The 57340-nt window shown below is 63.6% G+C and carries 50 protein-coding genes, 3 tRNA genes and 1 pseudogene (1 of these 54 cut by a window edge); 42 read left to right on the top strand and 12 right to left on the bottom strand.

Annotation, left to right across the window (positions count from 1 at the left end; all coding sequences use genetic code 11):
- From EFAMC2_RS03955 to htpG, 7 genes are all read left to right on the top strand, one after another.
- Window positions 1–826: the 3' portion of a molybdopterin-binding protein gene (locus EFAMC2_RS03955; RefSeq protein ID WP_154027326.1), read on the top strand. 197 nt of this gene lie to the left of the window's left edge; the window shows 826 of its 1023 coding nt (coding positions 198–1023); its start codon lies beyond the left edge, outside the window; the stop codon is at window positions 824–826.
- A 253-nt stretch (window positions 827–1079) separates the two neighbouring features.
- A complete protein-coding gene (locus tag EFAMC2_RS03950; protein ID WP_154027324.1) occupies window positions 1080–2267 on the top strand; it encodes a molybdenum cofactor synthesis domain-containing protein in 1188 nt (395 codons plus the stop codon).
- Window positions 2268–2299: 32 nt separating this feature from the next.
- The gene (locus EFAMC2_RS03945) at window positions 2300–2992 is read left to right on the top strand and encodes an HAD family hydrolase (protein ID WP_187325138.1); all 693 of its coding nucleotides are present in this window, start codon (window positions 2300–2302) and stop codon (window positions 2990–2992) included.
- A gap of 79 nt (window positions 2993–3071) precedes the next feature.
- Window positions 3072–3467 (top strand): hypothetical protein, encoded by a 396-nt coding sequence (locus tag EFAMC2_RS03940; protein WP_187325137.1) that lies wholly within the window; start codon window positions 3072–3074, stop codon window positions 3465–3467.
- Window positions 3468–3473: 6 nt separating this feature from the next.
- Window positions 3474–5363 (top strand): ABC1 kinase family protein, encoded by a 1890-nt coding sequence (locus EFAMC2_RS03935; protein ID WP_154027320.1) that lies wholly within the window; start codon window positions 3474–3476, stop codon window positions 5361–5363.
- A gap of 189 nt (window positions 5364–5552) precedes the next feature.
- On the top strand, window positions 5553–6650 hold the full coding sequence (locus tag EFAMC2_RS03930; RefSeq protein WP_187325136.1) for an AbrB family transcriptional regulator: 1098 nt from the start codon (window positions 5553–5555) through the stop codon (window positions 6648–6650).
- A gap of 1062 nt (window positions 6651–7712) precedes the next feature.
- Window positions 7713–9731: a molecular chaperone HtpG gene (htpG, locus tag EFAMC2_RS03925; protein WP_154027316.1), complete on the top strand. Its 2019-nt coding sequence runs from the start codon at window positions 7713–7715 to the stop codon at window positions 9729–9731.
- Window positions 9732–10189: 458 nt separating this feature from the next.
- Here the strand turns inward: htpG and EFAMC2_RS03920 are convergent, their stop codons facing one another.
- Window positions 10190–11008, bottom strand: a complete 819-nt coding sequence (locus EFAMC2_RS03920) for an acyl-[acyl-carrier-protein] thioesterase (protein ID WP_187325135.1) — start codon at window positions 11006–11008, stop codon at window positions 10190–10192.
- A gap of 516 nt (window positions 11009–11524) precedes the next feature.
- On the opposite strand from EFAMC2_RS03920, the gene EFAMC2_RS03915 reads away from it, so the two are divergent.
- The 11 genes and pseudogenes from EFAMC2_RS03915 to EFAMC2_RS10280 all read left to right on the top strand — a co-directional run.
- Window positions 11525–11953 carry an amino acid-binding protein gene (locus tag EFAMC2_RS03915; protein ID WP_154027312.1) on the top strand — a complete coding sequence of 143 codons (429 nt, stop codon included), beginning with the start codon at window positions 11525–11527 and terminating at the stop codon, window positions 11951–11953.
- 515 nt (window positions 11954–12468) lie between these two features.
- A complete protein-coding gene (locus EFAMC2_RS10285) occupies window positions 12469–13218 on the top strand; it encodes a TIGR00730 family Rossman fold protein (protein ID WP_366936366.1) in 750 nt (249 codons plus the stop codon).
- Window positions 13219–13313: 95 nt separating this feature from the next.
- Window positions 13314–13817 (top strand): S-ribosylhomocysteine lyase, encoded by a 504-nt coding sequence (locus tag EFAMC2_RS03905; RefSeq protein WP_154027310.1) that lies wholly within the window; start codon window positions 13314–13316, stop codon window positions 13815–13817.
- A 1-nt stretch (window position 13818) separates the two neighbouring features.
- Window positions 13819–14505, top strand: coding sequence for a PAQR family membrane homeostasis protein TrhA (gene trhA / locus EFAMC2_RS03900; RefSeq protein WP_187325134.1), 687 nt, complete (start codon window positions 13819–13821; stop codon window positions 14503–14505).
- A gap of 69 nt (window positions 14506–14574) precedes the next feature.
- Window positions 14575–15183: a uracil-DNA glycosylase family protein gene (locus EFAMC2_RS03895; RefSeq protein ID WP_154027308.1), complete on the top strand. Its 609-nt coding sequence runs from the start codon at window positions 14575–14577 to the stop codon at window positions 15181–15183.
- Between the two features lie 437 nt (window positions 15184–15620).
- Window positions 15621–17579, top strand: a complete 1959-nt coding sequence (locus EFAMC2_RS03890) for an aconitate hydratase (RefSeq protein WP_154027306.1) — start codon at window positions 15621–15623, stop codon at window positions 17577–17579.
- Window positions 17580–17656: 77 nt separating this feature from the next.
- Window positions 17657–17797, top strand: a complete 141-nt coding sequence (locus tag EFAMC2_RS03885) for a hypothetical protein (protein WP_187325133.1) — start codon at window positions 17657–17659, stop codon at window positions 17795–17797.
- A gap of 3 nt (window positions 17798–17800) precedes the next feature.
- Window positions 17801–18964, top strand: a complete 1164-nt coding sequence (locus EFAMC2_RS03880; RefSeq protein ID WP_154027304.1) for a sodium ion-translocating decarboxylase subunit beta — start codon at window positions 17801–17803, stop codon at window positions 18962–18964.
- A gap of 231 nt (window positions 18965–19195) precedes the next feature.
- Window positions 19196–20068 carry a LysR family transcriptional regulator gene (locus EFAMC2_RS03875; protein ID WP_187325132.1) on the top strand — a complete coding sequence of 291 codons (873 nt, stop codon included), beginning with the start codon at window positions 19196–19198 and terminating at the stop codon, window positions 20066–20068.
- A 426-nt stretch (window positions 20069–20494) separates the two neighbouring features.
- Window positions 20495–21535 (top strand): lactonase family protein, encoded by a 1041-nt coding sequence (locus tag EFAMC2_RS03870; protein WP_154027300.1) that lies wholly within the window; start codon window positions 20495–20497, stop codon window positions 21533–21535.
- A 13-nt stretch (window positions 21536–21548) separates the two neighbouring features.
- Window positions 21549–21947: pseudogene (locus tag EFAMC2_RS10280) on the top strand (hypothetical protein); the annotation flags it as partial.
- Between the two features lie 54 nt (window positions 21948–22001).
- Here EFAMC2_RS10280 and EFAMC2_RS03865 read toward each other — a convergent pair.
- Window positions 22002–23759: an ABC-ATPase domain-containing protein gene (locus EFAMC2_RS03865; protein WP_154027296.1), complete on the bottom strand. Its 1758-nt coding sequence runs from the start codon at window positions 23757–23759 to the stop codon at window positions 22002–22004.
- Window positions 23760–23958: 199 nt separating this feature from the next.
- Here EFAMC2_RS03865 and EFAMC2_RS03860 point away from each other — a divergent pair, with 199 nt between their 5' ends.
- Together EFAMC2_RS03860 and EFAMC2_RS03855 are read left to right on the top strand one after the other, a co-directional pair.
- Complete coding sequence (locus EFAMC2_RS03860) at window positions 23959–24663, top strand: hypothetical protein (RefSeq protein WP_154027294.1); 705 nt, start codon at window positions 23959–23961, stop codon at window positions 24661–24663.
- 340 nt (window positions 24664–25003) lie between these two features.
- Window positions 25004–25243, top strand: coding sequence for a glutaredoxin family protein (locus EFAMC2_RS03855; protein WP_154027292.1), 240 nt, complete (start codon window positions 25004–25006; stop codon window positions 25241–25243).
- Between the two features lie 80 nt (window positions 25244–25323).
- On the opposite strand, the gene EFAMC2_RS03850 is transcribed toward EFAMC2_RS03855, so the two are convergent.
- Complete coding sequence (locus EFAMC2_RS03850; RefSeq protein WP_154027290.1) at window positions 25324–25887, bottom strand: PTS glucose transporter subunit IIA; 564 nt, start codon at window positions 25885–25887, stop codon at window positions 25324–25326.
- A 333-nt stretch (window positions 25888–26220) separates the two neighbouring features.
- Here EFAMC2_RS03850 and EFAMC2_RS03845 point away from each other — a divergent pair, with 333 nt between their 5' ends.
- Together EFAMC2_RS03845 and EFAMC2_RS03840 are read left to right on the top strand one after the other, a co-directional pair.
- Complete coding sequence (locus EFAMC2_RS03845) at window positions 26221–27201, top strand: TIGR02452 family protein (protein ID WP_154027288.1); 981 nt, start codon at window positions 26221–26223, stop codon at window positions 27199–27201.
- 132 nt (window positions 27202–27333) lie between these two features.
- Entirely contained in the window at window positions 27334–28800 is a 1467-nt protein-coding gene (locus tag EFAMC2_RS03840) for an alpha-amylase family glycosyl hydrolase (protein ID WP_154027286.1), read from the top strand.
- On the opposite strand, the gene EFAMC2_RS03835 is transcribed toward EFAMC2_RS03840, so the two are convergent.
- The 4 genes from EFAMC2_RS03835 to EFAMC2_RS03820 form a co-directional block, all read right to left on the bottom strand.
- A complete protein-coding gene (locus EFAMC2_RS03835) occupies window positions 28797–30233 on the bottom strand; it encodes an NAD(P)H-dependent oxidoreductase (RefSeq protein WP_154027284.1) in 1437 nt (478 codons plus the stop codon). The genes EFAMC2_RS03840 and EFAMC2_RS03835 overlap by 4 nt on opposite strands.
- 185 nt (window positions 30234–30418) lie before the next feature.
- Window positions 30419–31390, bottom strand: a complete 972-nt coding sequence (locus EFAMC2_RS03830) for a 3'-5' exonuclease (protein WP_154027282.1) — start codon at window positions 31388–31390, stop codon at window positions 30419–30421.
- A 306-nt stretch (window positions 31391–31696) separates the two neighbouring features.
- A complete protein-coding gene (locus EFAMC2_RS03825) occupies window positions 31697–33157 on the bottom strand; it encodes an aminopeptidase C (protein ID WP_154027280.1) in 1461 nt (486 codons plus the stop codon).
- A 30-nt stretch (window positions 33158–33187) separates the two neighbouring features.
- Window positions 33188–34540, bottom strand: coding sequence for an aminopeptidase C (locus EFAMC2_RS03820; RefSeq protein ID WP_154027278.1), 1353 nt, complete (start codon window positions 34538–34540; stop codon window positions 33188–33190).
- Between the two features lie 296 nt (window positions 34541–34836).
- Here EFAMC2_RS03820 and EFAMC2_RS03815 point away from each other — a divergent pair, with 296 nt between their 5' ends.
- Window positions 34837–36273, top strand: coding sequence for a CCA tRNA nucleotidyltransferase (locus tag EFAMC2_RS03815; protein ID WP_154027276.1), 1437 nt, complete (start codon window positions 34837–34839; stop codon window positions 36271–36273).
- 51 nt (window positions 36274–36324) lie between these two features.
- Here the strand turns inward: EFAMC2_RS03815 and EFAMC2_RS03810 are convergent, their stop codons facing one another.
- The 3 genes from EFAMC2_RS03810 to EFAMC2_RS03800 all read right to left on the bottom strand — a co-directional run bounded on the left by EFAMC2_RS03810 (window position 36325) and on the right by EFAMC2_RS03800 (window position 39503).
- On the bottom strand, window positions 36325–37212 hold the full coding sequence (locus EFAMC2_RS03810; RefSeq protein WP_154027273.1) for a triphosphoribosyl-dephospho-CoA synthase: 888 nt from the start codon (window positions 37210–37212) through the stop codon (window positions 36325–36327).
- A 55-nt stretch (window positions 37213–37267) separates the two neighbouring features.
- The gene (locus EFAMC2_RS03805) at window positions 37268–37969 is read right to left on the bottom strand and encodes a GntR family transcriptional regulator (RefSeq protein WP_154027270.1); all 702 of its coding nucleotides are present in this window, start codon (window positions 37967–37969) and stop codon (window positions 37268–37270) included.
- A 145-nt stretch (window positions 37970–38114) separates the two neighbouring features.
- A complete protein-coding gene (locus tag EFAMC2_RS03800) occupies window positions 38115–39503 on the bottom strand; it encodes a CitMHS family transporter (RefSeq protein WP_154027267.1) in 1389 nt (462 codons plus the stop codon).
- A 575-nt stretch (window positions 39504–40078) separates the two neighbouring features.
- On the opposite strand from EFAMC2_RS03800, the gene EFAMC2_RS03795 reads away from it, so the two are divergent.
- The 15 genes from EFAMC2_RS03795 to EFAMC2_RS03730 all read left to right on the top strand — a co-directional run bounded on the left by EFAMC2_RS03795 (window position 40079) and on the right by EFAMC2_RS03730 (window position 49917).
- Window positions 40079–40420 carry a hypothetical protein gene (locus EFAMC2_RS03795; RefSeq protein WP_154027264.1) on the top strand — a complete coding sequence of 114 codons (342 nt, stop codon included), beginning with the start codon at window positions 40079–40081 and terminating at the stop codon, window positions 40418–40420.
- 10 nt (window positions 40421–40430) lie between these two features.
- Window positions 40431–40841, top strand: a complete 411-nt coding sequence (locus tag EFAMC2_RS03790; RefSeq protein WP_154027261.1) for a biotin/lipoyl-containing protein — start codon at window positions 40431–40433, stop codon at window positions 40839–40841.
- Window positions 40842–40936: 95 nt separating this feature from the next.
- The gene (locus EFAMC2_RS03785) at window positions 40937–42058 is read left to right on the top strand and encodes a sodium ion-translocating decarboxylase subunit beta (protein WP_261980042.1); all 1122 of its coding nucleotides are present in this window, start codon (window positions 40937–40939) and stop codon (window positions 42056–42058) included.
- A 12-nt stretch (window positions 42059–42070) separates the two neighbouring features.
- Window positions 42071–42205 (top strand): OadG-related small transporter subunit, encoded by a 135-nt coding sequence (locus EFAMC2_RS10275; protein WP_261980041.1) that lies wholly within the window; start codon window positions 42071–42073, stop codon window positions 42203–42205.
- A gap of 74 nt (window positions 42206–42279) precedes the next feature.
- Window positions 42280–42876 (top strand): citrate lyase holo-[acyl-carrier protein] synthase, encoded by a 597-nt coding sequence (gene citX / locus EFAMC2_RS03780; RefSeq protein ID WP_154027255.1) that lies wholly within the window; start codon window positions 42280–42282, stop codon window positions 42874–42876.
- Entirely contained in the window at window positions 42851–44239 is a 1389-nt protein-coding gene (locus EFAMC2_RS03775) for an oxaloacetate decarboxylase subunit alpha (protein WP_222838513.1), read from the top strand. The genes citX and EFAMC2_RS03775 overlap by 26 nt, the downstream gene beginning before the upstream one ends.
- A 132-nt stretch (window positions 44240–44371) precedes the next feature.
- The gene (locus EFAMC2_RS03770) at window positions 44372–44926 is read left to right on the top strand and encodes a biotin transporter BioY (RefSeq protein ID WP_154027252.1); all 555 of its coding nucleotides are present in this window, start codon (window positions 44372–44374) and stop codon (window positions 44924–44926) included.
- A 185-nt stretch (window positions 44927–45111) separates the two neighbouring features.
- Window positions 45112–45185 (top strand) — tRNA-Gln (locus EFAMC2_RS03765).
- A gap of 25 nt (window positions 45186–45210) precedes the next feature.
- Window positions 45211–45287 (top strand) — tRNA-Glu (locus EFAMC2_RS03760).
- Between the two features lie 50 nt (window positions 45288–45337).
- Window positions 45338–45414, top strand: a tRNA-Glu gene (locus EFAMC2_RS03755).
- A 361-nt stretch (window positions 45415–45775) separates the two neighbouring features.
- On the top strand, window positions 45776–46498 hold the full coding sequence (locus tag EFAMC2_RS03750; RefSeq protein ID WP_187325148.1) for an amino acid ABC transporter ATP-binding protein: 723 nt from the start codon (window positions 45776–45778) through the stop codon (window positions 46496–46498).
- A gap of 142 nt (window positions 46499–46640) precedes the next feature.
- On the top strand, window positions 46641–47498 hold the full coding sequence (locus EFAMC2_RS03745) for a transporter substrate-binding domain-containing protein (protein WP_154027246.1): 858 nt from the start codon (window positions 46641–46643) through the stop codon (window positions 47496–47498).
- Window positions 47499–47682: 184 nt separating this feature from the next.
- Complete coding sequence (locus tag EFAMC2_RS03740; protein ID WP_154027243.1) at window positions 47683–48429, top strand: amino acid ABC transporter permease; 747 nt, start codon at window positions 47683–47685, stop codon at window positions 48427–48429.
- Between the two features lie 3 nt (window positions 48430–48432).
- The gene (locus tag EFAMC2_RS03735; protein WP_154027240.1) at window positions 48433–49071 is read left to right on the top strand and encodes an amino acid ABC transporter permease; all 639 of its coding nucleotides are present in this window, start codon (window positions 48433–48435) and stop codon (window positions 49069–49071) included.
- A gap of 81 nt (window positions 49072–49152) precedes the next feature.
- Window positions 49153–49917 (top strand): AAA family ATPase, encoded by a 765-nt coding sequence (locus EFAMC2_RS03730; RefSeq protein WP_154027541.1) that lies wholly within the window; start codon window positions 49153–49155, stop codon window positions 49915–49917.
- Window positions 49918–50170: 253 nt separating this feature from the next.
- On the opposite strand, the gene EFAMC2_RS03725 is transcribed toward EFAMC2_RS03730, so the two are convergent.
- Window positions 50171–51019 (bottom strand): LysR family transcriptional regulator, encoded by an 849-nt coding sequence (locus EFAMC2_RS03725; RefSeq protein WP_187325131.1) that lies wholly within the window; start codon window positions 51017–51019, stop codon window positions 50171–50173.
- Between the two features lie 183 nt (window positions 51020–51202).
- Between EFAMC2_RS03725 and citD the strand changes: the two genes are divergently transcribed.
- From citD to citF, 3 genes are read left to right on the top strand one after another with little or no spacing between them, the layout of a single operon-like run.
- A complete protein-coding gene (citD, locus tag EFAMC2_RS03720; RefSeq protein ID WP_154027234.1) occupies window positions 51203–51502 on the top strand; it encodes a citrate lyase acyl carrier protein in 300 nt (99 codons plus the stop codon).
- Window positions 51499–52491 carry an aldolase/citrate lyase family protein gene (locus EFAMC2_RS03715; RefSeq protein ID WP_222838512.1) on the top strand — a complete coding sequence of 331 codons (993 nt, stop codon included), beginning with the start codon at window positions 51499–51501 and terminating at the stop codon, window positions 52489–52491. The genes citD and EFAMC2_RS03715 overlap by 4 nt, the downstream gene beginning before the upstream one ends.
- Before the next feature lie 12 nt (window positions 52492–52503).
- Window positions 52504–54048, top strand: a complete 1545-nt coding sequence (gene citF / locus EFAMC2_RS03710; protein ID WP_154027231.1) for a citrate lyase subunit alpha — start codon at window positions 52504–52506, stop codon at window positions 54046–54048.
- Between the two features lie 133 nt (window positions 54049–54181).
- On the opposite strand, the gene EFAMC2_RS03705 is transcribed toward citF, so the two are convergent.
- Window positions 54182–55543, bottom strand: a complete 1362-nt coding sequence (locus EFAMC2_RS03705) for a glutamate-cysteine ligase family protein (RefSeq protein ID WP_187325130.1) — start codon at window positions 55541–55543, stop codon at window positions 54182–54184.
- A gap of 305 nt (window positions 55544–55848) precedes the next feature.
- Here EFAMC2_RS03705 and EFAMC2_RS03700 point away from each other — a divergent pair, with 305 nt between their 5' ends.
- Window positions 55849–57144: a YbhN family protein gene (locus tag EFAMC2_RS03700; RefSeq protein WP_154027225.1), complete on the top strand. Its 1296-nt coding sequence runs from the start codon at window positions 55849–55851 to the stop codon at window positions 57142–57144.
- The last annotated feature ends 196 nt before the right edge of the window (window positions 57145–57340 follow it).

Raw genomic sequence — 57340 nt, 5'->3', positions numbered from 1 at the left:
CGATGCGGCTCTACAGCTCTGCAGGCTTGCCGAGGGTGCTGGCTGCACGCATGGCGAGGACATCAAGGAGGGCAAGATCGAGCTCAAGGCCGCCCATGACGGCTGCTTCCGCGTGCGATCCGAGCGATTGCTTGAGGTGAACTCGGTCGAGCAGGTCATGATCGCGACGCGCCATGGCAACACGGCGGTGCGCGCCGGCGACAAGCTTGCCGGCATGCGCGTCATCCCCCTCGTCATCGAGCAGGCGGTCCTTGACGAGGCCGCGGCGGCTGCCGGCCCCGATCCGCTCTGCGAGGTCGTGCCCTACAAGCTTCGCAGCGTCGGCATCGTCACGACGGGCAGCGAGGTGGCCGCGGGGCTCATCGAGGACAAGTTCACGCCGGTGGTCGAGCGCAAGCTCGCGGCCTTTGGCATCGAGTGCGTGGCGCACGAGCTGCCCGGCGACGACATCGACGATGTGGCGGCTGCGATTCGGCGCGTGCGCGAGCGGGGCGTCGACCTCGTCGTCTGCACGGGCGGCATGAGCGTGGACCCGGACGACAACACCCCGGGCGCCATCCGGCGTGCCGGCGCCGAGATGGTGACCTACGGAGCGCCGGTGCTTCCGGGTGCCATGCTCTTCGTGGGCTACTTCGATGACGGCACGCCCGTGCTCGGCCTTCCCGGCTGCGTCATGTTCGCCGGGGCCACCATCTTCGACCTCGTGCTGCCGCGGGTGGCGGCCGGCGTTCGCCTGACCCGCGCCGACATCGTGGCGTACGGCGACGGCGGCCTCTGCCTCGGATGTCCTGAGTGCCACTACCCCATCTGCCCCTTCGGCAACTAGGGTTTGTGGGTGTGGGGGCAGCCTCCTTTCCGCTAGTTCTGAACTCTCTCTATGGTTCAGATGCCATCTGGTGTGGTTTGGGGCAGCCTTATTTCCGCCAGATCTGAACTACTTCTGAACTACATTTCTGAAAGGGTGGAAAGGCCCCCCCAATGACGCGATCCCGTCTGCCCGTTTGGCAAGTAGAATCCCCTTAGTTGATCTTGCGGGATTTGTCGCGGCGGATCCTGCGGGCGAGGGCGAGGGGAGAAAGATGGCGAACAAGTTCAAGACCGCTGCCGTCATCACGGCGAGCGATCGCTCGGCGACGGGTGCGCGCGAGGATGCGGCGGGTCCGGCGGTGCGGGAGCTTCTCGAGCGCGAGGGATACGAGGTTGCGGCCGTGCGCGTCGTTTCTGATGACCAACCCGTCATCGAGGCCGCCATCCGCGAGGCCGCGGAGGCGGGCGCCGCCCTTGTCGTCACCACCGGTGGCACCGGCTTTGGCACGCGTGACGTGACGCCCGAGGCCACTTCCGCCGTCTGCGAGCGCATGGCACCCGGTATCGGCGAGGCCATGCGTGCCGCGTCGGCCAAGATAACGCCCAACGCCTGGCTCAGCCGCGCTACGGCGGGCATTCTCGGGCGCACCCTTGTGGTCAACGTGCCGGGGAGCCCCAAGGCGGCAGTGGAGAACCTGTCGGCCGTCCTTGGCCCCATCGCCCATGGCGTCAAGACGCTCCGCGGCGCGCCCTCCTTGTGCGGTGCGGGCGCGGCGGACCTCACCGCGTGTCGTTTTGCCCTCTTCGACTTCGACGGCACGCTGGCCGACACCACTCCCGGCATTGTGGAGGCGGCCACGGAGACCCTGCTCGAATGGGGCATGACGCCCGAGGAGATGGGCGACGTCGCCCGCCTCGTGGGTCCTGCGCTCCCGGGTGCCTTCCGCCTGGTCTACGGTGTCTCCGAGGCCGACGACGCCGAGCTCACGGCCCGCTACCGCTTCCGCTACGAGCGGCTCGGCCCCGAGAGCTATCCGCTGTTCCCCGGCATGGGGGCTCTGCTTGACGGCCTGCGAGCCGCCGGCTGGAAGCTTGCCGTGGCCACCTCCAAGCGCCAGTGGCGCTGCGAGGCCATGCTCGACGCGCTCGGCGTTCGCAATCGCTTCGACATCATCTGTGGCCAGGCGGACGGCATCAGGGACAAGCCCACGCTCATCGGCCGGGCCCTTGCCGAGCTTCACGCTCCTGCCGACATGGCCGTAATGGTTGGGGACCGCAAGTACGACGTGGAGGGCGCCGCCGCCAACGGCATCGCCTGCGTGGGCGTGCACTTTGGGGCCACGCCGCGCTCCGAGCTCGAGGACGCCGGGGCCACGGTCGTGGTTGACTCGGTGGCCGAGCTCGAGGCGGCCCTTCTGGGCGTGCGTGCGGCGCGGTGCGGGCGAGGCGAGCGCGAATGACTCCGCACGCGGATGGCGCATCCAGTGCGCCCTTGCCCCAGGAGCCCGCTCCCCGGCGCCCGCCCATCTCCCAGCGCCCGTGCATCCTGTTCGACTTCGACGGCACCCTCGCAAACACGGCGCCCGGCATCGTGGACACCGCCCGTCAGGTTCTTGGCGAGTTTGGCATGAGCGAGGTCGAGATGGGCGACCTCACGCGCCTCGTGGGCCCGCCGTTTCCGGCGGCCTTCTCGCAAATCTACGGGATGAGCCCGGAGCGCGCCGAGCAGGTGGGCGCGCGCTACCGAGAGGTCTATCGTTCCCTCGGCCCCGAGACGCACCCGCTCTACGAGGGCATCTTCGAGCTGCTGCATGACCTCGCGGCAACTGGCAGGCGCCTTGCCGTGACCACCTCCAAGGGCCGAGACCTCGCCCTGCGTTTCCTCGCGGACGACGGCGTGGCAGACGTGTTCGAGGTGGTGGTGGGCAAGGTGGACCCCGCAAAGTCCGACAAGCCCCGCCTCGTGGCGCGCACGCTCGAGGTGCTCGGCTGCCCTGCCTGCGAGGCCGTGATGGTGGGAGACCGCCTCTACGACGTTGAGGGCGCGCACGCAAACGGCGTCACCTGCGTGGGCGTTCGCTATGGTGGCACGGCGCCCGAGGGAGAGCTGGAGGAGGCGGGCGCGGACGTCATCGTCCGCACGGTCGCCGAACTCGGTGACGTGCTCATGGTGTCTCGGGCGTAGAATCGGGTACAAGGACTGGAACTGAAGAGGGCGCATGCCCTGAGTGCGCGGCCAAGCCGCGCGACGGGAGGAGTTCCGCATGGCAGATTTCGCAAACAACATTGCCGATGGCGTCCGCAAGGCGTTTCTGGCCGGCGTTGGCGCCGTTGCCATTGGCGCCGAGGCTACGAGCAAGCTCGTCGATGACCTCGTGAAGAAGGGCGAGCTCACGGTTGACCAGGGCAAGGACCTCAACCGCGAGCTCACGCAGAAGGCCAAGGGTACCGTGGACGGTGCCCAGGAGACGGTCCTTCGCGCCCACCTCGCCGGCATGACGCCCGAGCAGCGTGCCGCGTTCGTCGACCGCGCCCGTTCGCTCGCGAGCGATCTCGACGCCAAGGAGCAGGAGGCTGCGAAGGCCGAGGAGCCCGAGGACGAGGGCACCACGGTGACGGTCGAGGCCGACGACGAGTCCGAGAAGGACGCCGAGGAGTAGCGCCACTTGAGCACCAGCGACCAGCAGCGCACGTCGGCAAACGCCGCCCCCGCGGGAGACTCGGGGGCGGCTTCGTCATGCCGAGACCACGCGCTCAGCCCCGAGACCATCGATGCGCTCTGGGATGCCTCGGGGCAGCGGATCTCCGATGAGGTCAAGGCCGAGCAGGCCATGTGGGAGGCCGCGCTTGCCGGCGTGGAGGGCTCTGCCGCAGAGGAGGAGGACCCGGACTCGATCTCCATCGGCCTCCTCGGCGGGGTGCACCGCACGGATGCGGCCCGCTACGGCCTCTCCCGCAAGCGCCGCCACGCGCGCCTCCTCCAGATCTTTCGCATCGTGCGCAAGTACGACGTGCTGCACGGCATCACGCCGGTCAAGTTCCGCCGCATGCTCGAGGAGCTTGGACCCACCTTCGTGAAGGCCGGCCAGATTCTCTCCATGCGATCCGAGATTCTGCCAGACAAGTTCTGCAAGGAGCTCTCGAAGCTCCGCTCGGACGTGGACCCCATGCCCTACGAGACCGTCATCGCCGCTCTCGAGAGCGAGTACGGCAAGGGGCTCGAGACCATCTTTGATGCCATCGGGGAGAGGCCCCTGGGCTCGGCCTCCGTAGCGCAAGTGCATCGCGCGAGGCTCGCCACCGGAGAGGACGTCGCGGTCAAGGTCCAGCGCCCGCACGTCCAGGAGGTTATGGCGCAGGACATCGACATCATGCGCTCGCTGGTGGGGCACCTCTCGCCCCTCATCAAGGGCGACCAGTTCCTCGACATCACGAGCGTGGTGGAGGAGCTGTGGGACACGTTCCGCGAGGAGACGGACTTCCTCGTGGAGGCGCGCAACCTCGAGGAGTTCCGTCGCAACAACGAGGACTGCCGCTTCGTGGCGTGCCCCAAGCCCTATCTCAGGCTCTGCACTAAGCACGTCGTGGTGATGGAGTACGTCGAGGGCATCACCATCTCGAGCCCGGCCAAGCTCGTGGACGCCGGCTACGACCTCAACGAGATTGGCACCAAGCTCGTCGACAACTACTCCTCGCAGCTTTTGGACGACGGCTTCTTCCATGCCGACCCGCACCCGGGCAACATTGTGGTCTCGGGCGGGCAGATCGTCTTCCTGGACCTTGGCATCACCGGCAGGCTCAGTCCGAGCCTGCGCCGCATCATGCGCGACATGATCTTCTCGGTGGCCGAGCGCGACACGCCCAAGCTCAAGGGCGCCCTGCTGCGCCTGTCGCTCACCTCGCCGGAGGACGTGGACCACGCCGACTTGCTGGCCGACCTTGACGAGGTGGTGGACGAGTTTGGCACCGTGAGCCTCTCCGACCTCGACCTCGCCAACTTCCTCGGCAACATCATCGCGCTTGCCCGCCGCAATGGCATCGAGCTGCCCGGGCAGGTCACGAGCATGGCACGCGGCCTCGTTACGCTCGAGGGCGTTCTGGACGAGTTCTTGCCCGGCGTGAACATGATCGAGATCATCTCGCAGCACATCAGCGCCCACACAGACCAGAAGGTTAAGCTCAAGCACGACCTGGGCGAGCTTGCCATTCGCGGTAGGGCGGCCACGAAGGGGATTTTGGGTGCCGCCGCCCAGGCGGAGCTCGCCATGAGCATGCTCACGCGCGGACAACTCAAGCTCAACATGGACTTCGTGGGTTCCGAGGACCCGATCGAGGACCTCTCGCACATCGCCGACCGCCTGACGCTCGGCGTGCTGAGCGTGGGCTTCCTTATCGCGGCGAGTGCCGTGGTGATGAGCAAGAGCGGTGGGCCCGAGGGCGAGCTCACCGTTATGGGTATTCCTGCGTTTGCGTTCCTGTGCTATCTGATTGCGTTCGGCATTGCGTTCGTGGCTTTGCGCGACATCTGGGGGCGCAATCGCCGTCGCCGTCGCTAGTTGGGAAGTCGCTCGTTTCGGCTGAGGCCTGAAGTTGCTCTCATGCTTCTGGCAAAACGAGCGCGGCCCTCCTTGGCATGCCATAAGCGACGGGTTTCGCTGCAAAACGTTATGGCCAATAGCCGAACTACGCCTCATGTGCCCGGTACAATCGACGGGTATCGTCCGAGCTCGCCATGGGGAGCCACCTTGTTCGGAAGCATTGCCGTGGGTACCGTCCTCTCTGCCGTCCTGCCCGTTGTCCTCACGCTTGCGGTTGGCGCGTTGGGTTGGTGGGTGGCCGCGCGGCTCGGGCTCTCGGCGCCCGCGATGCTTGGCAGCATGATTGCCGTGGGCCTTACTAACGTGCTGTTTGACTACGCTCAGATGCCGCCCGAGGTGCGCGTCTTCGCCCAGTCCATCTCGGGCTCGTTCATCGCCATGAGCGTCAAGCATAGGGATATCAAAAACATCAGGCGGCTGATCGTGCCGGTAACCATCCTGTTCTCCATGCTCACGGTCAACACGCTGCTCATGGGCACGGTGCTGTACCTGTTCTGTGGCGTCGATATCTACACAGCACTCTTCAGCTGCGTGGCGGGCGGCGTCACGGACATCTCGATGATTGCCATGGACTTTCATGCAGACGCCAGCGAGGTGGCGCTCATGCAGACGAGCCGCCTCGTGGCGGTGCTGCTGTTCTTTCCCGCGTGGATTCGCTTTCTTTGCCGTGATGAGCCCGGGGTGGACGTGCAGGAGCTCGACGACGAGCCCCGCGAGCCGTCTGCCCTGGCGCGTGCGCTGGGCACCGGCTGGCGCCGGACGGCGTTTACCATCTGCGTGGCACTTGGGTGCGGCGTTGTGGGCAAGCTCTCGGGATTTCCGGCCGGTACCATGGTGTTTGCGCTGTTTGGCGTGGCGGCGCTCAACCTGAGCCTGGGCTGCTGTCACATGCCCATGGGCACCAAGCGCTGCGCCCAGCTGCTCGCGGGCTCGCTCGTGGGTTCCGCCATGAGCTCGGACACGTTCTCCAGTCTCACGACCTCGCTCGTGCCGGTGGCACTGCTGTTCGCGAGCTATTGGCTGCTGAACTTCGTGTTCACACAAATCTGCCGGCACTGGCGGCTCATGGACACCAAGAGCGCCATGTTCGCAAGCGCGCCGGGCGGGGCGTCGGACATGGCGCTCATTGCGGCCGACCTCGACGCTGACCTCGCGAAGATCGCGGCGGTACAGGTCATGCGCGCCGTCTACGCCGTGGCTGTGATGCCCACGGTGGTGCTTCTCTTTGGACGGCTGTTCCTCTGAGGCCACTTCTTAGAGAGTTCGTTGCTGGGTTCGTTGCTGGGGCCGTTTCTTGGGCGGAAGCCACGGTCCTGGAAGAAGCGGTGCTTTAGAGGGTTCGCTTCCTGGGTTCGCTCTTTGGGCCTGCTCTATTGGGGCCACCTTCGTGCGTTGGTTTCTTATTGGCCGTTTTTACCACCTCCGCGTGTTCGCTTCTTGTCGTTCACAGGATTGTGGATTCGCCTTATGTGGCCAGACGATTCCCCGTATGTGACCAGACCTTTGGGTTCGCTCCTTTGCGGTTGCCCCTTTGCGGTTGCCCCTTTGAGGCTTGCCCCTTAGCGATCGCCCTTTTGAGATTTGGCCCCTAGTTGCCGCTTCTTTAGGGACCGCGTTTGAAAATGAACAGTTTTTGCTGCTTCTTGAGGGGAGTCGATAAACCCGTATTCAAAGCGCCCCATGTACCTGTGGTTTTTTATTTCCTAACAAACGGGCTGGAAGATTGCTCCGGCGCGTGCCACGCAAAACGGTTCATTTTCAGACAAGGTACCGAAGGGTCGGGCGATTGGATAGATACAGACCTCATAAACGATTCATTTTTAAGCAAGGCCCAGGTCTGACAGTTCAAAAACGGGGCCATGCGCCGGCAGGCCAACCAAGGCCCCGGCCCGGAGGCTCAAGCAAGGGCAACGGGATGGCAGGCAAAGCATGACTCTCGGCTGGCGGCTCAAACAAGGCGCCATAATTTCAAACAATGCGCCGTGAGTTCGAGCAAGGAGCCATAAGTCCAAGCGGGGAGCCAAAAACTGCCGGTTCGCTCAGAGGACTCCAGGCAGCCGATTCGATTAAAGGGCCCAGCCTCCTTGGTAGCAACAGGCGCTCCCAACATGGTGTGTCATGTGAGGGGCCGGCCTTTTTGCGGTGGCATTCCTAGCCCCGCTTGTATACTTGCGCGCTTTTGGGATATAAAACCTAAGTCTGTGTATGGCAAGTCCGACTACCGCGCGTGGTCGGCCGGCACGGAGTCGCGGCGGCTTCACATGCTCGCTTCGGCGCTCGCTGCCGCATCATCAGGAGGCGCGTTTCATGAAGCAGTTCAAGACCGAGAGCAAGAAGCTGCTCGACCTCATGATCAACTCGATCTACACCAACAAGGAGATCTTCCTCCGCGAGCTCATCTCCAATGCGTCGGACGCGGAGGACAAGCTCTACCTTAAGAGCCTCACGGACTCCGACGTCAAGCTCGACCAGGACAGCCTTTCCATCCGCATCACGCCGGACAAGGACGCTCGCACGCTCACTATCTCGGACAACGGCATCGGCATGACGGCCGAGGAGCTCGAGCGCAACCTTGGCACCATTGCGCATTCCGGCTCCGAGGAGTTCAAGGCCGCCAATGCCGAGCACCAGGGCGACGACGTCGACATCATCGGACAGTTTGGCGTTGGCTTCTACTCCGCGTTTATGGTGGCCAAGGAGGTCAAGGTCACCACGCGCGCCTGCGGCGAGGACGTGGCCCACACCTGGACAAGCGATGGCCTCGAGGGCTATGCCATCGAGGATGGCCAGCGCGACCACTGCGGCACCGACATCGTACTCACCCTCAAGGATGACGTCGAGGGCGAGGGCGGCGAGCAGGGCGAGCGCTACAGCCGCTTCCTCGAGGAGTGGACGCTCAAGGACCTCGTGCGCACCTACAGCAACTACGTGCGTCACCCGATTCAGATGATGGTCACCAAGAGCCGTCAGAAGCCCAAGCCCGAGGACGCCGGCGATGACTACAAGCCCGAGTACGAGGACTACACCGAGCTCGAGACCATCAACTCCATGACGCCGATTTGGAAGAAGTCTAAGGCGGACGTGACGCCCGAGGAGTACACCGAGTTCTACAAGAGCACCTTCCACGACTGGGAGGACCCGGCGCGCACCATCACCTTCCACGCCGAGGGCACGCTCGAGTACGACGCGCTGCTGTTTGTCCCGGGCAAGGCCCCGTTCGACCTCTACAGCAAGGACTACGAGAAGGGTCTTGCGCTCTACAGCTCCAACGTGCTGATCATGGAGAAGTGCGCCGACCTGTTGCCGGATTACTACAACTTCGTGCGCGGCATCGTGGACTCTCCGGACGTGTCACTCAACATCTCGCGTGAGACGCTTCAGCAGAACCGCCAGCTGCACGCTATCGCCAACCGCATCGAGAAGAAGGTCACGAGCGAGCTCGAGGCGATGCGCGACCAGGACCGCGAGGCCTACGAGAAGTTCTTCGAGAGCTTTGGCCGCGGCCTCAAGTTTGGCATCTACTCGAGCTACGGCATGAAGGCCTCCGAGCTTGCCGACCTGCTGCTGTTCTGGAGCGCCCGCGAGAACAAGATGGTGACGCTCGCTGAGTACGCGAAGGCGATGCCCGCGGGCCAGAAGGCCGTCTACTACGCCGCCGGCGACTCGCGCGACCGCCTCGCCAAGATGCCCGTCGTGAAGGCCGCTCTCGACCACGGCTTTGACGTGCTGCTCTGCACGGCCGACGTGGACGAGTTCACGTTCCAGGCCATGCGCCAGTACACGGCGAAGAACCTGCCGAAGGTCTATGAGGACGACGCCGCCCGCGAGGCCGTCGAGAAGGCCGTGGCCGATGGCGCTGAGCCCGAGCTCGAGGACCGCACGCTCGACCTTAAGAACGTGGCCTCTGGCGACGTGGACTTTGCCAGCGAGGACGAGAAGAAGGAAGCCGAGGAGGCCACCAAGGAGAACGAGGACCTGTTCAAGGGCATGAAGGACGCCCTGGGTGACAAGGTCACGAAGGTCGCCGTTTCCGCACGCCTTACCGACGCCCCCGCGGCCATTACGAGCGAGGGCCCCGTGTCGCTCGAGATGGAGCGCGTGATGGCTGCCGGCCCCGATGCGGACCAGGCGCCCAAGGCCCAGCGCGTGCTCGAGCTCAACGCCAAGCACCCGGTCTTTGCCAAGCTGCAGGCTGCCGAGAAGGACGGCGATGCGGACAAGGTGAAGCTCTACGCCGGGCTCCTGTATGACCAGGCGCTGCTCGTCGAAGGAATTCTGCCGGATGATCCCGTGGCCTTCGCGCAGCAGGTTTGCGAGCTGATGTAGCTTCGAACCTGTGTGGCCGGCCCCGGGCCAAGCTCCCCGCCGGACCTTGTGCTCCGCTCAGCTGAGCAAGGGACGCTCAGAAATCGCGGAGGCACAAGGCCCTAGCAGGGGCCTGGCCCGGGGCCTTTTCTGTTTCGGGGTGGCAATTAGCTCCGGGCTACACGATAGGCCCGGGATGGCATCCTCGCATGTTTTTGGGCTGGATGCTCTCTAGTAATCGCCCAGGGCCAATCCCTATCGCAAACCTCGGACCTGTGCGGGTGTTTTCTTGATTTTGGCTCTTCAGCTCCGGGGCTGCGCGATGGTGCTGTTGGCGCCGTTCACCACAACCATGCCGGTACTGGAGGGGGCCAGGAGCGGGATGTTGCCGCCCACGGCGAGGTAGTCCCAGGATGGGTGTGCTCCTTTAGAACAGGACCGCTCCGATGATGGTGGCTGCTCGGCGCGAGCCGCGTATGCTAGCGAGCCTCGGCCCTTGGGGTGAAGCGAACAATGGCGTAGGGCTTGGCTGCCTCGTCGTCGAGGGTGATGGTCTTTGAGCCGTCGTCTCCGCGGTGGACGTGCGGACAGATGACGTCACCGAGCTTGGCGGCGCGGCTATAGTGAACGTCGAGACGATGAATGGGATTGCGCGTGTCGTCCATGGCCATGAAGTGGGCAAGGGGGTCCTCGGCGGCCCCGCCCACGCCATCCTTGGCCTCGGATTCCTCAAGTGCGCCAAGTGCCAGGCTCACGTACTGGGCGTTGTTGACGTGACCGTTCGTATCGAGAAGCGAGGCAGCCACCGTGACGGGCGTCGTCAGCGTGCCTTCGTCGTTCGTTCGGATGCTTCGCGGGATGGGCGGCATGTCGAGGGGCGCGTCGCGCTCGATGTCACTGCGGTAGGGATCCGCTTCCTCGGTTGGGATGCGGATAGGCTTGCCGGTGCGCATGTCGAACATGAACCAGCTCGAGTCGGCGCGTACGAGGGGATGCTCGCGCCCCTCGTCGTCCGCCGAGCAGATGGTGAGGTTGCGGTTGGCGCGTAGTCCCTTGAACCCGGTTGCCCAGGTGCTCACGATGATGTCCTCGCCAAAGTGGGGGAGTCGGTCATTTTCGATCTCCCAAGCCGAAAGCAGCCATGTGCGGCCCGTCTGGGCCACGTGCTGCGGCCACATGCCCACGGCAACTGAGTGAAATGTGGCGCAATCCTGCAGGTAATTGACGAGCGCGGGGATGCTGAGCAATCCGTTGCCGTCGATTTCGCTGAACCTGACCCTGCTCTCGAACGAGTACATGTCGCCTCCCATTTGTTGACAGGGGAGATTGTAGCGAGCGAGGCGTTTCCCTCGCGCGCACGTTGGGCCCTACCGTTTGCTTTACATAATCTGGCGGGCGTTTTGTGTGGCGTCGTTGCTACGAGGGGACGAGTGGGGGAGCAATTGACGTGCGCGCCTGTGTCGTCGCCGGTCTATTCCAGTTGCTTTGCCGTCTTGCTCACGATTTTGGCTTGTGCCCGCTGTGCTGTCGCCCGTCTTTTCCTGCTGCCCTGCCGTTTCGTTCAGGCTTTTTGTTTATGCCCGTGCGGTATTGGCATGGCGACTGGCCTCGTTCGCGCCTTTGAACACGGGGCCGCGTGCTATTGGCCTGGTGACGGGCCTTGAGCGGTGACAAGTGGGTCCAGCTTGTTACGGCTTTGCTGGGGGCGTTTAGCCTTTACGACGGCGGGCATAGGATACGGAGACTAACTGTGCCGGCGCGTCTGTCGGTGTCGGGCTCGCAAGGAGGCGGCCCGAGCAGCAAGGAGGTCTTCCATGATCGATCAGCTTACCGTCTGCCTTCCGGCTGAGCCGGGGCGTCTCGCCAAGATGTGCCGCGTGCTTGGTGAGGAGGGCGTTCAGATTCACGCGCTCATGGTGGCCGATAACGTAGACTTTGCCATCGTCCGCCTCATCGTCGACCGTCCCCAGGCCACGGCCGTCATGCTCTCCGAACTTGGCTACGACGCCTCTACCAGCAAGGTCGTTGCCATTCGCGTGGACAACGTACCCGGCGGCCTTGCGCAGTTGCTCGACAAGCTGCATTCGAGCGACCTCGCCGTCGCCTATGCGTACAGCTGCTCCATCGATGACGGCACGGTCGACATCGTGCGTGTCCAGGGCGAGCCCATGGAGCTCAAGCTCCAGGATGCCGGCCTTCGCTTGCTTGAGGCCAAGGACCTGTATGTGGTAGACGCCGACTAGGGACCATGGTCCGGGCCGACGCGGCCTGAACTTGTGTCTGCCGCTAAATCGTTCACTACTAATCCGAATGTATGTATATCGGGGTGTCGGGGTCGAAGGGAACCGGCGCTCTTCGTCTGTGTTGGCTGCGCGCGCTGCGTCTTACGTTACGTCCGTCTAACCCCTTCCTTGCAGGTTTGGTAGTACGCTTGCCAAACATGACCAAAGGAGTTTAGATGGCGAAAAAGAAGAAGGGCTTCGGGGAGCTTTCGGAGCACAAGGCAAAGTCTGGCAAGAAGGGCGAGAAGGGCGCAAAGGCACTCGCCGCGAAGATGCCGGATGGCGACATCTCCACCTCGCACCCGGCGGAGAACGGGCTTGCCAACTCGGACAATTCCGGAGCTGTGGCTTCTTCCGATGAGGCGCGTGCCAGCCTGCGCGACGGCACCAGCGGTGTTGGAGCAAGCGGTTCCGGTACACCCGTTGCCTCGGACGAAGCGCGCGCCAAGGCGCATGTCGCCAACAAGCCTGACTTTGTGATTCCGGGCGCGTCAGATGAGCCGCTTGGCGCCACGTACTACAAGGGTCCGGTCATTCTCCGCGGCCACATGATTCCCAAGGAGACCACCACCGAGCACCTGCTCTCCGCCGAGGAACCAACGGACTGGCTTCACATGGACCCCTGGCGCGTGCTACGTATCCAGGCCGAGTTCGTGGACGGCTTTGGTGCACTTGCGGAACTTGGTCCGGCCGTTGCCTGCTATGGATCTGCCCGCACGAAGCGTACGGACCCGATGTATCGCGCTGCGCGTCACGTCGGGCGCAAGCTTGCGGAGCGCGGCGTCGCCGTCATCACCGGCGGCGGTCCCGGCATCATGGAGGCCGTGAACCGCGGTGCCGCAGACGTGGGTGGCAAGTCCGTGGGTCTTGGCATCGAGCTTCCCCATGAGGAGGGCATCAACCGGTGGGTGAACATCGGCATGACCTTCCGGTACTTCTTCGTTCGCAAAACCATGTTCGTAAAATACTCGAGGGGCGCCGTCGTGTTCCCGGGCGGCTTTGGCACGCTGGACGAGAGCTTCGAGCTGCTCACGCTCGTGCAGACGCATAAGGTTGCCATGACGCCCATTGTGATGTTTGGCACCGAGTACTGGAGCGGGCTGTTCGAGTGGCTCGAGAAGACGGCCGTGGGTGCCGGCATGATCTCTGAACTCGACCCCAAGCTCGTGGTGCTCACGGATGACGAGGACGAGGCCGTGGCTGTTGCCACCAGTACGCTCGTCTAGCCACGCGCCGGCCGGTTGCATGCGGGGTATCATGGCGTACCAGAAAACCCTCGCGCCCAGGGCTTCGCGCCTGCGCGCCGCAAACCGGAGGACCCATGGATCGCATTGCCAGCTTCACCGTCAACCACCTTCTGCTCAAGCCGGGCGTCTACGTCTCTCGCCGTGACCAGGACCCTGCCACGGGCGCCGTCGTCACAACGTTCGACCTGCGCCTCACGGCCCCCAACGACGAGCCGGTGATGAACACGGCCGAGTGCCATACCATCGAGCACCTGGGCGCCACCTTCCTGCGCAATCACCCCACCTGGGCGTCGCGGGTGGTCTACTTTGGCCCCATGGGCTGCCGCACGGGTTTTTACCTCGCGGTATTTGGCGCCGTGAGCTCTGAGGAAATCTTGCCGCTGGTGAGATCGCTGTTCGAGTTCGCGCGCGACTTCGAGGGCGAGATTCCCGGGGCCAGGCCCGAGGAGTGCGGCAACTACCTTGACCAGAACCTTGGCATGGCCAAGTGGCTTGCGCGTCGCTACCTCGAGCGTGACCTGGGCGCCAACGTGAGCCTCTCGTATCCGGGTCTGCTTGCCAAGGAAGCGGGCAAGTAGCATGGCTCGCGAGAGCCGGGCGGGTGCCGCGTCCCCCATCGAGCCGCATGCCCTTCCCGATTACACCGTGGGGGAGGAGATTGCCAACTCTGTGACCCACGGTCTTGGCGCGATGCTCTCGGTGGCGGGCCTCGTGCTGCTCGTCGTGCGTGCCGTCCTCGACGGCGGTGCGCCGAACATGCTCGCGAGTGCCATCATCTTTGGCCTCTCGCTCATCCTCGAGTACTCGATGAGCACGCTCTACCACGCCATCACCTACGTACCGGCCAAGCGCATCCTGCGCACGCTCGACCATAGCTGCATCTACCTGCTGATAGCCGGCAGCTATACGCCGTTCACCCTCGGCCCCCTGCTGGAGGACGGTGGTGTGCCCCTGCTCGTCGTCGTGTGGGCCTTCGCGCTGGCGGGCATCGGCGTGGAGGCGTTTCTGCGCGAGCGCCAGCCGCGATGGGTGACCATTGCCATCTACCTCGTGATGGGCTGGCTCGTGGTCTTTCGCCTGCCGCAGCTCCTGGCATCGCTTGCGCCTGGGTGTCTGTGGCTGCTCGTGGCGGGAGGGCTCTGCTACACCGTGGGTACGGGCTTTTACCTGGCCAAGGGCGTTCGCTACATGCATAGCGTCTGGCACCTGTGGGTGCTTGCGGGCAGCATCTGCCAGTTCCTCGCGGTCATTCTGTATTTGCTGTAAGGGTGCGTGCGATGGGCGGTCTGTCCAACGCGTGAGGGGCAGTCAGCCCAACGTTCGAGGGGGCGGCGCATGACTGAATACCAGCACAAAGAGCACGGGTTTGAGCCCGTGTTCGACGGTCGCAGCCGGGTGCTCATCCTGGGCTCTCTGCCAAGCGTGCTCTCTCGTGCCAACGCGTTCTACTACGGCAATCCCCAGAACAGGTTCTGGCGCGTCGTCGCCCGAGTGTGCGGCGAGCCGGTACCGCCCAACGAGGGAGAGCCGCTGTCTGCATGCGAGGACGTGGGGCCCGGTGAGCGCCGCCCGTCCGTGGATGGAGCCACTGTCGCGCTCGTGCAGTCCATCGAGGCCAAGCGCTCCCTGCTGCTGCGTCATGGCATTGCCCTCTGGGACACCGTCCACAGCTGTGACATCAAGGGCTCGAGCGATGCGAGCATCAAGAACGTCGTGCCGGCAGACGTTGTTCGCGTCACGTCTTCGGCGCCCATCGAGGCCGTCTTCTGCAACGGCGGCACGTCGGGAAGGCTTTACCATCGCTACCTCGAGCACGAGACGGGCCTCAAGGCAGTGGTGCTGCCCTCGACGAGCCCGGCCAATGCGTCGTGGAGCCTACCTCGGCTTGTTGAGCGGTGGGGCGAAGCGCTGTCCCCTTACCTGGGCGGAGGCCCGTCTTCGTGAGTGGGAGCCACTCTCACACGTATTTTTTATATTTGCCGCACCTCCTTTGAGGCCATTCGCTCGCGCTTCCCGGTCACACCCACACATGCCGGGCCGTCTTTCCGCAATTCCCGAAAAACTGCATGGAATGTATGGGTGTCGCGGTCGACTAATGGGTGCTGCGGCCGACTTCGTCCTTGGCGGGCAGGTCTTGGGGGTGAGGTCTGGCTGCGGCTCTCTACGCAAAGCATCAGATGGCCAATGAGATTGCATGACGCTATCGGCGCCTCGGATGCTTGGGCACAGGCTCGGCCCATGCCCGTTTGGCATGCCGACATGTTCTATTTCGATTGGACGCGCGCCATATGCGCAGGCACCATGGTTCATGAGGGCATGCAATTCAAAACGCCCGAACGAACTGGCCGGCTGGCTTGTTCGGACTCGGCAAGGGAGAGGCCATGGGACACACGCTTACGCGCAAGATCATTGACAGTCATCTGGTTGGCGGCACGCCAAGGGTCGGCGAGGAGATTCTGCTCCATGTGGACCAGACCCTCACGCACGACATCAACGCCGTCATGACCTACCTGGCCTTCGAGGCCACCGGGCTCGATCGCGTGCGTACGGAGGCGAGCGTCTCAAACTTGGACCACAACCTGCTCTACATCGACACAAAGACGCCGGATGACCACCTCTACCTGCAGTCTATTGCCGAGAAGGACGGCGTGTGGGTGAGCCGCCCGGGCAATGGCATCTGCCACTCCATCCACGTCTCCCGCTTTGCCAGGCCGGGCAAGCTCTTGCTTGGCGGCGATTCGCACACGCCGCACTCGGGAGCGGTGGGCATGCTCTCTATTGGCGGTGGCGGCATGGACATCGCGGTGGCCATGTGCGGCCAGCCCGCACGTCTCGTGATGCCCAAGGTCGTGCGCGTCTACCTCACGGGCCAGCTTCGCCCTGGCGTCAACTCCAAAGACGTCATCTTGGAGATGCTGCGTCGCGTGGGCGTCAAGGGCGGCCTTGGCAAGGTGTTCGAGTACGTGGGGCCGGGCGCCGCCACGCTCGAGGTGCCGCAGCGCTGCTCCATCACCAACATGGGCGCCGAGATGGGCGCCACCACGTCCATCTTCCCGGCAGACGAGCAGGTGCGTCGCTTCATGGCCTCCCAAGACCGCGAGGACGAGTTCGTCGAGCTCGGCCCCGACCCCGACGCCGCCTACGACGAGGAGATTGAGCTCGACCTCTCTGCCCTCGGGCCGCTCATGGCCTGCCCCGACCTGCCCGACAATGTCCATCCGCTCGCCGAGGTGGAGAAGAGGCCCGTGCGCCAGGTCTTCATCGGCTCCTGCACGAACGCGAGCTACTCAGACATTGCCAAGGCGGCGCTCGTGTTCCAGGGCCACCATGTGAACCCCGAGCTGCAGTGCACTTGCTCCATCCAGAGCCGTCAGATTTACAAGCAACTCCTGCTCGACGGCTATATCGAGATGCTCGTGGACGCGGGCGTGCGCCTGCTCGAGTTTGCCTGCGGCCCCTGCTGCGCCATCGGCCAGGTGCCGCCCACGGATGGCGTGGCGGTGCGCACCTCCAATCGTAACTTCCGCGGTCGTGCCGGTAGCCCCAACGCGCACATCTACCTCGCGAGCCCCGAGAGCGCGGCCGCCACGGCCATCACGGGTACGTTTGCCACGGCCGAGGAAATCCTGGGCGAGGGTGTGGCGAAGCTCGGCGAGATCCACGAACCTGCGTCCTATCCCGTGGATGACTCTCTGCTCCTGGCGCCGCTCCCGTCCGAGGAGGCAGCCAAGGTCGAGGTCGTGCGCGGACCCAACATCAAGTTCCTGCCGGTGCCCGAGCCGCCTTCCCAGCACCTGCGCGTGCCGGTCTCGCTCAAGGCCGGCGACAACGTGAGCACCGATGACATCACGCCCGCCTCGGCCGAGCTCTCCAGCATGCGCTCCAACATCCCGCTCATGAGCAAGTACTGCTTCATGCGCTATGACCCCGAGTTCTCCGAGCGTGCGCGCAAGATGGGGCAATCCATCATCGTGGGCGGCGAGAACTACGGCCAGGGCTCGAGTCGAGAACATGCCGCCATCAACCCCATGTACCTGGGCGTTCGTTGCGTCATTGCCAAGAGCATCGCACGCATCCACAAGGGCAACCTCGTGAACCATGGCATCATCCCCATGATCTTCGAGGACCCCTCGGACTACGTGCGCATCGAGCAGACCGATGAGCTCGAAATCGAGAACCTCGTCGACCAGCTGCCTGGGCGGCTCGTGTTCGTCCACGATGTCACGCGCGGGTTCTCCTTTGCCGTGCGGCTCGAGCTCACGGACGCGGAGATGGAAGTCGTCCTTGCTGGTGGACAGCTCCGTTTGCTGAAGCGTAAGCTGAAGGTTAAGCCAAATTAGGCGCCTCCGGGGACTTTTCGAATCGCTCGGGGCGCGCTTTGCGGCCATGGGTTCCTCAATTAAGGAGGCGTTTCCCCTTGTTCGGAGACTTCATTTCGCTCGACCAGGCGCTCGTCGTCTGCATCTTCAGCCTGGCGGTTGTCTTTGCCGTGCTGCTCGCGCTCGCGGGAATCGTCAGCCTCACGACCCGCATCGTGAGCCACTTCGGGGAGGAATAGCCCATGCCGGAACTGGTTCAGGCGTTTTGGGAGAGCACGGGCTTCTCTCAGCTTTTCTCGTGCGACACCGTGCTCTTTGGCGTCGCGCTGCCCGGCGAGCTCATCATGATCTGCATCTCGCTCGTCCTGTTCTACCTCGCCATCAAGAAGGGCTTCGAACCCTACCTGCTCATCCCCATCGCGGCCGGCATGTTGCTCGTGAACCTGCCGCTCGCAGGACTCATGGACGGGCCCGTGGGCGCTCAGAGTGGCGGGCTCATCTACTATCTCTACCAGGGTGTCGAGCTGGGTATCTACCCGCCGCTCATCTTCCTGTGCATCGGGGCTGGGACGGACTTTGGCCCCCTGCTCGCCAACCCCAAGAGCCTGCTTCTGGGCGCGGCGGCGCAGCTTGGCATCTACGCGACCTTCCTCGGCGCCATCGCGCTCGGCTTCACGGGGCCCGAGGCGGCCTCCATCGGCATCATCGGCGGCGCGGACGGTCCCACGGCGCTCTATCTCACGAGTAAGCTCGCACCCGATCTCCTGAGCGCCGTCGCCATCGCCGCCTACAGCTACATGGCGCTCGTGCCCGTTATCCAGCCGCCCATCATCCGTGCGCTCACCACTGAGGGTGAGCGCAGGATTCGGATGACGCAGCCCCGCAAAGTCAACAAGACCGAGCGCGTCGTGTTCCCCATCGTAGTGACGCTCTTCACCGTGCTGCTGCTTCCCAGTGCTGCCACCCTCATCGGCATGCTGATGCTGGGCAATCTCATCAGGGAGTCGGGGAAGGTGCCGTTCCTTGTCGAGGCCCTGCAGAACTCGCTCATGTACATCATCTCCGTGCTGCTTGGCATCAGCGTTGGCGCCAAGGCGAGCGCCGCGATGTTCCTGCGCCCCGAGACGCTGGGCATCCTCTGCCTCGGCATCATCGCGTTCTCCATGGGCACGGCCGGTGGCGTGCTGCTCGGCAAGCTCATGAGCAAGCTCGACGGCGGCAAGACCAACCCGATGATCGGCGCTGCCGGCGTCTCTGCCGTGCCTATGGCGGCGCGCGTGGTGCATGTGGAGGGCCAGAAGGCGGATTCCAAGAACTACCTGCTCATGCATGCCATGGGACCCAATGTTGCCGGCGTCATCGGCAGCGCCGTGGCGGCAGGCATGCTGTTGCTCTTCTTCTCGTAGGCATTGGCTCATTTTTCCAACAAGCGCGCCCGGTGGCCATGCGGCTGCCGGGCGCGCCCTGTTTGCGGGCGGGAAGGCCTGAGTCCGACGGGCCGGTCGCGCGCAGTTCCCCGCCCTCTCAACGTTCCTACGTCCTCGCGTCCGCTCAGCCGCCTCCTCGTAGCTTTGACAACGCTTGCCTGCGGTGAAATGATGATTGGGCCAGAACAACGTCGAGGGTGGGCGGATATCGTGCGCGACTCGGACTGGGAGATTCTCGCGGAGCTTGGGCACAACCCGAATATCTCGCGGGCGGCGGCAAAGCTCTTCATGAGTCAGCCTGCGCTCACCAAGCGCCTCCAGCGCATTGAGGCCGAGCTTGGCGTGGCCGTTGCCATGCGCTCCGGCCGTGGTCTCGAGCTCACTGACGAGGGGGTCTATCTCTGCGAGCGCGGCGGCGAGCACGTGCGCTTCGTTGAGGAGACGCACAGGCATCTGGCGGAGATGCACGATTCCTCCACTATCGCGCTGCGCGTGGGCTCCTCCTACAGCTTCAACAAGTACCACCTGTGGGACGTGCTTGATGGCTACGAGATCTCCACCGGCAAGAACGTCCGCTTTGACGTGGTAAACGAGCAGAGCGACGTGCTGGTGACTCGTGTGATGGAGGGCAATCTTGACCTCGCCTTCGAGCAGGGAGAGTTCCCCGGAGGGCTTAGGCGCGCCTGCGTGCGCCATACGCCCGCCTATCTGGTGACGGCCTGCCCCGTGGATTTGCGGGACATCCTTAAGATGGATCGCATCACGTATCGCAGCTCCGCCCCTTCCATTGCGCTGCTCGACACGTGGTGGGAGCAGACCTTTGGTTCCAAGATTCCTGCTGGGTCCGGTGTTGGCTACATCGGCTTTGCCCTTGACCTCGTGGCGCGCGGGGAGGGCTTCTCGCTCGCGTTCCTTCCCGACAGCTTCCAGAACTCGCAGGGCCTTACGCTTGTCCCGCTGGTCATGCCCGATGGCAATCCTGTCGTTCGCAGCACCTATTGCGTCTGGGCACCGGGCGAGTTGACGCCGACGCTGGCCTCTTTCATCCGCTACATCGAGGATGAGGTTGCGCTTCCGCAGTAGTACACCACGCCGAGACCATCCCTTTCGGAGGGGTCGCGCCGTTGCGCGGCCCCTCTGTTTGCGTGATGCCGCTCCTATCCGATCTGGTGTGCACCATCCCCATCGCGTCCATGTGCGAGACCGTCTGACCCCTCGTTCCGGTATACGACCTTTACATACCGCACCCCTGTGCGCGGCGAACCACCGGCCATTCACCGATGAGAACCGCACACTCGTCCGTGAGACGATCAGACGAAACCGCATTGAACCTGCAGCGATTCGATTCGGGCATAACTGCTTCCCCGACGCGAATGTCAGGCTGCAAATACCTGCTGGTATCCGGTCCTAATCTACTCCTAGAAGAAGGCCGTGCGCATTCGCGGCCGCAGCGTCGCGGCATTGTTCGTTGCCGCTGCGGCGTTCAAATGGGAGAGAGGACGTACTACGATGATCGCGTATGTGGGTTGCCGAACCACGGAGGAGCGCAACGCAAGGGGCGAGGGCATAAAGGTCTACGAGATTGACGTCGCCGGGGCCTGGAGGCAGATTCAGTGTCTCAAGACGGAGGAGAACCCCTCCTACCAATGTCTGGATGCTACGGGGAAGTTTCTCTACTCGGTGCACGGAGACTTCACCATGGTCTCGAGCTATCGTGTGCTCGACGACCACAGACTCGAGCATCTCAACACGGTGAACATCGGTGGCAAGAACCCCGTTGACGTGACCGTGGACAAGCTCAACCGTCACGTGATCGTGGCGACGCTGCAGGGTGGCACCCTCTTTACCATCCATCGCAACGAGGATGGTTCGCTGGGCGAGGTCGTGGCGAAGTTCACCTACGCGGGCAAGTCCGAGGGCAAGGTCTCGACCATCCACCAGTGCTACTGGGACAACACGAAGAACTACCTCTTTGCCTGTGCCCAGGGTCGCGTGAACGGCTATGGGCAGATGCGTTGCCTCAGGTACGACCACGAGACGGGCGAACTCTCCGAGAGTGATCGCTTCCTGTCGCGTACCTGGGACGAGCCGCGTCACGCGGCCATGCATCCCAACAACCGCTGGCTCTATATGTGCGAGGAGAAGGGCAACAAGGTCCTCTACTTCCACTTTAATGAGGCGTCTGGGAAGATGGAGGCTCTGCAGGAGTTGTCAACCGTTCCGGAGACGGTGACCGGCTACTCCGATGCGAGCGAGGTCATGGTCGATCCGTCCGGCCGCTGGGTATTGGTCTCGAATCGCTATACGGACAGCATGGCCGTCTACCGCATCGACCCGATGACGGGTTACCTCAAGAATACGGGGTTCTTCCCCTGCCTCGGCAAGACTCCGCGCTTCTTCTGCTTCGGGCCCAACGGCAAGTGCTACGTGGCAAACGAGGACAGCGACACCATCGTCGAGTTTGGCTTCGACGCGACGACCGGTCAGCTCGTCCCAACTCTGAACATCGTTGAGACCGGCAGTCCGGTCTGCATCGTGTTCGCGCAGTGATGGAGGAGCGGGCATGAACGTTGGTCTTATTTCTCTGATCCTGCTGGTCGTGGCTATCGCCGTCGGGTTCGTCCGTAACGCCAACGTCGGCATCCTGAGCATCGCGTTGGCCACGATCGTCTGCATCGTCTTCAAGAGCGGCGATATCAATGCATCGACGGTCGTCTCTGGCTTCGGCACGTCGCTGTTCATCCAGATGGTGGGCGTGGCCTACCTGTTCTCCATCATCAAGTCCAACGGCACACTGGAGTTGGCGGCCAAGAAGGTGGTGAGCCTGGTTCCCGCACCTGCCATCCCGGTGGTCATGTTCTTGCTGGGCATGGTGCTGAGTGCGGCGGGCCCCGGCTCCATCCCGTGCCTGGCCATCATCCCGGTCATCTCGATCCCGGTTGCCGTCTCCGCCGGCGTGAACCCCATCATGACCGTGCCGCGCTCTGAATCGGTGCTGTCCCCCCCCTGTTCCCGCCTAGGCTCGCTGCGCGTCGCGCCAACGGTCGAGCGTGGCGTAGAGCTCTTGCGGGCGGGGGAGCGTAAGGCCGCACTCGGCGGCGCCGTGCTCGGAAAGCGTCTCCCAGCCCCCGTCATGTACGGCTTCAAATGCCGCCTCGACTACCTCGCGCTTCGTGTGCCGGCCGTCGAGTAGGCCCTGTCCGTCTGCCCAGAGCAGGAGCCGGGCGATGGCCGAGGTCTGCTCACCGCTCACGAGCTGCTCCACGAGCCTCAGGTCCGCGGCGCCCTCTCCTAGCGTGAGGTCGCTTCGGCCGCAGCGGGTCTTGATACGCCCCTCGCGCGGGGCGGCCGAGCCGCCGTGAGCCGGCCCGCGCCCACGGCCTCGGCCGCCGTGTCCCGCGACAAGGCGCACTGCGCAGGTGGTCTCCGCGGACGGGAGCACAAAGTCCCCGGCACGCGGCGTCTTGGGCGCGACAAGGCGTTCGCACACCTCGCGGGCATGCTCTGTGATGTCGCACGCCACGTAGCAGTCCATCTGCACCACCGTGTCTGCCACCGAGAAGAACGAGCCCGAGCTGCCGGCGACGATGACCGAGCTCACTCCTGCGGACTCCCACAGGTCGCGCACGCGCTCCACAAAGGGCGTGATGGGCTCGTGCTCGTGGCTCACCACCGCCTCCATCAGGCGGTCGCGCACCATGAAGTTGGTGGCGGAGGTGTCCTCGTCTATGAGCAGGGCGCGGGCGCCTGCCTCAAGCGCTTCGATGGTGCCGGCGGCCTGCGAGGTGCTGCCGCTGGCGTCGAGCGTGGAGAAGGCGTGGGTGTCCCGACCGTTGGGAAGCGTCCCGATGAAGAGCGAGATGTCCGCCGCGCGCACGGAGCGTCCGTCTTCGGCGCGGAGCTTCATGGCCGAGGCGTCGGTGATGACGAGCTCTCGCCCGTCTCCGGCAATATGGTCGTAGACGCCGTCCTGCAGGGCCTGGAGCAGCGTTGATTTGCCGTGGTAGCCGCCGCCGACGATGAGCGTCACTCCGCGACGGATGGCCATGCCCCTCGTGGGGCCGCGGTGTGGCAGGTCGAGCGTGACGCACAGGCTCTCCGGGGCTTCGAAGGGCCGGGCGCCGGTGAGGGGACGCGCGGAGACGCCGCTTAGGCGTGGCAGCACCGAGCCGTCGGCCACGAAGGCGACGAGGTCTCTGCGAGCGAGGTCCTCGCGAATGAAGAGCTGGTCGTCGGCAAGGTCTGCCGCACGACGCGCTTCCTTGATGAGCTTGTCGGTGGCGAGCAGCACCTCTTCCGCGCAGGCGGGGACGAGGTCGAGCAGCATGTGGTCGAGCGCCCGTGCGTCCGTGGTGCGGCCGTGCGCCGGGAAGCCTGCCTCGAAGCGCAGGGTGATGCCGCGTGCGTCCACCTCTGCGGCGGAGCGGGCCAGCACCTCGGGGCCGGGCCGGCTTGTTGCCAAAAGGCCGCTCTTGCCCGACCCTCCCGCCTCGTAGCTGCGACGGGAGAGCGCGCGCTCGAAGCGTCTGAGCAAGAAGTCCTCGAAGGCAACGCGGCGGTGCGGCTGGTCCCAGAGGCTCTTGGGGAAGCCCGCCACTTCGTGGGCAACCCACACGCTGAGTTTGGAGGGGGCCGCGAACGGGTCTCCCTGCACGTGGTCGATGGAGAGCGTGAGCCCTTGGAGGTCATACTGTCCGCGGAGCTGCTTGTAGGCGGGGTAGCCCCTATGGTCGATGCGGCTGAGGATGTCCTCGAGGTCGCGCATGGTCTTCATGATTGTCCCTTTCGGTCGTTTGATAGAACAGCATAGTCGAGCCAAAAGGTAACATCTGCCAATTAAGCCCTTTCCCCGCCTCGTGGGGTGCCGTGGGTTTACAAGCGCGAGACGGATTCCTTACAGTGGATTCCCCTCGAACTCGTAGACTCGGGGCATAGTCGTTCCGGACCGTGTCGGCCCGGGCAGAGGAGGACGCATGGCGGCATTGTCGGGTGTCACGTATCACGTCGTTATGGACTTCGGCCGGTTCAAGCAGCTCTACCTTGCCCAAAACCAGAGGTACATGCGCAAGGTGGGCATCGGGTGCGCCGTCGTGGGCTGGATGCTCTCGGTCTCCACGCTTGTCAAGCAGCTCTCCGGCCCGTCCCTCGAGGGACTCTCCACCCTCGTGCTCATGGTTGTCATTGCCGTCTTTGGCACCCTTATGGCCGTGCGGCCCTTTACGTTCTTTCAGACGCGCAAGAACGAGGTGTATTCCTACTTCGCCAACCACGGGGCCCAAGGCAGCGTTGGCGATGCGCTGGAGAGCCTCTCGTGCGAGTTCGACGTGCGTATCGAGGAGCTCGGCTTCGTCGAGGTTCTGGCAGACGGCAGCGAGGCTCGGGTCCCCTGGTTCTCGCTCACGGGCGAGAGCTTTGACTGCGACTTTGGCAACGTCTTTCCCTGCGACGATGGCAAGAACAGCTCCATGCTCTACAACATGCTTGGCATCAATGCCTACCTGCGCGAGGGGCTCGAGGGCGAGCCACTGGTGGTGCCGATGGAGGTCTTGGGCGCAAACCCTGGCCTCCATGGCGAGATCGCCTCGCTGATAGCGGCGGGGCGCAAGACCTACGGCAAGGGCGTTCCCGAGGGTTCCGCCGAGGAGCAGCGTCTTACCGCCTGGCTTGGGGAGCAGTGAGGCCGCCACTGTCGTTTAGCGCGCAGTCTGTTCGGGCGCGCGGCATATTTGGGCCCCGCGGGCGCTTGGCTCCTTATGTTGTTATTTTGGACCCGGTTTCTGAGCTAACATCGTGGCCTCGGGCATGGGCCTTTGTGGCGAACTGGACCTGGCCCCATGGGCGGTTTGTTTGGCCCTCGCTGCCGATCATGGCTCTCCCTCGAAAGCCGCGGCTGCCTGCCGTCTACGCGGACAGTTCGTTTGCCCTCGCATCTGACGGGGTATATGCGTAGCGAAAGCTCGTGAGTTCGCGGGCATGCCACATACGGGCATGCCCGCGTCCATATGAAGGGAGAATCCCATGGATAGCGTCTATGAGCTCTTTGTCCTGACCGGTTGCCCGTACTGCGCCAAGGTGCTCACGTTCATGAAGGACCGCGGCATCGAGCTCCCGGTTCGCAACGTCAGCGAGGACGCGGAGGCACGCAAGACCCTCGAGGCAGTTGGAGGCAAGGTCCAGTGCCCCTGCCTGTTCATTGATGGCAAGCCGCTCTACGAGTCCGATGACATCATTGCCTACCTGGACGCGCACGTGGCCTAGGGCGCGGTTGGCCCCCTAGCCGCCAGATGGGCACGAACCCGCCGCTGGGCACGAACCCGCCGCGCGATGCGCCGCCGCCGCTACTTTCTCACGATCAGAATCGGGTCGCCAAGCTTGACGAGCGGGCGCCCGCCAAGCAGGGTGCCGGACTCGCCCACGTGGTCCACGGAGGTCTTGTCGTCCGTGTTGGAGACGGCCACGATCACCACGTTCTCGTGCCCCGCCGCCTCGATGGCGTCCGGGTCGAAGACGATGAGCGGGTCGCCGGCCTTTACGCTGCGGTTGGACTCGACGAGCCTGCTGAAGCCCTTGCCCTGCATGTCCACCGTGCCGAGGCCGATGTGGATGAGGACCTCAACGCCGCCCTCGCCGAGGATGCCGATGGCGTGGTTGGTGACGGTGGTGGCGGCGACGCGCCCGTTGACCGGGGAGTACAGCACGTTTGAGCCAAAGGGCAGGATGCCGTAGCCATCGCCGAGAAGTCCCCCGGAGACGACGGTGTCGTTGATTTCCTTGAGCGGGACGAGCACGCCCGTGATGGGGGCGTAGACGGTGTCCGGGCGTGTCGCGAACGTGGCCGATATCGGCTTGTCCGAGGTGCCGGTGCTCGTAATCACGCCTTTAATCATGCTCAGCAGACCCATGTGTCCTCCATATCGTTGGTCCAAGTTCCCAATGTTGGGAGAATTTCCCACTCATGATGGCCCAATCGTCAATTCGGGCGGCCAACGTGTCTGTGAGCGGGCCGTTTCGGGCGGGCGGACGGCACGAGCCCGGGCGTTGCCGCACTCCACTCCTCGGGGCGGTACCATCGGCCACAAGCCTGAGGTGTCGAGTTGTGCAGAGGCTGCTTGTGCTCTTGGGCGCAGGGCGTTGAGCGTGGATGCGTGCGGCTGCGGGCAACTGTCGTCCTCAACAAGCCAGCTCTTAGGCTCTACAATGCGCCTAACTGCCGTTTTCTTCGCGAGGGGATACTCATGGCTGACACGAACGAGCGTAGGAATGCCCGCCGCGGGGGTCGTAGGGACGAGCGCACACGCGCGGGGCGTGATAATCGCAGGGACGAGCGCAAGGCTCAGGCCGTCTCTCACACTGCCGAGATGCACGACCGCTTCGCAAACGAGATTGAGCGCTCGGCCAAGGGCGCTACCTTCTACGACGCGGCACCGAAGCCCAAGGACGGAGCCGCGGCCGTGGTACCCACGGTGTCCGTGATCGAGCAGGACAGCGTGGGTGCCGTGCTCGAGCTCGGGCGCGGCATCGCGAGCGCCTGCGACCTGGCGGTGCTCGATTTTGCCTCCTTCACCTACCCGGGCGGCGGCTACGACCGCGGCACCATGGCCCAGGAGGAGTCCCTTTGCGCCGAGTCGTTCCTCTACAACGTGCTGAAGCAATTTGGTGGCTGGTACGCCGAGAACAGGCGCCGCAACATCAATTGCGAGCTGTATCGTGACCGTGTGGTCGTGGTTCCCAAGGTGCGCTTCGAGCGCGACAGGTTCCATTCGTATGCCGACGTCATCGTGGCGTCTGCACCCAACTCGCGCCGTGCCCGTGCGGAGTATCACGTCGATGCCAAGACGCTCGAGCGCTCGATGCGCAGCCGCATTCGCCTCGTGCTGGGCATTGCAGATCAGCTCGGTCACGACAAGCTGTTGTTGGGCGCCTTTGGCTGCGGCGTCTTTGGGTGGGACGCCGGGATGGTGGCCCGCATGTTCCGTGAGGAGCTCGCGAGCGGCACCCATGCGTTCAGTCAGGTGACGTTTGCCGTGCCCAAGGGCCGCCATGACGAGAACCTTGAGCACTTCCAGCACGCCTTCGCAAAGTTCCCCGAGGAGAACAGCGATCCGTATGTGAGCCGTGCCGCTGCGGCCGAGGCCAAGGCGAAGGCAGAGGTCAGTCAGGCGGAAGCCCCCGATGACGACGACGAGGGCGAGGACGACTGGCGCAAGTACCTGTAGGCCGTGGGCCTGGAGGGGTGTGGACTGGTTCGAGGCACGGCCCTCTCCCTCCGCTTTTGGGAGCGGCGGGCATGCCCGCACGGTGCCGGCGTGGGGGTTGCCGGTCTGCGGGTTTGACGAACGGAGGATGTCATGTGGGCTTATGAGTCGACGTTCTACCAGATATATCCGCTTGGCTTTTGCGGTGCCCCTCGCGAGAACGCACCGGTGGGCGAGGGGGCTCCGGCGCCGCAGGGTGCCGGAGCCCCCATCCGAAAGGTGGCCGATTGGGCCCCGTACCTCGGCAAGATGGGATTTGGCTCCGTGTTGCTGAACCCGGTGTTCGAGAGCGACTCCCATGGCTACGACACGCGTGATCTCACGTGCCTCGACCGGCGTCTTGGCTCCAACGCCGACTTTGCCGATGTGGTGCGCTCGTTGCACGGGCGGGGCGTTCGCGTGGTGCTCGACGCGGTCTTCAACCACGTGGGTCGCGGCTTCTGGGCTTTCCGCGACGTCCAGGAGAAGAAGTGGGACTCTCCGTACAAGGACTGGTTCATCATCAGCTTCGACGGAAACTCCAACTACAACGACGGCTTCTGGTACGAGGGATGGGAGGGCCATTTTGAGCTCGTCAAGCTCAACCTGCGCAATCCGGCCGTCGTTGACTACCTGTTGGGCTGCGTGCGCGGCTGGGTGCATGGCTTTGGCATCGATGGGCTGCGGCTGGACGTGGCCTACAGCCTGGACCGTGACTTCATGCATCGGCTCCGTGAGCTGGCCAACGGGCTCTCGGTCGAGGTGCCTGAGAGTGCGGCTGAGGACCTCGGGCGCTTTGAGCCTGGCGCCGCGCCCGCGCGTCTTGGTGGCGACTTCGTCCTCATCGGCGAGACGCTCCACGGTGACTACAACCAGATCGTGAGCGACGGTATGCTGCACTCCTGCACCAACTACGAGTGCTACAAGGGACTCTACTCGAGCTTCAACAGCCAGAATTTGTTCGAGATCGCTCACTCCCTCCACCGTCAGTATGGTGGCGACCCCTGGTGCATCTACCGAGGCATGCATCTGCTGAGCTTTGCCGACAACCATGACGTGACGCGCCTGGCGAGCATCCTTGCCAACCCGGCTTGCATTCGTCCGGCGTACGGCGTGCTCTTTGGTATGCCGGGTATTCCGTGCGTGTACTACGGCAGCGAGTGGGGCGCCACGGGCACTAAGGGCGCGCATGATGACTTCGACTTGCGCCCGGCCTTTGAGGTCCCGGTCGACAACGAGCTCTCGGGCTTCGTACGGTCGCTCGTTGCCGTGCGTGGCGGCCATGCCGAGGGCGTGTCTGCCGACGCGGCCGTTCGTGTGGAGCGTGCGCTCTGCTATGGGGCCTACCGCAACGTGGTGATCCAGAATAAGCAGCTGCTCTTCGAGCGGGCGTGTGACGACGCATGCGTGCTCGTTGCCGTGAATGCCGTGGGTGATTCGCTTACGTTCAATGCGGGTGAGCTCAACGGCACCTTCGTCGAGCTCCTTGGGTCTGGTGACGTCCAGGCGGGGGAGTCGGTGGAGCTTGGCGGCTCGCTTGAAATTGCCCCGTATGAGGTGCGCTACCTGCTGCGCACCTAACGGGAATCGAGGCTGAAGGCGGGTGCCGCGTTGATGTCGGTGTCCGCCTTTTTGCATCCGGCGTGCCAGCCGAGCTCGACCACGGCCCTGTACGCGATGCGCGGAAGCGCGCAGCGAGTCGCAATGACGTTCAGCTCCGCAAGCTCGGCGGCCCGTCTACGCTCGTCCGCGAACTTCGCCGACTCGGAGACGGAAAGGCCGGAGCGTACGGCAACGATGAGCCTGTCCATGGCCTCGGAGGTGGCCCTGCGCAGGGCGCCCATCCGGGGCGTGTCGGCAACCTTGGGCAGCATGCCGCCGGCGCCCACGGCAAGCCCACCGCTCCAGGTGGCTCCCGTCGCCTCGCACCAGTTCCTCAGCACCGCAAATGACGTCATGATTTGCTCAGGCTCATAAAACCCGAGGTTGGAGATGGCATAGATGCGGGTGCCTCGTGCGATTGCCTTCGTTGCGCACAGCTGGTCGAGCGTTGCCAGGAGGTTGGACGGCAGGGCGTCCATGTAGAGCGGATAGGCGATGACGATGGCATCGCAGCGGGAGAGCTCCGCTGCGGCCGGCTCCGTCGTGGCTTCTGCCACCATGGGCCTGCCTGCCGTCCCCCGGCCACCGCCGTCTTCTGCGAGCGCGAGCACGCCTGAGGGCAGGCTCCTGAAGCGGACCGTCGCGCGCGGGGCCTTGCTCGCGCCGCCAAGCCGGTCGTAGGCCGCGAGGGCGTCCGAGAAGTCCTCGAGCAGCGCGTGGGTTGCGCTTTGTGCACCTCGGGGACTTCCGTGGATGAGCCCGATGCGCGTGGGGCAATGCGGCTGCCTGCTATGTTGCCGCGCACCCTCCTCGAGCTCAAGGGGAGAGGCCTTGAGTACGTCGCCTGCGCCTCTCCGCCCAGCTCTGAAGGGCATCTCGCTCTCGGTGAGGCAGGCGGGTATGTCGAGGGTGTCTTCGCAGAACCAGACGCCCCTGATGTCCGTGTCTTGGTTGAGCTGGCTTGCGGCGGCTGTTGCGAGGAATCCCTCGCGCTCGGATGGGGTGCTTGGACCGTAGAGGACAATTCGCTCGCGAAGCCTTGTTCCGGTGCCACCGGAGCGCAGCGAGCCGTCATAGCGCATGCGATGGTGGAGCTCCCCGTCAACGATGCGAAAGCAGGGATGTAGGTAGGGAAGCGTCCGGTCAAGCCCGCGCTTCACGAGGGAGCTGAATCCTCCATGGGTGTTGCGGCTTACCACGACGAGCTCGTCCGCCGTACCAAGGAGGCGGCCGAGCTGCTCGAGCCCATCTCGCATGACACAGGTGCCTGGCGAGGTTACCCAGCAGCCGAAGCATCCCCTGCAGGCATGGCCGCGCTCGAGTTCCTCCCTGGCGTATATGACGTCAAATTCAGACGCCACCCCCAATTGCTCGAGGGTGGCGCTATCAAGGTCGCTCAGCAGAGCCCTCATGGTGACTTCCCGATTGGTGTGGTGGCAGAGGTTTCGGTCAGGCTGGCGCACCGGCGATGGTGTGCCAGGTGAGATTTCTGTCAGCTCTGGTGAGCGGGTTGCTAGGACGTGCGAGCGGCGTTGCGCAGGCCTTGGCGAGGCCAATGCTTGCGCTTATGGCTCCTCTGGTCGGCTCCTGCTGGAAGCTACGCGGTCTTGAAGCAGTTGCGGGCGTCGAACTCGGCCTGTACGGTCTTTAGCATGAGCTCGGTGTCGTCGAGGCCCTGGTGCACCTCATTCTCGCTGGCCCGCAGCGTGCCACGGCGGCGCGCCCAGTTTTCGAGCGCGGCCGGGCTGGACTCACGCGGCAAGGTCTTGACCTCGGGGTCGAGCTGACGGCAGATGTCGCGCGAGTCGATGGGCACAATCTTGCCGGCCTTGCGTGCCTCGGCGTAGCCATCGAGGTGCAGGGTGAACCAGCTGTCCTCGAACGCGGCGTTGTGGGCCATGAACGGGTACTTCTTCATGAGCTTGAGAATCTTGGCCTGCAGAGCCTTGTTCTGACGGAAGGGCGTCTTGCCGTCGACGTCCGCCCAGGTGATGTGGTGGATGCGCTCCAGGGGCACGCCCTTCTCGCGGTACATCTCGGGCAGGCCGCAGAAATAGACCTCGGGGTCATAGGGCACGGTGTCCGGGCCGAGGTCCATGAGCTCGAAGCCCACGTTGATGATGTACCCACGGTCTGGGTAACGGTCAGTGGTCTCGATGTCGATGCCGAGGATGGTGCCCTTGATGGGCTTGGTGACGTAGGCAACACCGAGATTGTTGCGGTCGCCGCCAACCTCGCGGATGACCGTGGACTTCTTGCGCTTCTGCAGCGCCGCCACCTGGCCGCAGAGGTCGTCGTCACTCATGCCGCGGGCGAGGCTGGAGTCTCGCACGTTGTTGAGGCGCTCCGTGCCCATCTGGTCCACGAGGTCGCGGTTGCGGTCTGCGAGGTCGCGGATGACGTCATACGTAAACGGGGGATTGTCGTTCTTGGCGAACTCCTCGCGCAGCGTCTGCATGGCCTCCTCGTTCTTCTGGCGCTCGGAGTCCATGGCGCCAAAGCCGCTGCCATAGACGAGCTCGGGGAAGAAGAAGGCGTTCGCATGCTCGAGTGCCTGGGGTACGTTCATCGGGGGCTCCTGTTCTGGGGCGCGTTTGTGCCTGCGTGCCCGGTCGTTGTTCCGCACGGCATGGTATCACGCACGTGCGAACCTGACGAAAGGACACGCAACAAAACGGGAGCCTCGTCCAAATTAAGGGAAAACGAGACTCCCGCTTCGCAGGGGTGATGTGTTTTACCCAGGCCGTGCTACACGTGCTTCTTGCCCGTGACCATGCACATGACCATGCAGGCCATCGCCGCGATGGCCCAAAACTTGTGCTGCTTCATAAGGTATCTCCTCTCGGCTGGTTGTGCCCGTCCCCGCGGGCGCTTGTTACTCGCGGCCGATGCCCATGGCCGCGGCGAGAACGCCCCACGGCTCGGTGTACTCGAGCGGCGCCTCGTCCCAGAGCTTAAGCGTATCCTCCGGCACGAACCGGCGCTCCACTACCACATCTCCGCCATAGAGCCGGTTCCAGTCGGCACTCATGATGAGGTACCCGTCCTTGCAGGATTCCTTTCCCCAGCTGTTCTCCACGCGCCAGGCGCATGCATGGCCGCCCTCGTCAAGCTCCACTCCCTGGAACGTCATGGCGTGCGTGAAGCAGGTCTCGCGAGAGTCGAGCATCTCGGCGCGCGTCATGCCGAGGCTCACGCCAAAGAGCCCCTCGCGGTCCATCGTGTCAAGGGCGAGGGTGCCGGGAAAGTCCTCCAACCTTCGCCCGAACTCCTGCATGACGTCGCACGCCATGTAGCAGGGCACGCCCTCCTTGAGCGACGCCACGGCCGCGGCCTCCACGACCTCGGGTTCCACGTTGAGGAAGCGCATGGGATGGCCTCCGGCGACGGTGTCCATGTGGCGGACGCCGTAGGCGTGGGCAAGCTCGAGCCCGGTGGCCGGCACGTGCACGAGTTCCACATAGTCGTTGGCGTCAAAGCCAACGTAGCGCTCGACGAACTCGCGTGGGGTGACGCCTCGCTCACGCAGGATACGACGAGGCTTCTCGTCGTCTCCGGGCCGGGCGGGAAGCGCGGGCGCGAGCTTGTCCTCGGGCAGCTGCGCCTTGGGGCCAACGGCCATCTCGAGGTCAAAGGTCACGGGCGGCTCGCCCAGGCAGGCGCACAGCACGCGGTGGACGTCGGCGAGCATGGCCTCGCGCGCGGCCGTGATGCCCGTTTCGTCTTCGCCGGATGCCACGAGTCGGCGCAGCTCGACGGCGTCTTTGTGCAGCAGGCGGGCGAGCGTGGCATCCATCTGGGCCGAGTTCTTCGTGCAAGCCGTCTCTGGCATGACGGCCTTGGGCACGGCGCCCCACTTCTCGATGAGGCTTGCCGCGAAGGACCACTCGCCGCCGTCCATGGCAGCCGTGCCGCTCCCGAGCAGGAACGTGACCGTGCGGTCGTCCCAGGGCAGCTCGGCCGTCTCGATGATGTTGTTGAGGAAGGAGTTCGCCTTCTCTAGCTTATCGTAGAACATCCCAAAGGCCTGGGAGAACTCGAAGTCCTCGACGTCGAGCGTCGTCATCGCACGGGCCCGCAGCACGTTAAGCGTGGAGAATAGCCAGCAACGGCCGCTCTGTCGCTGGTTGGTGACGGTCTTGGCGCTCTTGAGGCTCACGCCAAAGGTGTCCGTGTAGGTGCGCATGGTCACGGGGTTGCGCGCCGCCTTGTTGACGTCTGCCGAGGTGACGGCGTTGCGCGCGATGCGGTTGGCACGCTTGGAGCCAAACTCCGCCGTAAGCCCGTTGACGCGGCCTTGCTCAAGCACCGCGCCCGGAATTACCTCTCGAGTCATTGACGCTCCTCTCTTCTCAATCCGCTGCAGCTAGCGGGCGAGCGAGCCCATCGGGTCCCACGGCGCCAGCACGTGGGCCTCCTCGGTCTCGAAGGTCTTGCGTTCGTCCCCGGCGAGGAAGCGCTTGTCAACTACCACCTGGTAGACGTACTGGTCGAACCAGGCGTCCGTGATGGAGTCAAACCCGTCCTTGCCGCGCTCGTCACCCCAGCTGTTCTCGACCTTCCACAGCGTGGGCTTGCCCTCAGCGTCGAGGTTGACGCCCTCGAGCACCATGGCGTGCGTCATGAGGCTCTCGCCGTAGTCGAGACGCTCGGCGCGGCTCATGCAGCCCTCCACGGGGAAGCCGAACAGGCCGTCGACGTCGAGCGCGGCTGTGTCCATGATGCCCTCCTTGGAGATATAGCTCTGGGCAACGTCGCAGCCAAACCACACGGGCAGGCCAGCCTGGAGCTGCGCGATCGCGAGGGACTTGAGGCGATCGATGGGGAGGTTGAGGTAGCGGACGCCGCCGGCCTCGACCACGTTGCCGAGGCGGCTCACCGTGTAGGTGTGGCCGAAGGGCTTGTCAGCCGTGGGCGCGGAGATGATGCTCACGTAGTCCGCAACCGGCATGTCGACGACCTTCTTGAAGAACTCCTGGGGCGTGTAGGTGCCGGTGAGCACGAGGCCATCGTCCTTGTCGCGCACACGCACGTCGAAGCTCTGGGGCGGCTCGCCGAGGCAGGTGATGAGCAGGCTCGTTACCTCGCCCATCATCTCCTTCTTCATGGCGCGCAGGTCGTCGGCGCCAACGCCGGCGGCGTGGCTCTCGCGCAGGCGCTTGGCGGCACCGCGCAGGTAGCGGGTGAGGTAGCGGTCCATCTCCTGGGTGTTGGAGGAGCAGGCCGTCTCGGGCATGGCCTCCTTGGGGCATACGCCGTACTTCTCCACGAGGGCGCGGAACATGTCCCATTGGCCGCCGTCGGAGATGGGGTCGGCGAGCAGGTGGGCCATCAGACGGCCGTCGAGGGGCTCGTCCAGCGTGTCGAGGATGTTCTCAAAGAACCAGTTGCTCTTCTCGACCTTGTCGTAGAACAGGGGGTAGGCCTGGGAGAGCTCGTAGGTCTTGAGGTTATAGCGCTCGATGATGCGCGTGCGCATGGTGTTGAGGCTCGCGAACATCCAGCAGCGGCCGGAGCGCTTCTGGTCGCAGCGCTTGCCCTGGCGGACCTCGACGTCAAACGTGCCGGTATTGGCGGCAACGGCCTCGGGCACGCGCGCCACCTGGCGGATGCCCTGGGCGGTGACGGCGTTCTTCGCCACAACGTTTGCGCGCTCGCTTGCGAATTGCTCTCGGGCCTCTGCAAGGTCGCCGAGGGTGACCGACTTCATCTCATCCATTCGTTCCTCCTTGAAGGCCCTGGAGGGGCCGACTCTCGCGAGGGCCTTACGCCCAAGGCGAGGCTGCGTATGACGTGGAACAGGGTAGCACGCATTTCGGACATCGCTTCGGATGCCGGGCCTGCGCCACGGGGTCTTGTGCGGCTTCCGCCCGGTTGAGTCTGTGCATTCACGTGCCGTCGGGCTGGAACTCTCCGTCGCGGCCTGCCGTGCTGCTTGCAAGGGTCTGGTGGGCGACTCGCGGGTGCTGGCGCGCAACTCGCCTCCATTGCTCACGCTATACTGCGAAGAATCGTATGAGGGAGGGAACCGTGCCCACGCACTGCCAGATTGCCAGACACATTGACCCCACGCTTGCGCCTGCGTATGGGCTTGCGGTGCTCCGCGCGCTCGAGGCGGCCGGTCACGAGGCTTGGTTTGTGGGCGGCTGGGTGCGCGACGCCCTCCGCGGCGAGTCCGCGCACGACGTCGACGTGTGCACGAGCGCCACGTGGCAGCAGACCGAGCGGGCGCTCGAGGCGGCAGGCATCGAGGCCCACGAGACCGGCATCCAGCACGGCACGGTGACCGCCGTGGTGGGCGGCAGGCCGGTCGAGACCACGACGTATCGCATCGACGGTGCCTACACAGACCAGCGACACCCGGATTCTGTGACCTTCGTGACGGACGTTCGCGAGGACCTCGCGCGTCGCGACTTCACGGTGAACGCCATGGCGTGGCATCCGGAGCGAGGGCTCCTCGACCCCTTTGGCGGGCGCGAGGACCTTGAGCTCGGCGTTATTCGTGCGGTGGGGGAGCCCGCCGTGCGCTTTGGCGAGGATGCGCTGCGCGTGCTGCGCGCGGTGCGGTTTGCGTGCCGTCTTGGCTTCGCGATTGAGCCGGGCACGCAGCGCGCGCTCGTGGATGCGGCGCCCGAGCTTGCGCATGTGGCGCGTGAGCGCGTGGGCGCCGAGCTTCGGGGCATCGTGAACTCCGGTCGCTGTGCCTGGGCTCTTAGGAATGAGTTCGAGGTCATGGCCGCCGCCATTCCCGCCATTGGGCGAATGCGGGGCTTCGCGCAGCGCAGCCCCTACCACAGCTATGACGCGCTCGAGCACACGGCTCGCGTGGTTGCCGGGATCGAGTGCTTCGCGGGCGGTGTGGTGAGCGAACGGCTTCGCTGGGCGGCGCTCTTGCACGACATCGGCAAGCCGGCCTGCTTCACGGTTGATGTCAACGGCCAAGGGCACTTCTATGGCCATCCCCACGAGGGGGCCGTCATGAGCGTGCACATCCTTCGCGAGCTGGCAATCCCGCTCGAGCTTTCGAGGCAAATCGTGGCACTCGTCCGCCTACACGACAGGCCCATGAAGGCAAGCGCGCCCTCTGAGCTCAGGCTCGTTGCCGACCTGGCCCGCAGGAGCGGTTTGCGCACGAGGGCCGAGGTGGTGGAGCTCATGCACGAGATGTTCGACCTCAGGCGGTCCGATGCCATCGCCAAGGCTCCCCAGTGCCGTGCCTACGCCACCGAGCTGAACGGGCACGAGCGGCTGTTCAGGCGTATCGTAGCCGAGGGCGGCTGCTGGAGCATGGGGGATTTGGCCGTGAGTGGCGGCGATGTCATGAGCGCCTGCGACATTGCGCCCGGGCCTGCCGTCGGCGATGCGCTGCGCGCCGCCCTCGATGCCGTGATCGCCGGCCACGTCCCCAACAACCGTGAGGCCCTCCTCAGCTTCCTTCGCAAGCTCTTCTAACTTGCATGTGGGGACGGGCCCTTTTGCAAGTTTTCTAACACTGGCTTGCTGCTACATGAGGCCCTCGAGAAGGGCGAAGTAGATGCCCAGGGAGATGAGGTCAGCGGTTCCGCCCGGGCTGAGGTTGCGCCGCGTGAACTCGGCGTCCAGACGCCTCAGCTCTCGCACGAGCTCTGAGTGTCCGAGGTCGAGGTCGCGAACGCGCGTTGCCTGGGCCTGCGCCCAGCTGAGACCCTCGGTGCCGCCTCGGTGCAGCAGGTTCGTGTCCTCCAGGGTGGCCATCAGGCGCACCATCGCGCGAAGGAGCGTGTCCGAGGAGTCACCGTCACTCCTCGTGCGCAGGTAGGGGAGCAGGATGTCGCGCAGGGCCGGATAGCCCGCCGCGGCCTCGCCCCTGATACCCGTCGTTCCCCGCTCGAGAAATAGTGCCTCGCCGTGTGTGAGCGGCTCGCCCGCATCTTTGCGCTCCCTCACGCGCGTAAGGTCCTCGTCGAGCACGGCCTTGCCAATCTGGGAGACGGATTCGAGCACGTGCGCGGAGCGTTCGGGGCCAAACGGGAGCGGCGCGCCCTGCGCGAGCTCCATTCCCGTGGCGGCAAGCATGAGCGAGAGCGAGTAGTTGGCGCCCTTGTGCGTGTTGACGCCGTTCGTGGCGTCGAACATGTCGAGCTCTGCCTCTCGACCAATGCAGCGCAGGTCGCGGACGAACTCGGCGTCGACGGGATTGCCGCCATGCGCCAGGCCCAGCCTCGCGCACGCAACAAAGTGCGGCTTCAAGGCCACGGCGCTCGCGAAAAACGTGGTGACGTCCATGTCCGAATGGGCACCGTTGCTTCGCTCGTCCACGAGGCCCGGCTTGGGCGTAAGCGTGACCTCGCGCACGAGCGCGCAGACGGCGAGTCTGGCCACGGCGTCTGCGGCCTCAAGGGTGTTGAGCATGGTGCTGCCTATCCGTTAGTTTTAAAACTTGCAAGAGGGTCTGTCCCCACGGACATTAGGAGATGCCGAGGGAGCGCATGGCCTTGGTGACGAAGCGGTAGTTGTTGAGGAGGTGCTTCTTGACCTCGTCGGCGATCTTCTCGTCGCCGCCAAAGCGCATGGCTAGGTAGATGTTCCAGTGCTCTTTGAGCGCGATGTCGCGCCTGTCGCTCTGGCGAATCGCGGTGTTGCGGAAGTAGCGCAGGTAGACCGCGATGCTGTCTAAGATGCCCTGGAGGCGCGCCATGTGAGCGTAGCTGAAGACCATCTCGTTGAAGTCGCCGAAGTTGTTCACCACGGCATCGACGTCGGCGCCGGCATTGCTCTGCTCGCCGCTCTCGAGCAAAAGGCGCATCTTCTCGAAGTCTTCGTCGGCCATGTTGTGTGCGGCCTTAACGAACGCCAGCGGCTCGAGGGCATTTCTGATCTCGTACATCTCCTCGGCGTCGCGCAGGCTGATGCCCAGCACCAGCACGCCGGAGCCCGGCACGCGGCGCACGAGGTACTCGCCCGCGAGGCGGTCCAGTGCGATTCGGATGGGCGTGCGGCTGATGTGAAGGGACTTGGAGAGGCGCTCCTCGTTGATCTGCGTGCCCGCGGGAAGCTTGCCGAGCACGACCGTCTGTCGGAAGCAGTCGTACAGCACGTCCTTGAGCGGCTCGTTCCTGTCCAGGTCGAGGTTCTCGCGAATTATCTCGTTCACTCGGTCTGTATCCATGGTGTCCCCTCCGCATAGAAAAACCCGCAGCCAAAGGGATGACTGCGGGTCTCTGGCGTCATAATTATGTGCCCATCTTCGGTTTCGGCAAGTCTCGGAGCGATAAAACGTCCGGAGTGGGGCCCTGCCGAAGCCTACGCGCTCGCTACTGCGCGATGTAAAGCGGCATGTGGCCGGAGAGCACGATCGTGACGCAGAAGATCACGAAGATGCAGCAAGCCCACTTGCCAGCGGTGCGCTGCCACTCGCCCATGTCCAGGCCGGTGAGGCGCAGGAGCAGGTAGATGAAGGCAACGAGCGGGGAGAGCAGGTGGAACGCCTGGCCCATGAGAGAGGCGAGGGCCATCTGCAGCGGCGTGAAGCCGTAGGCGTAACCAGCCTGGGCAAGCGCGGGCATAACGCCGAAGTAGAAGCCGTCGTTGGACAGGAAGAACGTGCCGGGGGCGGAGATGAGGGCAACGATGAGGCCCCAGAAGCCGCCGAGCTGCTTCGGGATGATGGTCACGAGGCTCTGGGCGAGGGCGTCGGCCATGCCGGAACCCTGGAAGAGGCCCATGAAGACGCCGGCCGCGAAGACGAGGACGACGACCTGCACGGCGTCGCCGCCGTTGGCGCCGATGCGGGCGCTCTGGTCCTTGAGGTTCGGGTAGTTCACGAGCAGGGCGATGCAGGTGCCAACGATGAAGAGCATCGTGGAGGGCAGCTCGATGTCGGAGATGAAGGAGCCGGCGACGAGCCAGGCAACCAGGACGATCGTGAGGATCAGGTTGAACCAGAAGAGCTTCGGGCGACGGATGGCCTGGGTATCGGGATCGTCGACGGCGGTGAGCTCGTCAATCTCCTCGGGGGTCATCTCCTTGACACCAAGGCGCTTGCGCTCGGCGCGGCCCATCGTGGGAGCAACGACGCCAATGACGAAGGCGATGGAGATGAGCATGCCCGGAAGCAGGAAGGCGAGGATCTCGGAGCCAACGTTCATGACGGCCATGGCACGAGCGGTGGGGCCGCCCCACGGGAGCAGGTTCATGATCGTGTTCTGGAGGATGACCAGGACGCCGAGGTTCATGATCTTCATATTGAGCTTCTTGTAGATCGGCAGGAAGGCCGTGCAGCAGATCAGCGTCGTGGTGGTGCCGTCACCGTTCAGGGAGACGCACGCGGCAACGATGGCCGTGGCCATGAGGACCTTCATGGGGTCGCCCTTGGCGAAGATGATCATCTTCTTGGTGATGGGGTCGAACATGCCGGCGTCCAGCATGATCGAGAAGTACAGGATGGCGAACAGGAGCATGATGCCCGTGTTGGACGTCGTTTTGATGCCACTCTTGACCCATCCACCGAGCGCGGCGATGGCGCTCAGGGTGCCGCCGTCGCCGTCATCGAACCCGCTTGCGGGGACAACGCCCGCAATAAGGGCGACGATCGCGAAGACGAGCGGGACCATGACCAGCGCCGTCAGCGGCGAGAGCTTTTTGGTCATGATGATGTACATGAACACCGCAATCATGACCCACGCGAGAATGGTGAGAACCACGTTTCCTCCCTTTTCCCTTTCCTACAGTTCCCGTTCAGCCGCGGCTGCTCGCAAAGGCCCCCATGCCTGCTGTGGGCGGGCTCGGCCGGACGGTAGTGCCTGAGCTGCAAATTAGGGCTTCCCACTTCCGTTCAACGAGTTCATTTCAGTCTCTGAACAGTGGAAAAACACAAGACGCTAACAATATTCTTAAAACCCCAGTTAGATGACCAGATGAATTGGGATTAACGGGAGATTACCTACCGTTTGGCATTGATTTCGACCGCTCACTGCTGGATTTCGACCGCTCGCAGGAGTTTGAGCGGTAATTCGAGGTCACCTTTCGTCTCATCGGCATGGTCCCCCTGGCCGCTGTGGTTTCATAAAGTACGAGCTACACGGCCTATTTGTAACGTTGCATGCCATGAGGGGAGCGTGAACACAGGAGGAACACGGAGAGAAACAGAAGCGACCCTAGGATTTAAACGTACAAGGTTATCTGGGCATTTCGCCCCAAACCGAGTCCCGGCGCCCGAGACACACCAATATGCATATGTGTTCGAGGGACGGGCAGAGCAATGAGAGGGAGATGAGACATGGGACTGTTTTCCTGGCTCCGCAGGGGCCGAGGGGACACCGAGCCTGAGGGCACGGCGTCGGCGGTATCGCCTTCGAGCGCCACGCCCAAGCCTGATGACGAGTGGGAGCTCGTGCCGGCGTTTGTCCCGGTCCCGGAGGACGAACGGGCTATTCCGAGCGTCATCGCAACGGCAATCGCGGCCGGTGATCGCCCGGACAGTGAGTTCAAGGTCACGAGCGTCGAGACCGTGAACCCCGAAGCTCGACTCGTCACCGTTATCGCAACAGCCATCGCCGCGGGCGATCGTCCCGAAAGCGAGTTCGTGGTGAGGCGCGTGTATCGTAGGAAGTCTGCATAGGAGGAGACCCATGCTTCGCAAGTTCAAGATCAACGTTGACGGCACCGAGTACAAGGTCGAGATGGAGGAGATCGGCGCTCCCGTTCCCACGCCCGCCGATGCCGTCGCTCCCGTTGCTGCCCCGGCCCCCGTTGCAGCCGTCGCTCCCGCACCTGCCGCCGAAGCTGCCCCGGCCCCCGCTGCCGAGTCTGCCGCCACGCCTGCCGGCGACGGCGCCCAGCTCGCCCCCATGCCGGGCAAGATCCTCGACATCAAGATGGCCGCCGGCCAGGCCGTCAAGGAGGGCGACGTCGTCCTCATCCTCGAGGCCATGAAGATGGAGAACGAGATCGTCGCCGAGAGCAGCGGCACGATTCAGGGCATCCACGTCAACAAGGGCGACATGGTCAACCCGGGCGACCCCCTGTTCACCATCGCCTAGCCAGGCACCCGAAGTGACAAGGGGCCGGAAGGCCCCGAGTGCGCTGGGGAAGAGCGAACCCTCGCGCATCGAAGGAAGGAAAGCAATTGGAAAGCTTGATTCAGGGAGTCATCCAGTGCGGGGCTGAGCCCGGCCGCATCGTGATGATGGTCATCGGTGGCATCCTCATGTACCTTGGCATCAAGAAGGAGTACGAGCCGACGCTGCTCGTTCCCATGGGCCTTGGCGCCATCCTCGTGAACTTCCCGAACACGGGCGTGCTCACCACCGGTGACGCTCCCGGCCCGTTCCAGGTGCTGTTCAACGCCGGTATCGACACCGAGCTGTTCCCGCTCCTGCTCTTCATCGGCATCGGCGCCATGATTGACTTTGGCCCGCTGCTCAAAAAGCCGTTCCTGCTTCTCTTTGGTGCCGCCGCCCAGTTCGGCATCTTCTTCACGATCATCGCGGCCGTGCTGCTCGGCTTCGACCTCGCCGACGCCGCCTCCATCGGCATCATCGGCGCCGCCGACGGCCCCACTGCCATCTTCGTGGCCAACACCCTGAACTCCAAGTACCTCGGTGCCATCATGGTCGCGGCCTACTCCTACATGGCTCTCGTGCCCATCATCCAGCCGCCTGTGATCAAGGCCGTCACCACCAAGCAGGAGCGCAAGATCAAGATGCTCTATCGCGCCGGTGACGTCTCCCAGACCGCCAAGATCATCTTCCCGGTTGTCATCACCGTGATCGCCGGCCTCATCGCCCCGGTCTCCCTGCCGCTCGTCGGCTTCCTGATGTTCGGCAACATCCTGCGCGAGTGCGGCGTGCTTAACTCGCTCTCCGTCTCCGCGCAGAACGAGCTCGTCAACCTCGTCTCCATCGTGCTCGGTCTCGCCGTGTCCGTGAAGATGCAGTACCAGGAGTTCCTGCAGATCGACACCCTCATCGTCATCGCCCTTGGCCTCGTCGCCTTCGTGATGGACACCGCCGGCGGCGTGTTCTTCGCCAAGATCTTGAACATCTTCCGCAAGGACAAGGTCAACCCGATGATTGGCGCCTGCGGCATCTCCGCCTTCCCGATGTCGAGCCGTGTCGTTCAGAAGATCGCCACCGAGGAGGACAAGTCTAACTTCATCCTCATGCAGGCGGCCGGCTCCAACGTCTCCGGCCAGATCGCTTCTGTTATCGCCGGTGGCCTCGTGCTGTCCCTCGTCCAGGGCTTCCTGGGCATGTAAGGAGGATTACCTATGTCTGAAACTCTGACGCAGGCGCTCGAGATCCTCGTCGTGGGCTGGGGCGGCGTGTTCCTGGTGCTCGGCATCATCTACGTTGCCAGCCTTGCCCTCACCAAGATCTTCCCGGCCAAGCCCGGCGACAAGTAAGAACCGCAAGATCCGGCGGGCGTGCGGAGGTCCGTGTGCCTGCCTTCCTTTCACGGCGCAAGAGGGGTGATGACGTGGCCGAGCTTGGGCTGACCGGATTTGCTGCCGAGGTCTTCGATGGGCCCCGGGTGGAGCTTCCCCAGATGCTCGACGCGCGCGAGCATAGGGCTTCCGAGCAGGCGCGTCTCATTGCCGAGGTGCCCGGCGCATCCTCGTTGCTTTGCGTGACGATGGCGATTCCAGGGCCGGTCAAGACCTCCCGAGTTCTCAAGAGGGTGTTCGACCACCTCATGGCCCTGGCCGTCTCGGCCTTTGGGGCCGAGCAGATCGTTGCCCAGTCGACGCTGGGTGGCCCCACGGGCACAGAGGCTCTGCTGCTCACGACCCTCGACGCTCGCAAGCTCAAGCGCCTGATGGTCAAGCTCGAGGAGTCTGACCCCTGTGGGCGCCTCGTCGACCTCGACGTGTTTGACTGCAAGGCTAACGGCCTGCGGCCCCTCACGCGCACCGAGCTGGGCTTTGCCCCCCGTACATGCCTGATTTGCGGGGGAGAGGCCAAGGCCTGCGCCCGGTCGCGCACGCATTCCGTGAAAGAGATGCAAGAGAAGATTGCAATCATCATTCAAGAAGGAGGTTTTGAGGACTGTGGCAAACAAAGTGATGTTCACTGAGACCGTCCTGCGCGATGGCCAGCAGAGCCAGATTGCTACGCGCATGCCCATCGAGGACATGCTGCCCATCCTGGAGACCATGGACCAGGCTGGTTTCCGCGCCCTCGAGATGTGGGGAGGCGCGACGTTCGATTCCTGCCTGCGCTTCCTCAACGAGGACCCCTGGGACCGTCTGCGCACCATCCGCTCGCACATCAAGAATACGAAGCTTCAGATGCTGCTTCGCGGCCAGAACCTGCTTGGCTACCGCAACTACGCCGATGACGTCGTGCGCGCGGTCGTCCGCAAGTCCATCGAGAACGGCATTGACGTCGTGCGCGTATTCGACGCCCTGAACGATGTCCGCAACCTGAAGACCTCGATCGAGGCCTGCAAGGAGGCCGGCGGCGAGTGCCAGTGCGCCATCTCCTACACCACGAGCCCGGTGCACACCGTGCCCTACTTCGTGAAGCTCGCCAAGCAGATGGCCGACTTTGGCGCCGACTCCATCTGCATCAAGGACATGGCCGGCAACCTCACGCCTTCCGATGCCTATGACCTCGTGAGCGGCATCAAGGCCGAGGTCACCGTGCCCCTCGAGGTCCACACCCACGCCACCGCCGGCATTGCCGAGATGACGTACCTCAAGAGCGTCGAGGCCGGTGCCGACATCATCGACACCTGCATCTCCTCGTTCTCCGCCGGCACGAGCCAGCCGGCCACCGAGTCCATGCACATCGCCCTGACGGGCCTTGGCGTGGAGACTGGCCTTGACCTGGACAAGCTCTCCGAGATTGCCGAGCACTTCAATGGCGTTCGCGATAAGTTCCGCGAGAGCGGCGTGCTCAACCCGAAGGTCAAGGACACCTCCCCGAAGGCCCTCGTCTACCAGGTGCCGGGCGGCATGCTCTCCAACCTGCTCTCGCAGCTCACCGAGCAGGGCAATGCCGACAAGTACGAGGAGGTGCTCGCTGAGGTGCCGCGCGTCCGCGCCGACATGGGCTATCCGCCCCTCGTGACGCCGCTCTCCCAGATGGTGGGCACCCAGGCCCTCATGAACGTCATCTCTGGCGAGCGCTACAAGATGATTCCGAAGGAGATCAAGGACTATGTGCGCGGCCAGTATGGCGCCGCCCCCGTGGCCATCTCTGACGAGATTCGCGAGAAGGTCATCGGTGACGAGCAACCCATCACCTGCCGACCTGCCGACCTCATCGAGCCGCAGCTGCCGAAGCTCTGCGAGGAGATTGCCGACTACGCCCGCAGTGAGGAGGACGTGCTTTCCTACGCCCTCTTCCCGCAGCAGGCCCGCGACTTCCTCGGCCGTCGCGAGGATCCGTTCTACGACGTTCCTGAGCAGACCGTGAAGGTCAGCGTGCTCTAGAGTTATGCTACGGGCCTCGTCTTTGGGCGAGGCCCGGTTTTTTGTTTTGCCGTGGGCCTCTCTCGTCCTTTCTCGGGCTTTGTATCCTGAGAGGAGGGTGTAAGAGGGCAACAGACTGAGGAGGACCTCTGAATGGCTTCTGACAAGACCGTGCTCTCCACGCGCGACATCACCTTTACGGCGGTTGGCGTGGCTTTGATCACCGTTGGCGCTTGGGTGTCGGTGCCGCTCGGCCCCATTCCGTTCACCCTGCACACCCTTGCGCTTGCGTTCGTGCTTGTGGGAATGAGCGCCAGGCAGGCGACGCTCTCCGTTGTGCTCTATGTCGCCTTGGGTGGCTTGGGACTCCCGCTCTTTGCTGGCATGAAGGGCGGCTTGGCGTCGCTTGCCGGTCCCACGGGTGGTTTTCTGCTTGGCTTTCTCGTTGCGGCCTTCGTGTCACTGCTCGTTCGTCGTTTGATGGCGGAGGGTCCCGCGAGGGACGTCGTGACCGTGGTGGCGATGCTCGTGTGCTCCTACGGCTTGGGTATGTGGTGGCTGATGACGTCGACCGGCATGGGATTTGCGCCGGCCTTTGCGGCTGCCTGCGCGCCTTTCATCATCCCCGACATCGTGAAGGTTGCTGTGGGCATCACGCTTGCGCGCGCGGTGAAGCATGCGGTTCCGAGCCTGCAGGTCCAGCAGTAGGGGACTTCTTGGCCTGCGGATGTTACTGCCATATTGGCTTTGTTACCTGCGGTTTTGAATTGGACTATCCGGGATCCAAAATCTTTTTCAAAAAAGTTTGGATTTCCGCTTGCACCAAAGGCGGGTCTACCGTATAGTTCTTTCTCGCGCTGAGGCGCACCGAGCAACAAGGCAGCATCACCAATTGGGATGTCGTCTAATGGCAGGACAGCGGATTCTGGTTCCGTCAATGGGGGTTCGACTCCCTCCATCCCAGCCATTTGCTGACTTGCAGCTCACAGCATGGCCCGTTCGTCTAGCGGTTCAGGACGCCGCCCTCTCAAGGCGGAGATCACCAGTTCGAATCTGGTACGGGCTACCATGATAATTCCGGAGCACTCAGGCTCCGTGGGACTTCGGTCCCATACATATGGCCCGTTCGTCTAGCGGTTCAGGACGCCGCCCTCTCAAGGCGGAGATCACCAGTTCGAATCTGGTACGGGCTACCAACTGGATTCCCGGAGGGTTAATTACCTCCGGGTTTTTTTGTTCGAGTTGCGCCGCTTCGACCAAGGTGGCGCTGATTCGGATGCATATTGTTTCCAATTGATGCGTTTTGTTAACTGGTCCATACCTCGGGCTTCTAACAACACATGACTGTCTATTGTTGAGTCGAGCCATACTTCTACAGATGAAAACCGCAGGTAAATGCTACTTAACCAGCTCCCTTGTCCTGCCGCTTTGTTTCGGGTTGTTGTTTCGGCTCTGTCACAGTTGGGTATCAGGCGCTGGATTTCCGCAGGTACTTCCTTATAGTCATCTGTGCACGCAATCGAGAAGGGGACGTACCACATGGCCGACGACAAGAACATGATCGAGATCAAGGGTCTCAACAAGTACTTCGGTGACCTGCACGTTCTGAAGAACGTTGACCTTACGGTCAAGGCGGGCGAGAAGCTCGTCATCATCGGCCCCTCCGGCTCCGGCAAGTCGACGCTTATCCGTTGCGTCAACTACCTCGAGGAGCCCACGAGCGGTACCGTCACCATCGACGGCGTCGAACTCACCAAGAAGAACCACCTGGAGATGGCTCGCAAGTACTCCAGCATGGTCTTCCAGCAGTTCAACCTCTACCCGAACATGACGGTGCTCGGAAACCTCACCCTCGCCCCCATCAAGCTCCAGAAGAAGAGCAAGGAGGAGGCCATCGAGACTGCAATGGCTGCCCTTAAGCGCGTCGGTCTTGAGCGCAAGGCGGGGGAGTATCCGCAGAACCTCTCCGGTGGCCAACAGCAGCGTGTCGCCATCGCCCGCGCCCTCTGCACCAAGCAGCCCATCATCCTGTTCGACGAGCCCACGAGCGCCCTGGACCCCGAGATGGTCCAGGAGGTGCTGAACGTCATGGTCGAACTCGCTCAGGAGAACATCACCATGATGTGCGTCACGCACGAGATGGGCTTCGCTCGCGAGGTTGCCGACCGCGTGATCTTCGTCGACGACGGCCAGATCGTCGAGGAGGGTACGCCGGAGCACTTCTTCGAGAACCCGCAGCACGAGCGTACCAAGGACTTCCTGAGCAAGATTCTGCGCTAGGGTCTCGCCCTCATCGGGCAAGCGTTTAACTTCGCCCCTCTGTGGGGCACCGATCCTGTGTCCTCGCCCGCATTTCGCAGGCAGAACGAACGGCCAGCTTCAGGCGGCCGGATATTGACGTACCAACGAAAGGGGTACCGAAATGAAGAACATGTCCCGTCGCCAGTTCATTGGCACGCTTGGTCTTACCGGGGCTGTCATGGCCCTTGGCCTTGCCGGTTGTGGCTCCAACGGTGGCAACAGCGCGTCCACCGGCTCCTCCGACTCTAAGGTCGAGACGATCAAGAGCCGCGGCAAGCTCAACGCCGGCGTCAAGAAGGATGTTCTGGGCTACGGTTACCTCGACCCCGCCACCAATAAGTATCAGGGCCTGGAGATTGACCTCTGCTACCAGCTCGCCGCCGCAGTCCTCGGTGTCTCCTATGATGAGGCCAAGGAGAAGGACCTCGTGGCCTTCACCGACGTCACGCCCAAGACTCGTGGTCCGCTCATCGACAACGACTCCCTCGATGTCGTCGTTGCCACCTACACCATCACGGACGAGCGCAAGAAGAGCTGGGACTTCTCCACGCCCTACCGCACCGACCACGTAGGCATCCTCGTGAAGAAGTCCTCGGGCTTCCAGACCATGACCGACCTCAATGGCAAGGTCATCGGCGTCTCCCAGGGTTCCACCACCAAGGACCTGGTCACCAAGATGCTCCAGGAGAACAACTTCAACGTCACGCCGACGTTCCAGGAGTTCCCGGACTACCCCTCCATCAAGAGTGCCCTGGACGCCGGCAACGTCGATGCCTTCGCCATGGACCGCTCCACGCTGAAGACCTACACCACCGATGACTGCGAGCTCCTGCAGCCGGACATCGAGTTTGGTGCTCAGGACTACGGCGTGGCCACCAAGAAGGGCTCCGACCTCTCCAAGGTCGTTGACGACAAGGTCAACGAGCTGCTCTCCAATGGTTGGATTGACCAGGAGATCAAGGACTGGGGCCTCCTGTAGGACTTGCTACCTGGGGCCAGCTGCGAAGCCGGCCCCAGGTTCTTCCCGCGGCGGTCGCCTGCGTTGGGCCAATGTCACGGGGTGCCGGTGAATCCGGCGGTTGTAGTTTCAGAAGGGGTGGACTCTTTGTCACGCGTGACGTGACAAAGTGCCTGTCCCTTCTCGTTTGTCGGAAAGGATCCACATGCTAGACGGACTCCTCGATCCCCTGCGATGGCAGGCGACCTTCGCGAACATGGACCAGCTGTGGCAGGGTTTCTCCGTGACCCTGCAGGTGGTTGTGGCTGGTCTCATCCTCTCGCTGGTGCTGGGGACGATTCTTGGCGTGTTCTCGACTACGCGCTCGCGCGTGCTGAGGGCCATAAGCCGCATCTACGTCGAGTTTTACCAGAACACGCCACTGCCGGTGCAGGTCTTCTTCATGTACATGGCGGGACCCAAGATTCTCCAGACGATTACGGGAGCCTCTAGCCCGGTCCGCATCGCTCCGTTCGTGCTCGGTTTCGTGGGGGTTGGCCTCTATCACGCCGCGTACATCTCCGAGGTCATTCGCACGGGCATCGAGGCGGTTCCGCGCGGGCAGATGGAGGCGGCCCAGTCCCAAGGCTTCACGCGTGCACAGTCGTACCTCTACATCATTCTCCCGCAGACGTTCAAGGTGATTCTGCCTCCGCTCTGCAACCAGGCGCTCAACCTCGTGAAGAACTCCTCCGTGCTCGCGCTTGTGGCCGGCGGAGACCTTATGTACAACGCAGACGGCTTCGTTTCTACGTGGGGCTACCTGCAGGGATACATCATGGCGTGTGTGCTGTACTTCATCATCTGCTTCCCGCTCGCCGTTCTCGTGCAGTGGCTCGAGAAGCGCTCCAAGGAGCGTCCGCGTGCCAAGGAGATTCCGGGAATCACCACCGAGCCTGCGAAGGAGGCCTAAGGTATGGAAATCTTCAACGCAGCCAACCTTGGCTTCATCATGCTCGGCTTTGTCAAGACGCTTGAGATCTCGGCCCTTGCCATCGTGCTCTCGATCATCTTTGGCACCGTGCTCGCCCTGGTGAAGACGTACGCGGTCAAGCCGCTGAGCCTGCTCGTGAGCGCCTACATCGAGCTCTTCCGCTGCACGCCAAACCTGCTGTGGATTCTGTTCATCTACTTCACGGTGAAGGGCAATGACGTCTTCATCTCCGTGCTTGCGTTCACGATCTTCACCTCTGCCGTCATGGCCGAGATCATTCGTGGTGGCCTCAACTCGATTCCCAAGAGTCAGTTCGAGGCGGCGCAGTCCCAGGGCTTTGGCTTCTTTGCGACGATGCGTCTCATCATCCTGCCGCAGACGTTTAAGACGATCATCCCGGCGCTCTTCAGCCAGTGCACCACCGTCATCAAGGACTCCTCATACCTTGCCGGTGTCAATGTGGCCGAGTTCATGTACAGCACCAAGGTTGTCATGGCGCAGACCTCTGACCTACAGGGCGTGTTGCTGCTCTATGGGTTCACGTTCCTGCTGTACTTCATCCTGAACTTTGGTATCTCGCTCATCGTGCGTGCCTATCAGCGCCGCCTCATGACGGTATAATCACGACGGCTCGTAACGAGTTTGTAACATTGGGGCCTCGCTCTGCGGGGCCTCTTGCATAAGGAGGGAATCGTGGCTGGCATGAAAAAGAAGAAGGACATTGACCTGTTTGCCAAGGCGCACCAGCGTGTGGCGCCCGTCGTCATCGCCATCGCGCGAGATTACGGCGCGGATGGTCACGAGATTGGCATTCTGCTCTCGCGCCGCCTCGGCATTCCCCTGTATGACAACGAGCTCCTGGTGAGGGCCTCCATGCGTCTCGGGGCCTCCGTCGACCAGGTTGCCATGTACGACGAGCAGGTTGCCGCAGAGATGATGGCCTTCCTGCCAGACCGCTTCGATGCCCGTACTGCCGCCGACAAGCTGTTCGATTCCATGCGCGGCGTCATCCAGGACCTCGGCTTCACCGAGACCTGCATCATCGAGGGGCGCCTCTCCGACTACATCCTCCGCGAGAACCGCAACCTCATCAGCGTCCTCGTGACCGCACCTATGGAGGACCGCGTTAAGCGTGTCATGGCCAAGCGCGGCCTGAGTGAGGACGAGGCCAAGAAACTCGTCAAGAAGATGCAGAAGAACCGAGAGCAGTTCTACAAGCGCTACTCGAACGGTGCTTGGAAGCTGCGCGCGGGCAAGGACCTCGTGGTGAACCGTGGAAAATTCAGTCGCGATGCCTGCTGCGAAATCATCGCTCGTGCCTACGAGGCCAAGTGCGCCGAGATTGGCATGCCCCTGCCCACGCCCGTGGAACCCGCCACCATCCCGATGGCCACCGAGCCGCCCGTTGCCGAGACCGTTGAGGCCAGCCAGGCCGCCGTCATCGCCGGTGAGAACCTCACCAAGTAGCTTGTCATTGGGGATGGGTTTTTGCAGGTTCCCTGAAGCTGATGGCCGTTTGAAACTGGATTTCATTTCGCGATTGGTAGGCAAGGTTCATGAGGGTTTGAGTTAAGAGCGGAATCGGGCTTCGGTCCGATTCCGCTAATTTATCGGCTCGGCAGTTCGGACCTCAGTGTTTGTTGCCGGACAATTCGCTTGGGGATGGACAACTTGCTTGGGGCTGGACAACTCGAATATGCCCGAAATCCCCGTGCCGCCATTACATGGTTACTAGATCGACAAGGGCCTTGACCTGCGGCAGTCCGTCGGCATCCTTTTGCCAAAGTACGTGCATGGTTCTCTGAAGGGGAGATCCGTCCTCGAAGGTGCAGGGCTCCATGAGTCCGTCGAATCCCTCCAGGGCAATTCTGGGCAGGAGCGCCCAGCCCATGCCCAGCTCGACGAGCTTTGCGCAGGCGTGGAGGTTGTCAACTCGAATGTCGTCCTGGTGACGGTCGAGCCCGTGCTCCCTCAGCCATCTTGTGATGAGCTGCTGCTGGGCGGCGTCCGTCTCGTGGTCGATGTATGCGAGCTCTGAGAGCGGGTGGCCCTCGTGCTCGCGCGCCCTTACGACGAAGACGGGCTCCGTGTCGATGAGGCGCCCAGGCCCATCCCAGTTGAACTCGCCTCGAACGATCGCGACATCGAGCGTGTTTGCCCTGAGCCGCTCGACCAGCTCCGTGCTGCGTCCGGTCCGTATTCCCAGACGCACCCGCGGGTAGCTCGACCGATACTGCGCGAGGACGAAGGGTAGCTGCTCGGCCGCGTAGTTGATCGAGAAGCCGGCCGTGAGGCCACCCATGACCTCGTCTCCATAGGCGGAGATGTTCCTGCGCAGGAGCGCCAGCTCGCGTCCGGCGCGCATCGTGTGCGCAAGGGCCATCTCGCCGGCCGGGGTGAAGGTCACCCCACGGCGCGAGCGGACCAAAAGCTCGCAACCAAGCTCCTCTTCCAGCGCCTTGATGCGTTTTGAGAGGGCACTTTGCGTCATGAAGAGCCTCTCGGCGGCGTGGGTGACGTTGCGCGTCTCGTCGAGGGTTCGCAGGAGCATGAAGTCCACTTCGTCCATGGGGATTCCTTGTCTGCAGGGCGCAGCCGAGACGGTCGGCTCTGCTAGAAGCCATTCCTCATACGAATCAAAATCAAGTATAAGCATTCGTTTTACTAAACGCTTAGGGCATCGTATCTTCTCCTTGTCGGCAAGAGATGCCAAAACCACAGGGTAGAGGCCATGTTTGGTGAGGAGTGAGCCATGCAGATCAGTAAGACCGCGTTGGCCGGCACGCTGGAGTCCAGCGACTGTCAGGTCACGGTCGAGCCTGCCGAGACGCTGAGCGTGAACGTGGAGAGCAGCGTGCTCAATCAGTACGGAGACCAGATTTGGGAGTCGGTCGAGGAGGTGCTTGGCGACCTCGGTGTCACGAGCGGTGCCGTGAAGGTCGTCGACAAGGGCGCCCTGGACTGCACGGTCCGTGCTCGCGTGAGCTGCGCGGTCTTCCGCGCGTCCGATGCTTCGATGGAGAACATTCCCTGGGGAGGCGCTGTTCGATGAGCAAGGATATGTCCAAGAGCCCCGCTCCGTATCGCGACGATGCCCGTTCCGCGGCTGACGTGGCCTCCGGCCGCCACCACGTGACGCGCCCCAGGCCCGACAAGAACCGCTTGCGTCGCTCGATGATGTTTATGAACGCCCAGCGTCCCGGCCTTATCAAGGACGCCTACATCTACGGCTGCGACTCGATCATCCTCGACCTTGAGGATGCCGTTGCTGTCAACCAGAAGGACGCCGCGCGATTCAGCCTGTATTACGCCCTCACGAACATCGACTACGGCGACACCGAGGTCATCGTGCGCATCAATGGCCTCGACACGCCGTACTGGCGCGAGGACGTGCGCGTCTGCGTGGCGGGCGGTGCCGACGGCATCCGCATCGCCAAGTGCGAGAACGCCCAGATGGTGCACGACGTCGAGGACGCGGTGCTTGCCGCCGAGCGCGAGTTCGGTGTGGAGGAGGGTCGTACGCTGCTCATGGCTGCGCTCGAGAGCCCGCTCGGCATCATGAACGCCTATGAGATCTGCACGGCGTCCGACCGCATGCTGGGCTGCGCCATCTCGGGCGGCGACTTCCGCAAGTCCATGCGTGTCCAGATCGAGCCGGACGGCGTGGAGATGGCGGCCGCACGCGGAAATATGCTGCTTGCGGCCCGTGCGGCGGGTGTCCAGTGCCTGGACACGATGTACCCGAAGCTCGATGACGAGGAGGGCTTTCGCCGCGAGGTCGACCTCGTGCACCGCATGGGCTTCGACGGCAAGTCGATCATCAACCCCAAGCAGATCGCCTACATCCACGAGGTGTTCCGGCCCACTGACAAGCAGATTGCGGAGTCCGAGCACATCCTGCTCTCCTGCCAGCAGCAGACCGACGCGGGTATCGGCGTATATGTGGTCGACGGCAAGATGGTCGATCCTCCCTTCTATGAGGAGGCCCAGCGCATCATCGACATGGCCAAGAAGTGCGGCGTCTACCACGGCGTCCTGTAGGGAGTGAGACACATGATCAACGCAGTTGGAAGGGATATCCCGGACTACCTGCTCGAGGGTGGCCGCAAGGTCTACCAGGGGAGGTTCGCGAGTGACGGATCCCTCGTCAAGCGCGACGCGCCCACGACGGTCATCCACCAGCGCCCGCAGGAGAGCAAGCTCTGCGCGAGCATCCGTGAGGCCTGCGAGGCGTGCGGTGCGCATGACGGCATGACCATCTCGTTCCACAGCGAGTTCAGAAATGGCGACTACGTGGCGAGCATGGTGTGTCGCGTGCTCGTGGAGGAGCTTGGCATCAAGGACCTGCGCGTGGCGGCCACCTCGCTGGGAGACGCCCACGACTTGCTCGCAGACTACATCGAGGCCGGCATCATCACCCACATCGAGACGAGCGGCGTGCGCGGCCGAATCGGTGAGGCCATCAGTGCGGGCAAGCTGCCCGAGCCTGCCATCATCCGCAGCCACGGCGGACGTCCGCGCGCCCTGCAGGCGGGCGAGCTTCACGTGGACATCGCCTTCCTCGCTGCGGCAACCTCGGACGACTACGGCAACGCCAAGGGCACAGGCGGCAAGAGCAACTGCGGAAGCCTTGGCTTCGCCATCCCCGACTCCCGCTACGCCGACAAGGTGGTCGTCATCACCGACACGCTCGTGGCGTTTCCCAACGTGCCGAGCTCCATCCACTGTGAGGACGTGGACTGCGTGGTGGTCGTGGACGAGATCGGCGACCCGAAGCGCATCTCCTCCAAGGAGGCCCGCTTCACGCAGGACCCGCGTGAGCTCATGATGGCTGCGCATGTGGCCGACGTCATCGCTGCGCTGCCGTACTTCAAGGACGGCTTCTCGTTCCAGACGGGCGTGGGCGGACCCTCCGTGGCGGCCAACCGCTTCCTCGAGGCGCACATGCGTGAGCGTGGCATCAAGATGGGCTTCGCCATCGGCGGCGTGAGCGGTGCCATCTGCGCCCTGCAGGACAAGGGCCTGGTGGGCAAGATCCTCGACACGCAGGACTTTGACCAGACGGCGATTGCGCACCTCGCCAGCTGTCCCAACCACGTGGAGATCAGCCAGAGCGAGTACGCGAACCCCGGCTCCAAGAGCGCCTACGTCAACAAGCTCGACTACGTGGTGCTCTCCGCGCTCGAGATTGACACCAAGTTCAACGTCAACGTCACGACCGGTTCCGACGGCGTGGTGCGCGGCGCGCCCGGCGGACACCCGGATACGGCCGAGGGCTCCAAGTGCTGCATCATCGTGACGCCGCTCACCCGTGGCCGCATGGCCACCGTCTGCGACGACGTCGTGACCGTGACGACCCCCGGCGACTGCGTGGACGTGCTCGTCACCGACTACGGCATTGCCGTGAACCCGGCGCGCCCAGACATCGTCGAGTGCCTCGACTCCGCCGGCATCGAGCACGTGAGCATCGAGTCGCTGCGCGACCGCGCCTATGACATGGTGGGCGTTCCCAAGCAGCTCCAGTGGGAGGACGAGGTCGTCGCCATCGTGGAGGCGCGCGACGGCTCCGTTCTCGATGTGATCCGCAAGATCAAGTAGGCGGCTGGCCCAATCAGGGCGGCGCTTCCCTGAGATTGCCGGTTCATATATGAGCGAGGCCCCGCCCGAGATGTCGGACGGGGCCTCACGTCATTTGTAGCCGGCTGGTGGCTGTGGCCGCTGCTGGCAGCCTTTATTCAATGGCAAGGTCGCGCGGGACGCGGCGCAGGGCCCAAAGCGAGGTGAGCGGCTCGAGAAGGGTGAGGTCCTCGTCGGCGGCAAGGCCACGTTGCGAGAGGCCTACGAGCTCGTCCACGAGCTTGGTGACCGGCCTGCCATAGACGGTTGCCTCCCAGCCCTTGGCCTTGAGCTCCTCCCAGGCGGAGCGCACGTCTTCCTCGCCGATGCCGGGCAGGATGAGGGCCGCGGCCTCATCACCGACTTTGGGATCGTAGAAGAGACCCTTCACGAAGGCGGCGAGGGCGGCGCTCATCCTGGGTTCCATCGAGTCGGTGGTGCGGAGTTCGGCGAAGCCCTTAAGGCGGCATTCCGGGAACACCATCGAGGTCATGTGCTGGAGTTCGTGCTTGGTAAGCAGCCGCTCGGACATGACGTCGGCCTCGGTCTTGTCACCCGTGGATGAGGAGGCACCACCTTCGTTGGTGAACAGGATGGGCTTGACACCACACAGCCAGTCCACATAGCGCTCCGCGCCGAAGTCCTTATCGAAGGTGCCGGGCACGATACCGCAGCGTGTGGGGTCGACGCCCTCCCAGATGCGCGCATGGGCCATGCGCGGGGTGTCCTTGGCCGAAAGCCCGCGCCAATGCGGGGCGTTGTCGGTGAGGAACGAGAGGACGGGTCCCAGGGCCACGGCGAGCTGGTAGGTCTTCACGCCGTTCTTGCCGCAGGCGAGGTCAATCGAAACCTGCGCGGATGTGGTCCCGCGCATCATGTCGCGCGCGTAGCGGCCCGTCTTGGACAGGTAGGCGTCCATGAGGTGATAGCGGTCCTTCTCGATGAGCGGCACCTCGGCGGGGTTGGAGATGGCGGGGTTGAACCCGTAGGGCACCAGCTCCCAGTCGACGCCCATCTCTGCCGTGAGCTCGGAGAACTGGGCGTCGAAGGTCTCGAGTGCACCGAGGAGCGCCCGCACGTGGGCACTGGGGCCCACCGAAGCCTCGAGCTGGCTGCCCGGCTCGAGCGAGATGGAGATGCCCACCTGCTCGCCCCTGACCTCGAAGGAGCCTGCGTAGCCGAACAAGTGCCCATCGATGAAGACCTGCTCGGCGGCCGGGAAGAAGCGCGTCCAGCGCTCAAGCAGGTCGTGGACGCCCGGCTTGTCGGCATAGGCGACGGTGGCACCCGTGGCGCGGTCGATGACGAAGCGCTCCAACTCGAGGCCGACCTCGCGCCCGCCTGCGTTTGCGCAGGCGGGGGAGCGCAGCAGGCCTGCCAGCGCCTCCTTGTTACGGGCGAGGGTGGCCTGTTTGCCCTTGGAGGTCCCAGCCTCGCGCTCAGGTGCCTCTTCGTGGTTCGATGCTTCTCTGCTCACGGCTTCCTCCGCGTACGTGTGCCCCGGCGGCTTGTGTTGCGTGCCGACTCTGGGGCTTGTAATCGATGTCTTTTTATTACCCATAAGGATAGTAGGTTAATACCAAATTTCTCTTGCACAGTAGGGCATGGATGACTAAATCGTGTTCTGGGCATCGCCGTTTTGGAGGCCGATGCTCGAAGCTTCCTCCTACGGGTACTATTGGATGGTAATCGAATTCATGAACGCCTTGCGGGTGCGAGGAGTCACGCGTCTCGTGTGATTCCGAACGCCTGGGGCCGTTTGCTTGGGCCACGAGGAGCCGCATGTCTCAGAGCGCTGACAAGAACGATTCGCCGCGTCCGAGCACAGAGCGGCAAGCGGTCCCGAAGCATAGGCCGAAGGCCCCCAAGCCTCGCATCGCGGGCTCGGCCCCGGTTCGCGTCATCCGCGCGGAGGACGAGAAGGCGGCGGACCCCGACAAGAAGCAGGCCGCGCGAGGTGCCCAGTTCATCGGCCTCGTCTTTGGTGCCTACGTAGCCTTCCTGTTCTTCTCGGGCCAGATCGAGGAGTTCGTGGCGGCGTTCCAGAACCTCGAGCTCTCCTGGCTTATTGGGGCGTTCGCCTGCATCGGCATGTACTTCATCCTTGGCACGGCCGCCTACGTCACGGCCGTCTACCTCGACCACGACTCCCCGGTGGGCTTTCGCGACCTCATGGCCGTAGAGGCGTCCGGCAACTTCTTCGGCAACCTCACGCCCATGCAGATGGGTGCCTTGCCCTCGCAGATCTATCAGCTCACGAAGGCGGGTCTCTCCGTGGGCGCGGCCTCTGCCACGCAGTTCACGCGCTTCATCATGTTCCAGCTTGGCGTCGTGTTGTTTGCCGCGCTCATGCTCTGGGCCAAGCTGGGTTTCTTCATCGACAGCTACGGCGACATCGTCATCCTCAACCTGCTCGTGTTCGCCGGGCATGCGCTCGAGCTCGTGGGCCTTTTTGTGGTGTGCCTCTGCCCCAATTTCGTGCGTCGGGCCGGCGGTGGCCTGCTCAGGTGGGCGAGCGGGCACGGCTGGGTCAAGAACCGCGCCAAGTGGGACGAGATGCTCAACGTCCAGGTGGCTCAGTTCTCGACGGCATTCCGCAGGAGCGCCAAGAACGTGCCGGACATGGTGCTCACGCTCGTCATCACCATGCTGCAGCTTTCGTTCCTGTACATGATCCCGTGGTTCGTGCTGCAGGCCTTTGGGATTGAGACGGACTTCGTGACCTGCCTGGCGGCTGGCTCGATGGTCCAGCTCGTCTCGAGCGCGGTGCCGCTTCCTGGCGGCACGGGTGGTGCCGAGGGCGGCTTCGCCCTGTTCTTTGGTGGTATGTTCGGGAGCTTTGCCACGGCTGGCTTCCTCGTGTGGCGTGTCGTGACCTTCTTCGTGCCCACTTTTATGGCCGTTCCGATGCTGGGACTCAAGAGCTCGCACCGCGAGAGCATCTACCACCGGGTGCACAGGTGGACCCGTGGCGGCAAGGCCGTGAGGGCAAGGGGCGGCCACAAGGTTGGCCGTGGTGGCGTGGCCTACAAGCCGAAGCCTGCGAGCGGGCAGCGGGGTGGCAAGAAGCTGCCATAACCTGACGCTTTGGGTCGCTGGACGGCTTGGACGGGTAGTGCAAGGCGCTGTGCCGATGGGTGGCTTCTTTCTCCGATGAGATTGTTTCCCTCCAGCTAGCTGGTGGCTGTCCCCCAGTGGGCGTTGGCTTTTCGCACCTATGGACTTGCCTTTCAGTTTAAAATTCGGGCCCGCGGCCAGATACTGGCCGCGGGCC

The sequence above is a fragment of the Olsenella uli genome (genome assembly GCF_901212655.1).
In the GTDB taxonomy this organism is placed as follows: domain Bacteria; phylum Actinomycetota; class Coriobacteriia; order Coriobacteriales; family Atopobiaceae; genus Parolsenella; species Parolsenella uli_A.
Note: the sequence above shows the minus strand (reverse complement) of the source record. Positions and strands in the feature narration are given on the sequence as shown.

Coding starts and splice junctions, on each gene's coding strand:
- EFAMC2_RS03950 (WP_154027324.1), top strand. CDS start 1,080: ATGGCGAACAAGTTCAAGACCGCTGCCGTCATCACGGCGAGCGATCGC.
- EFAMC2_RS03940 (WP_187325137.1), top strand. CDS start 3,072: ATGGCAGATTTCGCAAACAACATTGCCGATGGCGTCCGCAAGGCGTTT.
- htpG (WP_154027316.1), top strand. CDS start 7,713: ATGAAGCAGTTCAAGACCGAGAGCAAGAAGCTGCTCGACCTCATGATC.
- EFAMC2_RS03920 (WP_187325135.1), bottom strand. CDS start 11,008: ATGTACTCGTTCGAGAGCAGGGTCAGGTTCAGCGAAATCGACGGCAAC.
- EFAMC2_RS03915 (WP_154027312.1), top strand. CDS start 11,525: ATGATCGATCAGCTTACCGTCTGCCTTCCGGCTGAGCCGGGGCGTCTC.
- EFAMC2_RS03905 (WP_154027310.1), top strand. CDS start 13,314: ATGGATCGCATTGCCAGCTTCACCGTCAACCACCTTCTGCTCAAGCCG.
- trhA (WP_187325134.1), top strand. CDS start 13,819: ATGGCTCGCGAGAGCCGGGCGGGTGCCGCGTCCCCCATCGAGCCGCAT.
- EFAMC2_RS03895 (WP_154027308.1), top strand. CDS start 14,575: ATGACTGAATACCAGCACAAAGAGCACGGGTTTGAGCCCGTGTTCGAC.
- EFAMC2_RS03890 (WP_154027306.1), top strand. CDS start 15,621: ATGGGACACACGCTTACGCGCAAGATCATTGACAGTCATCTGGTTGGC.
- EFAMC2_RS03880 (WP_154027304.1), top strand. CDS start 17,801: ATGCCGGAACTGGTTCAGGCGTTTTGGGAGAGCACGGGCTTCTCTCAG.
- EFAMC2_RS03870 (WP_154027300.1), top strand. CDS start 20,495: ATGATCGCGTATGTGGGTTGCCGAACCACGGAGGAGCGCAACGCAAGG.
- EFAMC2_RS03865 (WP_154027296.1), bottom strand. CDS start 23,759: ATGAAGACCATGCGCGACCTCGAGGACATCCTCAGCCGCATCGACCAT.
- EFAMC2_RS03860 (WP_154027294.1), top strand. CDS start 23,959: ATGGCGGCATTGTCGGGTGTCACGTATCACGTCGTTATGGACTTCGGC.
- EFAMC2_RS03855 (WP_154027292.1), top strand. CDS start 25,004: ATGGATAGCGTCTATGAGCTCTTTGTCCTGACCGGTTGCCCGTACTGC.
- EFAMC2_RS03850 (WP_154027290.1), bottom strand. CDS start 25,887: ATGGGTCTGCTGAGCATGATTAAAGGCGTGATTACGAGCACCGGCACC.
- EFAMC2_RS03845 (WP_154027288.1), top strand. CDS start 26,221: ATGGCTGACACGAACGAGCGTAGGAATGCCCGCCGCGGGGGTCGTAGG.
- EFAMC2_RS03840 (WP_154027286.1), top strand. CDS start 27,334: ATGTGGGCTTATGAGTCGACGTTCTACCAGATATATCCGCTTGGCTTT.
- EFAMC2_RS03835 (WP_154027284.1), bottom strand. CDS start 30,233: ATGAGGGCTCTGCTGAGCGACCTTGATAGCGCCACCCTCGAGCAATTG.
- EFAMC2_RS03830 (WP_154027282.1), bottom strand. CDS start 31,390: ATGAACGTACCCCAGGCACTCGAGCATGCGAACGCCTTCTTCTTCCCC.
- EFAMC2_RS03825 (WP_154027280.1), bottom strand. CDS start 33,157: ATGACTCGAGAGGTAATTCCGGGCGCGGTGCTTGAGCAAGGCCGCGTC.
- EFAMC2_RS03820 (WP_154027278.1), bottom strand. CDS start 34,540: ATGGATGAGATGAAGTCGGTCACCCTCGGCGACCTTGCAGAGGCCCGA.
- EFAMC2_RS03815 (WP_154027276.1), top strand. CDS start 34,837: ATGAGGGAGGGAACCGTGCCCACGCACTGCCAGATTGCCAGACACATT.
- EFAMC2_RS03810 (WP_154027273.1), bottom strand. CDS start 37,212: ATGCTCAACACCCTTGAGGCCGCAGACGCCGTGGCCAGACTCGCCGTC.
- EFAMC2_RS03805 (WP_154027270.1), bottom strand. CDS start 37,969: ATGGATACAGACCGAGTGAACGAGATAATTCGCGAGAACCTCGACCTG.
- EFAMC2_RS03795 (WP_154027264.1), top strand. CDS start 40,079: ATGGGACTGTTTTCCTGGCTCCGCAGGGGCCGAGGGGACACCGAGCCT.
- EFAMC2_RS03790 (WP_154027261.1), top strand. CDS start 40,431: ATGCTTCGCAAGTTCAAGATCAACGTTGACGGCACCGAGTACAAGGTC.
- EFAMC2_RS10275 (WP_261980041.1), top strand. CDS start 42,071: ATGTCTGAAACTCTGACGCAGGCGCTCGAGATCCTCGTCGTGGGCTGG.
- EFAMC2_RS03770 (WP_154027252.1), top strand. CDS start 44,372: ATGGCTTCTGACAAGACCGTGCTCTCCACGCGCGACATCACCTTTACG.
- EFAMC2_RS03750 (WP_187325148.1), top strand. CDS start 45,776: ATGATCGAGATCAAGGGTCTCAACAAGTACTTCGGTGACCTGCACGTT.
- EFAMC2_RS03745 (WP_154027246.1), top strand. CDS start 46,641: ATGAAGAACATGTCCCGTCGCCAGTTCATTGGCACGCTTGGTCTTACC.
- EFAMC2_RS03740 (WP_154027243.1), top strand. CDS start 47,683: ATGCTAGACGGACTCCTCGATCCCCTGCGATGGCAGGCGACCTTCGCG.
- EFAMC2_RS03735 (WP_154027240.1), top strand. CDS start 48,433: ATGGAAATCTTCAACGCAGCCAACCTTGGCTTCATCATGCTCGGCTTT.
- EFAMC2_RS03730 (WP_154027541.1), top strand. CDS start 49,153: ATGAAAAAGAAGAAGGACATTGACCTGTTTGCCAAGGCGCACCAGCGT.
- EFAMC2_RS03725 (WP_187325131.1), bottom strand. CDS start 51,019: ATGGACGAAGTGGACTTCATGCTCCTGCGAACCCTCGACGAGACGCGC.
- citD (WP_154027234.1), top strand. CDS start 51,203: ATGCAGATCAGTAAGACCGCGTTGGCCGGCACGCTGGAGTCCAGCGAC.
- EFAMC2_RS03715 (WP_222838512.1), top strand. CDS start 51,499: ATGAGCAAGGATATGTCCAAGAGCCCCGCTCCGTATCGCGACGATGCC.
- citF (WP_154027231.1), top strand. CDS start 52,504: ATGATCAACGCAGTTGGAAGGGATATCCCGGACTACCTGCTCGAGGGT.
- EFAMC2_RS03700 (WP_154027225.1), top strand. CDS start 55,849: ATGTCTCAGAGCGCTGACAAGAACGATTCGCCGCGTCCGAGCACAGAG.